We start from the raw sequence: 57,671 nt of genomic DNA on the forward strand, positions 1-57,671 counted from the left end.
AGACGGTGACCCCGACGCCGGTGGCGTCGAGGCCGAAGGCGGTGCGGATGCCTTCCGTGGTGCCGGCGATGACCGCCGTGTCGAAACCGAACAAGAGCCCGGCCAGCGCGCCAACCAGCACGCCTCGGAAAAGCGTCGCATTCATCATCCCGTCCCCTTCATTCGACCGTCAGAGCGTGAACCGCACGCCGACACGGAACGTACGTCCGATCGCATCGAAATCGGAAATACCCGAGGGTCCGTTCGACACATAGGGATTAATCAGCTTGTTGAAGACGTTGGTGACGCTGAGATAGGCCTCCCAGTCGCCGCCGACCGGCAGCTTGTAGCCGATGCGGGTATCGAACAGCACTTGCCCGGCAAAGTGGCGCTGCGGCAGGTCCTCGGCCGCCGTTCCCTTGTCATAGGCACCCCCGCCGATGAAGCGGGCCTGGTTGAAGAATGAGACCGGGCCCAGGTGCAGGTCGGCCTGTCCCGTCAGGCGCCAATGCGGCGCGGTGCCGATCTGGCCGGCACGGTCGATCGCGGCAACGCCCGGCGAGCTCTGCTCGTACTTGTCGATGTAGTTGCCCAGAAGGCGGGTCGAGAGCACGGCGTCGCCCGAGAGCCAGGGCAGGTTCGAACGGTAGCTGGCTTCGAAATCGATGCCGCGCGTATCGAACGAGGCGAGGTTCTGGGTCACGATATCGATCTGCGTCAACACGCCGTTCGCATCGCGGCTGATGAGCGCGCAGGCCGAAGCGCTGCCGTTATAGCAATCGTCGATCTCCTGCTGATACGAAAGCGAGGCGATCGCGTCACGGATCTTGATGTCGTAATAGTCCACCGAGAGGTTGAAGCCCGGCAGGAACGACGGCGAATAGACGCCGCCGAACGTGAGCGTATTGGCCACTTCCGGGCGAAGATCCGGGTTGCCCCGCACGACCGAGCGCACATTGGTGGCGGTCGTGTTGGTGAACGGATCGTAGACCTGCGGCTGATAGCTGGTGGTGCCGCGCTGGAACAGTTCGTAGAGGCTGGGCGCCCGGATATCGCGCGAACGCGTGGCGCGCAGGCGCAGGTCGTCGTAGAGTTGCCAGGTCAGGCCGGCCTTCCACGTCGTCACCGCGCCGCTGGTGCTGTAATCGGTGCGGCGCACCGCGCCGTTGAAGTCCAGCGACTGGATCAGCGGCAGGTCCTTGAGCAACGGCAGGTCGAGTTCGAGGAAGGCTTCCTTGACGTTGTACTTGCCGCTCTGCGCCTTGGCATTGCCGACACGGTAGGCGCCCTCGGCATTGGTGATCGGGTTATAGGCTTCCGACAGCGGATCGACGACCTGGTTGAAGCTCTGGCGGCGATATTCGACGCCGGCCGCGAAGCCCACGTCACCGGCCCAGAGCGCGAAGGGCGAACCCGCGATGGAGGCAGCGGTGACGAATTCGTGGAACTTCTGATCCGCGGTATTGGTGCCGGTCACGTAGTTCAGCGCCGCGTCGGACACGGCATTGGTGCCGAAGACATTGACGGGAACGCAGCCGTTGCCGGGATTGGCCAGTGTCGAACGGCAGACGATGCTGCCGCTGGACGGATCGACCACGGCATCGGCGGCATTGACGTAATTCGCCTGGATGAGATCGTGATGCAGCGCAAGGTTGCGGGTATTGCGCGCCGCCTCCGCATAGACGTTCCACTTGAGGCCGCCCAGCACGCTGCCTTCCGCACCGAGCACCCCGCGCAGGGTCTCGTTCGCCACCTTGACGCGGGTGCGCGGCAGGTCGCCATCGTAGCGGCCCATGGTGAGCGTGGTCACGCCCGCGTCGTCCATCATCGCGGCCAGTTCGGCCGGAAGATAGGCGTTCTCGCGCCTCAGCGTCAGCGCGGTGGTGCCAAGCTGGTTGGAGTAGGAACCGACCTGATAATCGTTCTTGGTCTTGCCGTAGTTGCCTTCCGCAAAGACGGTGAAGCTGTCGCTCACGTCATAGGCGAGACGCGAATAGACGACCTTCTTCTCCAGCCCTGCGATCAGGGGTGCGAACTGCGGGCGCGGGCCGTCGCCGCCGATCATGGTGGAACCGGTCAGGCTGCTGCCGTAGTTGAACGCAACCGGATTGCCGTTCGCGTCGAAGGTCGTGCCCTTGAGCGGCCCCGAGGTGATGAGCCCGCCGAAATTGGCATTGGCCACGCGAACGTCGCAGGCGAAGTCGCGCCGGGTGGCCGACCCTGCCGGCAACGAGATCGGCTGGCAGCTCTTGCGCGAGAACGGGCGTTCCAGGCGATCGTCCACGCCCGCGTTGCGGTAATATTCGCCGCTGATGAGGAAATGCGCGCGGTCGTCGGCGAAGCGGGTGCCGTAGGCCAGTTCGACCTTCTGCTCGTCATTGTCGCCGTAAGTGGTGACGCCGCCCTGGATGCTGCCGGTGAGGCCGGTAAACTTCTTGTTGATGATGAAGTTCACCACGCCGCCCACGGCGTCAGAACCATAGGCCGCCGAAGCGCCGCCGGTTACCACTTCCACGCGCTCAACCAGCGCCTGCGGGAACATGTTGGTGTCCACCTGGCCGCTGCCGTCGCTGGGAATGAAGCGCCGGCCGTCGAACAGCGTGAGCGTGCGGGTCGTACCGAGGTTGCGCAAGTTGAGATAAGCGCCGCCCTGCCCGCTGGAGGTCTGCGCACCGCGCGGCCCCGCCGAGGACGACAACGCCGGAAGCTGCTTGAGCGCATCGCCCAGCGTGGTCGGAACAGCCGCATTGAGCTGCTCCGCGCTCGTTACCGTGACCGGCGTCGGGCGGTTGAAGCCGCTCAGGGGAATACGACTGCCGGTGACGACGATATCCTCGGTCGAAATCGCAGGCTGTTCATCGGTGGAAGCCGACGCGTCCTGCGCCATGGCTGCCGTATGCGTGAACAGGGCAAGCGCCGACACTCCGCCAAGGACGGTAAACCGCTGCATCATTTGTGAAAACTCCCCTCCAAAGGATCTTGATTGTTTCGCCCGCCGGGCGTCGATCTTGCGAAATCAGGTAAGCCGCTGCGCCGATTGCAGAAGCCCGCGAATGTAGCCGTAGCAAAAAGCGAAATTCTCGGCCCGCGGCGTCCAGACCGGCTTGCCGTCCACCACTTGCGGATCGTCCATGCCGGGAACGTGGTCGGGCATTATCATGCCGTCGTAGCCGACTTCCGCATAGGTCTGGAGCGCGCGAACCATGTCGATGTCGCCCTCGTCCGGGAAGCTCTCGTTGAAGCGGTCGCGGTGGCCCTGGATGTTGCGGAAATGGACGTTGAAGATCTTCTTCCGGCTGCCGAACCAGCGGATCACGTCGAAGATCTGGTTGGCCGGGTCCGTCAGGTTCTCGCAGACCGAACCCTGGCAGAAGTTGAGCCCGTGGTATGGGCTCTCGTTGATCTGGACGAGCCGCTGAAGCCCCTCGACGGTGCCGAGCACATTGGTAATGCCCTGATAGCCGCCGGGCGGGGTCCCCGGGTCCTGCGGATGGCAGGCGATCCGCACTTTCGTCTCGTTGGCAACCGGCACGATGCGGTCGAGGAAATAGGTGATGCGTTCCCAGAACAGGTCGGCATCGACCACGCCTGCACGGGTGAGCGGCGTGGCCGGCTTCGCTTTCGAAAGGTCCCAGGCGAAATAGTGCGACCCGCCGCGCCCTTCGGCCGGGCCCGTGCGCAGGACGCCCAGCAGGCTCATGTTGTACTTCACCGCAGGAATACCCGCCGCCGCGCAATTGCGCAGGGTCGTGGCGAAGGCCTCGATGTCGCGGTCGCGCGCCGCGCCGTCGCCCAGCATGATCGCGGGGTGCTTCTCGCGGTCGATGTGCGTGGAGCCCAGCAGGTCGGGCTCCAGCATGTCGAGGCTGAGGCCGTGGCGCTCGGCCATCTCGCGAAGGCGCGAAAGCTCGTCCACGGTGGGGTAGAGCCGCCCATCCGCAACGGCGGCGCGGGCGCATATGTTGGTGACGCCGAAGCGCGCGAAATCGGCGAAATGCGCCTCGCTCGACGGCATGCTCTGGCAGCCGAGCTTCATGAGATAAGGTTTGCGACCCGAAGCGCCTGCTGCGCGATTACCGGAGCGGCGCGTGGCTGCCTGAGCCCCACCGGCCAGCGTCAGCGATGCACCGGCGCCTGCTGCCAGAATGAAGTTCCTGCGGTCCATTCGTCACTCCCCCGCTGCGGCGGCCGGTTGTCCGGCCCGTTCCTGATTTGCGACCGCCATCCCCGGCGGAGGACGGCTCATTGCGGGATTTGTCGGGCAAATACCAATGCCAATTCTGGCTCAATCCATGCAAACTCGGCACTGACGGGCGGTAACCGGTGTCGTGACCTTATAGCAGAATATGCGAAATTTGGCGGAATTCGGGTCATTTTCCGAACTACGCTGGGTCGATCCAGCTAAGCAGGGCATTGATCGATTGCCTAATTGGGTTGGACCCACTCCGACCGCTGCAATAACGCCCGGCAAGCACGAAGGGTGCATCTGTTTGGAGAGGTCAGTTCATAATGTTTAGCCCCGTGGAAGTCGGATCGAAGCTGGGAACGGGCCTGCTTTCGTTTCCCGTCACCCATTTCGACGCCGAGGGCCGGTTCGTGGAAGCGGACTACCGCGACCATTGCGGCTGGATGCTGGAACACGACCTTGCCGGCCTGTTCGCCGCGGGCGGCACTGGCGAATTCTTCTCGCTCACGCCCGATGAAGTCGCCACCGTCGTTGCCGCCGCCGTGGCCGAAACCGCAGGTCGCATCCCGGTGATCTCGGGCTGCGGATATGGCACCGCGATCGCCACCGACATCGCCCGCAAGGCCGAGAAGGCCGGCGCCGACGGCCTGCTGCTGCTGCCGCCCTATCTCATCGGTTCGAACCAGGACGGCCTTGCCGCCCATATCGAAGCGGTCTGCCGTGCGACCGGTCTCGCCGTGATCGTCTACAACCGCGACAACGGCATCGTGAACGACGAGACGCTGGCGCGCCTTTGCGAACGCAACGCCAATCTTGTCGGCTTCAAGGACGGCGTCGGCGACATCGAGCTGATGGCGCGCATCCAGGCCCGCATGGGCGACCGCCTGACCTACATCGGCGGCCTGCCCACGGCCGAAACCTTCGCCACGCCCTATCTCGCCATGGGCGTCACGACGTATTCCTCGGCGATCTTCAACTTCCTGCCAGAGTGGGCGCTGCGCTTCTATGCAGCAGTGCGCGCGGGCGACCAGGCCTTCGTCGTCGAACAGCTCAACGCCTTCGTCCTGCCCTATATCGCCCTGCGCAATCGCGGACGCGGCTACGCGGTCTCGATCGTCAAGGCCGGGATGCGCGCGGTGGGCCGGGATGCGGGCCCGGTCCGCACCCCGCTGGCAGACCTGACCGCCGCCGAACACGAGGAACTGGCCGCGCTGATCGCCCGCGTTTCCGACGTCTCGCTCGTCAGGGCATAAGGCCCGGACCACCAGGGCCTGACAGGGTGACAGCGCCGAAGGGATGGCCTACTCGGTTGGCGATGTTCGATCTCAGCCAACTGCGCTGCTTCGTTGCCGCGGCCGAAGAGCTTCATTTCGGCCGCGCCGCGCGGCGACTGAACATGACCCAGTCGCCGCTCAGCCGCCAGATCCAGCTGCTTGAGCGGATACTCGGCGTCACCCTGCTCGAAAGGACGAGCCGGCAGGTGCAACTCACGCCTGCCGGCAGCGCCTTCCTCATCGAATCCCGCCGTATCCTGCGCCTTGCCGAAGGCGCGGCACTTGCCGCCCGGCGCATCGCCAAGGGCGACGCCGGACGCGTGGTGATCGGCTTCACGGCCGCTTCAGGATATGACCTGCTGCCGCGCATCGTCGCGCAGGCGCTGGCCAAGCTGCCCAACATCGAACTCGAACTGCGCGAAATGGTGACGTCGGAACAGCTCGACGCCCTGCTCACCGGCCTGATCGACCTCGCCTTCGTGCGCCCGCCGATCGACCGCACCGACTTCGATCATGTGCTGATCCACCGCGAACCGATGATGGCCGCGCTGCCCTCCGGCGATCCCCGCCAGGCCAAGGCCGTGCTGGACCTGTCGGACTTCGACGACAAGCCGCTCATCATGTACAGCCGCCAGGGCGCCGGCTATTTCCACGAAATGCTGGTGAAGCTGTTCGCCGATGCCGCCGTCACGCCCAGCTACGTGCAGCATGTCACGCAGATTCACTCGATGCTGGGCCTCGTCCGCTCGGGCCTGGCCGCCGCCATCGTGCCGGAAGCCGCCAAGAGCCTGCACATGACCGATGTGCACTTGCGCACGATCCGCACGACGCCGGAGGCGCCTGCGGAACTGCTGCTCGCCTGGCACCGCGAGAACGAGAACCCGGCGCTCGACGTAATGCGCCAGCTCTGCTTCGAGACGCTGCTCTGACGCGCCCTCAATCCGCCAGTGTAACCCGGCGGATCGGTCCTGCGATGACCAGGAAGGCGACGATCGTCAGCAGGCAGTGCAGGCCGACGAACCCGAGGGCCCAGTCGAACGAGCCCGTCGTGGCAACGATGTAGCCGATCACGATCGGGGTCACGATCCCGGCCATGTTTCCGAACATGTTGAACAGTCCATTGGCCACGCCCGACTGTTCGCGCGGGGCCACGTCGGACATCACCGCCCAACCCAGCGATGCCACGCCCTTTCCAAAGAAAGCCAGCGCCATCAACGAGATGACCAGCCACTGCGCCTCCACGAAGGCACAGGCGATGATCGCGGTCGCCAGGACCATCCCCACGGTGAGGGGCACCTTGCGCGCGATATCGAGCGACCCGGTCCGCTTCAGCAGCATGTCCGACACATAGCCGCCGATCAGTCCGCCGACGAAGCCGCAGAGCGCCGGAAGCGCCGCGGCGAAACCGGCTTCCATGATGTTCATGCCCCGCTCTCGCACGAGGTAGATCGGGAACCATGTCACGAAGAAATAGGTCAGCACGTTGATGCAGTACTGGCCGAGATAGATACCCGCGAGCATGCGGTTGGCCAGCAGGCGGCGCATGTCCGAAAGGCTCGGCGCGCGGGAAGCACGGCCGCCTTCGTCCATGTGGATGAGGCCGCCGCCCTGCTCGATAAGGTCGAGTTCGGCGCGGTTTACCGCCGGATGCCGCATCGGACTGCGGATGTAGCGCCAGAAGGTGGCCGCACCGGCAAGGCCGATCGCGCCCATCACCCAGAACACGCTGCGCCAGCCGAAGGAATGGACCAGCCAGCCCATCAGCGGCGCAAAGGCGACCAGCGAGAAATACTGCGCGGAATTGAAGATCGCCGAGGCCGTTCCGCGCTCGCTACCGGGGAACCAGGCGATCACGAGCCGCGCATTTCCGGGGAAAGACGGCGCTTCCGCCGCCCCCACCAGCAGCCGCATGACAAAGAGCATCGCGAAGACGTGGAGTGCGAAAAGCCCCGCAAAGCCCTGGAGCATCGTCAGCAGCGACCAGGAGGCGATGGCGATCGTGTAGACCCGCCGCGTGCCGAAGCGGTCGAGCAGCAGCCCCGCCGGAATCTGCGCCGCGACATAAGCCCAGGCGAAGGCGGAAAGGATGAATCCGGTCTGCACCGCATCGAGCCCGAGCTCCCGCGACGCCTCGCTGCCCGCTATCGAAAAAGTCGAGCGATCCGCGTAGTTTATGGTCGTTATGAGGAAGATCAGCGCGATGATCCGCTGGCGTACCCAGGTCGGCTTTTCGCCCTTTTCCGGCGCCCCTGCGCCGGGCACGCCGATGCTCTGCATTTCCTTCACGCGACCCCTCTCCCGCCGGCTATGCAATCGTTTCCCGGCTAGATTGAAGCGCTAGGGTCGCGGCCGCTTCAAGTCCATCTTGAATGCGGCAGAGATCGATCCAGAAATTGGCTGAATAGGCCGCGGGCGCGCCGTTCGGGCACGACTGAACGACACCTGGAGGGTACAGAACGGTACCGAAGGCTCAGAAAGCGGCACCGTGCTGCCGGCGAAACGCCGTGGGCGGAACCGAGGCCAGTTTGGTGAAGAAACGCGAAAAATAACCGACGTCGCTGAAGCCCAGCCAGTCGGCAATCTCGGTCACGCTCATCGGGGTGTAGCTGAGGCAGCGCTTGGCTTCCGACAGCAGGCGGTCGTGGACGATCTCGATGGGGGAGATGCCCGCCACCGTCTTGCACGCCAGCCTGAGCTGCGAAACGCTGACGCCGAGTTCGCCGGCAAGATCGGGCAGGAGCGGCTGGGCGCGGTAGCTGCGCTCCACCAGTTCGCGGAAGCGCCGGACCAGATCGGCGCGGCTGCCGAGCACGGGCGCGGCGCGGTCGTCCGACGGCCATAGCCGCAGGAACAGCAGCAGTACCGACATGAGCTGTATTTCCGCGCCGATTGCCCCGCCCTTGCGCGCGCTCTGGAGTTCGTGGGCCATGCGCTCCATCGTCGGCGAAACTTCGGCAAGGCCGTCCTGCGACAGCGCGAAGACGCCCGGCTCCTTCAGCACGCGCCGCAGTTCCGGCGCTCGGACGAGAAGGTCATCGAGATAGTGCGTCTCGATCGTGATCACCCAACCGTTCGCGGCTTCGGCGTAGTGGAATCCGTGGATGCGGTGCGGCGGCACGACCATGACGCAGCCCGGTGCGAAAGGCGCGGTATCGCCTTCGATCGTCATGGTGCCGCTGCCCGCCGCGCAGAACACGACCTGGGTCATGCGCGGGTGCGTATGCGGCTTTATCAGCCAGCCCCGTTCGCGGCAGCGCTTGTCCAGCGGTTCGATATTGACGAACCAGTCCGGCCGTTCGCTGGCATCGCCATACAGGATGTAGCGCGGGACCGCAGCACCGCCGGGATCGTCACGTTCGTTACCGTTCGGCAATAAGTTTGGCGAAAAGTCCATCCGATTTTCAGATTCCACCATGGACTCCGGTTAAGCGCTGCGGGAAAAATAGGCAATCCGCAGCGGTCAAGTCGTATCAACGAAGGCCGGACTGCGCGGAGACGATGCCTTTGGAGAGGATACCCCCGCCCCGGTCGCCTGACCGCGAGCCCGGCCCCTCCTTCGACAAGCCTTTCGTTCCCGCGCCGTCTTCCTGCCCGCCGCGGATCGGCGCCCGTGCGAAGCGGGTGCCGTTCCAGACCCCGCGGCCCAGCCCGCCAACAACCGAGCCGGCGACAAGCCGGCCGACAGAGCCCCGGCACAACCGACACCACCGAACTTCGAATACGGAAAGCAGGTCGAGAGGATATGAGTAACACTGATCCGCGGGCACTTATCGCCCGCGAGCCCATGCATCGCCGGCAGATCATCGCCATTGCCGTGGCCACCGCGCTCAATGCGCTGGACGGTTTCGACGTGCTGTCGATCAGCTTCGCCGCGCCGGGCATCTCGAAGGAATGGGGCATAGACCGGGCCGCGCTGGGCCTGGTGCTGTCGATGGAACTGATCGGCATGGGCATCGGCGCGCTGATCCTGGGCGCCATGGCCGATCGCATCGGCCGCCGTCCCACCATCCTGGCCTGCCTCGTGGTCATGGCAAGCGGCATGTTCCTGGCCTCCACCGCGCAGAACCTCACCGTGCTTTCCGCCTTCCGCCTGTTCACCGGGCTCGGCATCGGCGGAATGCTCGCGGCCACCAACGCCATCGTCGCGGAATGTTCGAACGCACGCCGCCGCAACCTCTCGGTGGCGATCATGGCCGGCGGTTATCCGATGGGCGCCATCGTCGGCGGCTCCATCGCGGCCTTCCTGCTCGGCACCACCGGGCGCTGGCAGTCGGTCTTCGAATTCGGCGCGATCATCACCGCCGCCTTCATCCCGCTGGTGCTCTGGCTGGTGCCCGAAACCATCGCCTTCCTGCTGCACAAGCGCCCGGCCGGCGCGCTGGAGAAGATCAACCGCACGATGGTGCGCCAGGGCCGCGCGGCGCTGTCGGAACTGCCCCCGCGCGACGAGGAACCCCGCCGCTTCAGCTTCGGCGAATTCTTCGCCCCCGGCATCGCCAGCGTCACCGTGCTGCTGATCGTCGCCTATTTCGCGCACATGATGACCTTCTACTTCCTGGTGAAGTGGATTCCCAAGATCGTGGTCGACATGGGCTTCCCGCCCGCCTCCGCCGGCGGCGTGCTGGTCTGGGCCAATGTCGGCGGCGCCAGCGGCTCGATCGTGCTCAGCCTGCTGACCCAGAAGATCGGCGTGCGCCCGCTGGTGATCGGCGCGATGATCTGCGGCGCGGCGGCCGTGACGATGTTCGGCCAGGGCTTCACCACGCTGGCCAGCCTTTCGATCATGGCCTGCATCGGCGGCTTCTTCACCAATGCCGCAACGGCGGGTCTCTACGCGGTGATCGCACAGTCCTTCCCCGCCTCGCTGCGGGCGGGCGGCACCGGCCTGGTGATCGGCGTCGGCCGCGCCGGCGCGGCGCTGGGCCCGATCACCGCCGGACTGCTGTTCGCGGGCGGTTCGTCGCTGGCGCTGGTGGCCTTCGTGATGGCCTGCGGCACGCTGGTCGGCGGCATCGCGCTGGCCATGGTGCGCTACCGCGAAAACGCGATCGCCTGATCGCGCCATGGGTGCGGCACTTCGGGCCGCGCCCCCCAAAAACAGGCTGAACGGAAAAACCGGGCCGAAAACGGGAGGCGCGGCGGGAATTCCCGCCGCGACCTCGCCCCCCCGCATGAGGATGAGTCTGAAAATGTTTTGCAATCTTCCGGGTCGCGCCGGTCTGCTCGCCGCCACCGCAGCGCTTGCCCTGGTGCATGTCACGCCCGCCTCGGCGCAGTCCGTCGCGCCCGACAACGACACGAAGGACGCCGCCGGCGGCCCGCAATCCTCCGCCGCGCCGCCCGGCATCCGCCCGGCAAAGTCGCAAGGCGCGCCTGCCGAGGCGATCCCCGGCGGCCGCAAGGGCCCTCCCGGCGTGCCGCAGGCGATCCGCTGGACCGAGGACTGGTCGAAGCGCCCCGCCGCCGACGCCCCGATCATGGACAGGATCCGCCACATCCCGCTGGGCGACAATGACGACGTCTACCTCTCGCTCGGCGGGGAGGCGCGGGTCTACTATACCGACTGGCACCATTCCGCGCTGGGCCTCAGGGCGAACGACAGCAACAACCCGGTGCAGAGCCGGTTGCGGCTGATCGGAGACCTCCACCTCGGCCCGAACCTGCGCGCCTATCTCGAACTGGGCGACAACCGCGAATATGGCGAAAGCTTCGCCACCGGCCCCAACCGCGACAAGCTGGACGTCTACCAGGCCTTCGTGGACGTGACCGTGCCGCTGGGCGATGCCGGCAAGATCACGCTGCGCCCCGGCCGCTTCGAGATGCCGCTGGGCAACGGCAAGCTGGCGGGCGTGCGCGAAGGGCTCAACATGCGCTTCACCTATCAGGGCGTGCGCGCGACCTATATCCTGCCGGGCAAGATCTCGGTCGACGCCTTCGCCACCCGCCCGGTCGAGATCAAGCCGGGCACCCTCGATGACGGGGCGGATTCCTCCAAGGCGTTCCACGGGATCTACGTCAGCGCGCCCAACCGCGTGGCGGGCTTCGGCACCGACGTCTACTGGTACGAGATGACGCGCGACAACGCGACGCTGCGCGAAGGCGCGGGCGCGGACCACCGCACCAACTGGGGCGCGCGCCTGTGGAAACGCAACGCCCGCTTCGATTTCGACCTTGAGGGGACGCTCCAGCGCGGCACGTTCGCGGATCAGGACATCCGCGCCTGGGGCGGGCTGTTCGAAGCCGGCTATACCTGGCCCGGCCTGCCGATGAAGCCCCGCCTGGGCCTGCGCGCCAATGCCTTCAGCGGCGACCATGACCTGACCGACGGCAAGGCCGGCACTTTCGTGGCCGCCGCCCCCCGCCTGCCGCTGTTCAGCGAGGCGGCGTTCTTCAACTTCTCCAACCTCATGGACCTCTACCCCTCGCTGACCCTGAAGCCGCTGGACAACGTGACCGTCATGGCCGGGCCGGACTTCCTCTGGCGCCAGAGCAAGGCCGACGGCGTCTACATCGGCCCGGCGGGCTCTTCGTTCGCACCTTACGACGGCACCCGCTATGTCGGCACGGCGCTCAACCTCGAAATGTCGTGGCAGGCCACCCGGCGCCTGAGCTTCCGCCTTTACGAAACCTACTTCGCCCCCGGCTCCGCCTTCGAGGAGGCAGGGGCCAGGAAGAGCAACTATTTCGGGGTCATGTCGAACTATCGGTTCTGACATCCGAACACTCTTGCGCGGCGTGCAAGAAGTCACGAAATGGGAGGCCCTCGCCCGCGCGGGGGCCTTTTCCGCTGGAAAGGAACGAATTCTCACGACCTGAAGGCAATTCTGCATGGCGAAGACCCCCGAAACCAGCGCCTCGCGCCACCCCGGTGTCCCATCGTCCGGTTCAAGGTGGCCCGGCTTCGGCGTGCAGGTGCTGCTGGGCATGGTCGTGGGCCTTGCCGCAGGCCTGCTGGTCCGCCAGCTCGGGCCTGACAGCGCCCTTGCCTCGGGCGCGAGCGAGACGTTCCACACCGTGGCGCAGATCTTCATCCAGCTCCTGCGCACGCTGGTTCCGCCGCTGGTGTTCACCGCGATCATCGCCTCGGTCGCCGCGCTGCGCGGGCTCGACAACGCGGTGAAGCTGGTGGGGCAGACCCTGCTGTGGTTCGCCATCACCGCGCTGATCGCCGTGCTCATCGGCATCGCGCTGGGGCTGACCATCCAGCCCGGTCTTCACGCCCATGTCGATGCGGGCGCGGCCCATGCGCCCGCATCGGTCGGCGGCTGGCTCGATTTCCTCAAGGGGCTGGTTCCGGCCAACTATCTCGGCATTACCGCCGCCACCACGCTGGAAGACGGCGCGGCCACTACCGCCGTCTCCTTCAACGTGCTGCAGATCATCATCGCCGCCGTTGCCGTGGGCGCGGCCGCCGTGAAAATCGGTGCGAAGGCGGAACCGTTCCTGGCCTTCATGACTTCGGCCAACCTCGTGCTGCGCCAGCTGCTGCGCTGGCTGATCGCGCTGACCCCGCTCGGCTCGGCGGCGCTGATCGCCAATGCCGTGGTCAGCTACGGCTGGGACGCGCTTTCCGCGCTCGGCGCCTTTGCGGGCGCGGTCTATATCGGGCTCGCGGTGGTCATGCTGGCGGTCTACCCGCTGCTGCTGCTGCTGCACGGGATCAACCCGCTGCGCTTCTTCTCGGTGGCTTGGCCGGCGATCCAGATCGGTTTCCTCTCGCGCTCGTCCGTCGGCACCATGCCGGTGACCGAGGAAGTGACCGAGCGCCTCGGCGTGCCGCGTTCCTACGCCGCCTTCGCGGTGCCGCTCGGCTCGACCACCAAGATGGACGGCTGCGCGGCAATCTATCCGGCGATCTCGGCGATCTTCGTGGCGCAGTTCTACGGCGTGCCGCTCCAGCTTTCGGACTATGCGCTGATCGTGTTCGTCTCGGTGATCGGCTCTGCGGCCACGGCGGGGCTGACCGGCGCGGTGGTCATGCTGACGCTGACGCTCTCCACGCTCAAGCTCCCACTCGAAGGCGTGGGGCTGCTGCTGGCGATCGACCCGATCCTCGACATGGGCCGCACCGCCGTCAACGTGGCGGGACAGGCGCTGGTGCCCACCATCGTCGCCCAGCGCCTCGGCATTCGCGGACCGATGCAGACCGGCGACATCGAGGCGCCCCGCGCTAGCGCCGCATGAAGCCCATCCAGCGCAGCAGCAGATAAGTCGCGATGGCCGCGCCGCCCGCGAACAGGGTGGCGTGGATCGTGCCGTAAGGCCCCTGCGCGAAGGGCAATCCGCCGGTGTTCATCCCGAAGATCCCCGTCACGAGCGTGGCCGGCAGCATCAGCGCGGTCACGATCGAGAGGATGTAGAGGTTCTGGTTGGTCCGCTGCGCCTCCTGGATGTCCAGTTCCTCGCGCAGCAGCCGCAACTGCGACTGCACGCCCTGCACGTCCCCGTCGAGCGACTGGATGCGCTGGGCGATCTTCTCCACGCCGGGCAGCAGCGCCTCGGGCAGTTCCTCGTCCTTCTCCAGCCGCTGGAACACCCCGCGCATTCCCGTAAGCAGGCGCTGTATCTGCGCCAGCCGCCGCCGCACGCCGATCAGGTCGCGCGCCTTGGGCGGATCGCGCGCGTCGAGGAACATGTCCTCCACATGCTGCACGTCGGCGCTGAGCGAGCGGGCGATATCGGCGATATTCTCGCTGATCGCGCCCGCCAGCAGTTCCAGCGCCTGCGCCGCCCCGAAGCCGGCGCCGCAGCGCGAGAGCCGGGTCCGCACGATATCGGCCGAACGGATCGGATGAAGCCGCGCCGTCAGCATCAGCCCGGGCGCCAGCGCCATGCGCAGCCCGCCCACGCGCGCGGTATCGGCCACGTCGAAATCCCGTTCGAAATCGTGAAGCACGCAGGCCACCGTGCCGCCGTCGACCAGCGCGCGCTGGTGAGTGTCTGGCGAAAGCAGCAGTTCGCGCACGGCCGGGGGAACCGCTTCGAACCGCTCTATCCAGCTTCGCGTGCGCTGGTGCGCAAGATTGAGATGAAGCCAACGGAAGCGGCCTTCCGGCGGGCGTTCGCAATCGGCAACGGGGAAGGCGCCTTCGTCTGTCAGGTCCATGCCCCAGATCAGGCCGGGCCCCATGCCGCCATCTGCCAGCGGCGCGCCGGCGCCCTGTGTGGCGGCAAGAAGACGGGGCAGGTCATGGCTCATGGCGGCAGCGCGCGGCCGGAACCCGTCAGAGAACCTGCGAGAACAGCATGTAGAGCCCGCCCGCCATCACGATGGAGACCGGCAGCGTCAGCACCCAGGCCATGAGCAGGTTGCGCACCGTGCTTATCTGGAGGCCCGAACGGTTCGCCGCCATCGTCCCCGCCACGCCGGACGAGAGGACATGGGTGGTGGAGACCGGCAGGCCGAGATGGTCCGCCCCGAAGATCGTGCCCATCGCCACCAGTTCGGCGGCGGCGCCCTGCGCGTAAGTCAGGTGGGTCTTGCCGATCTTCTCCCCCACGGTGACGACGATGCGCTTCCAGCCGACCATCGTGCCCAGCCCCAGCGCGATGGCCACCGCCACCTTGACCCAGGTGGGAATGAAGCGCGTGCCCGCATCGAGCGAGGCCTTGTAGGTCGCCAGGCTTTCCTGCGCCTGCCCGGAAAGCGCGGCGGGCTTCTGCTTGCCCAGCAGCTTGATCGCTTCCGAGGCGAGGTACATGTCGTTGCGGATATTGCTCACCGCCGCCGCCGGCACTTTCGCCAGCGAGCCATAGTCGGTCACCTGCCGGTCCACGTCGTGCACCAGCACCGAAAGCGCGGGAAGCGTGGCGGGGGCCAATGTCTTGTCGGCGATATAGGCCGTGACCCGGCTGCGCGCCTGCGCGGGATCGAGCGGGACGCCGGGAGGGGGCGAAGCCTCGTCCAGCGCGGCTCCGGCGGCCAGCGAGCCGGCGTGGAATTCCGCCGTGTAGCGTTCGGGCACGGCGCGGTTCAGCGCATAGGCGGTGGGCACCGTGCCGATCAGGATCAGCATGATGAGCCCCATGCCCTTCTGCCCGTCGTTCGAACCATGCGCGAAGCTGACGCCGGTGCAGGTGAAGATCAGCAGCGCCCTGATCCACCACGGCGGCGGCAGGCCGTCCTTCGGCTCCTCGTAGAGTTCCTTCTTGCGGACCAGCACTTTCATCGCGGCGAACAGCAGCGCGGCAAGGCCGAAGCCGATCAGCGGCGAGAACAGCAGGGCCTGGCCGATCTCGGCCGCCTTGCCCCAGTCCACGCCCGCGGTGCCGCTCTTGCCGTGCATCAGCGCATTGGCCACGCCCACGCCGATGATCGAGCCGATCAGGGTGTGCGAACTGGACGAGGGAATGCCCAGCCACCAGGTGGCGAGGTTCCACAGGATCGCCGCCAGCAGCAGTGCGAAGACCATCGCGAAGCCCGCGCTCGATCCCACTTGCAGGATCAGTTCGACCGGCAGCAGCGAAACGATGCCGAACGCCACGGCGCCGGTGGAAACCAGCACGCCGAGGAAGTTGAAGAAGCCCGACCAGACCACCGCGACGTTCGCGGGCATGGCATTGGTGTAGATCACCGTGGCCACGGCATTGGCGGTATCGTGAAAACCGTTCACGAATTCGAAGCCGAGCGCGATCAGCAGGGCGATGAACAGCAGGATGAACGGAAGGTAGGTGGTGGGCTCCACGCCCACGGCGGCGGCATCGGAATAGACGCTGAAGGCCACATAGACGAGCGCGGCCACGATTGCCGCGCCGAACCCGATCCGGCCGGCGGCGCCAAGGCCCTTTTCAAGGTCGGGCCGGGTTCCGGCCGTGTCGATCGGCCTGGGCGCAAGGGTCGCGTTCATCGTTTCGCCTCGAATGGGGAGACGAAAGCCTTACGTCGGTTTCATGACATTTATGCTGCGCCGCCGCCCGGGCCGGAAGCAGGCTCCAGGCCGGAAGCAGGCTCCACTGGCCGCAGCGCGCCGCCTGCCGCGGATGAGGCGCGGACGGCATCCATGACCCGCATCGCCGCCAGCCCGTCGCGGAATGTCGGGATCGCCACCGGCCCCTCGCCGCCCGCACCCTCGATCCTGGCGCGCAGGGCCTCGCAGAGCCGGATGAAGGGTGCCAGCTCGAAGCCGGGCGCTGCGGGCAGCACGAGATCGTCCGGAACCGGCAGTTCGCGCGTGCCCGTGCGGTCCGCCAGCAGGACCTTGCCGCTTTCGATCCACACGGTTCCCCGCATGCCCGCGCAGCGCAGCAGGCTGGCGGGCGCGCCCCAGGCCCCGGCGCTCTGCTGCATCGATCCCTCGGCCCCGCTCGCCAGACGGAAGCGCAGCGAATAGCTGTCGTCGGCGCCGTTCTCGCGGTCCGATACGGTCAGCAGGCGGGCCGACACGCTCTCGAACTCGCCCAGCCATGTCCTCACCTGGTCTATCAGGTGCGAACCGCCCGCGCCCAGCCAGCCGCCGCCCGATGCCGTGTCGAACCACCATCCGGGCAGCCGCGCGCCGGGATCGGCGCAGAAGGGGATGAACTGGTCCATCGCCAGGAAGCGCGGGGTGCCGATCAGCCCCTCGGCAATGGCGCGGCCCAGCAGCGCGCGTTCGGGCAACCAGCGGAATTCGTGCGCGATCATGTGAACGATGCCCGCCCGCTCCGCCGCATCGAGCAGCGCCGCGCCCTCTGCCGCGTCCATCGCGAAAGGCTTCTCGCAAAGCACGTGGCAGCCGCGCGCCATGGCCGCGAAGGCCAGCGGCGCATGGCTGGCGGGCGGCGCGGCGATCGTGACGAGGTGCGCGCCGGTCCGCTCGATGGCGGCGCCGAGATCGGTGAAGAAGGCCGGGACGCCCGCCTCCACCGCCTTGCGCTCCAGCCGGTCGGGCCGGGTGCCGACAAGCGCGGCCACCGCGAACCCGGCGGCGCGCAAAGCCGGAACATGGACCCGGCAGCCGAAGCCGGTGCCCACCACGATCGCGGTCGGTTTCTCCATGTCGTTTCCCCTCAAAAGACGTCGTTGCAGCGGACGTGGACCTTGGTTTCGTCATTCGGCCCGCGCAGCGCCTCCAGCATCGCCGGGAGATCGGCCAGCGCGATATCGCGCGTCACGATCGTGGCGGGATCGACGTGGCCCTTGTCCATCCGGTCGGCGATGTAGAGGAACTCCTTCATCGAATAGCCCACCGCGAACCGCAGCGAGACGCACTTGTACGCGGCGATAGCGGGAATCACCGGATCGGGCGCGGTGCAGAACCCCAGCGAGACCACCCGCCCGAACGGCCCTGCATGACGGATCGCGCGGCCCAGCATTCCTTCCGCGCCCACGCATTCGAAGATCACGCGCGGCGATCCGCCCAGCGCCTCGACGACTTCGCCCACCTCGTCCGCGCCATAGGCCACGAAGGCGTCCGCTCCCATCGCCAGCGAAAGCTCCCGGCGCCGCGCCGAACGCGACATGGCAACGATGCGCCCCGCCCCCAGCCGCCGCGCCCAGTAGATCGCGTAAAGCGCCACCGTACCGCCACCCAGCACCAGCACCGTGTCGCCCGGCTCGATGCTCGCGAACCGCGCGCCGTAAAGGCTGATCGCCAGCGGCTCGATCAGGGCGCCGTCCGTCATCGACAGGGTGGCGGGCAACCGCGTCGCCACGGCGGCGGGCACGCTGGCGAACTGCGCGAAGCCCATCATCGCATTGCCCTCGCCCGACCGGCACAGCACATTGTTGCCATGGGCCTGGCAGGTCTCGCACGATCCGCAGGCGACCGAGGGCAGCACCGCGATCCGGTCTCCCACCCGCCAGCCATCGACATCGCGGCCCAGCTCGACGATCTCGCCCGCATATTCGTGGCCGAAGCGCGCGTTCGGGCCATAGTCCCACGCGCCGCCCCTGGTCATCGACAGGTCGGTGCCGCAGATGCCGCAGCGGTGGACGCGGATCAAGACCTCGCCCGGCGCAGGGCGCGGCTCGGGCACGTCCTCGATGACCACGGGCTGCCCGCCGCCCGGATAGACCGCCGCCTTCATGCCGCCTTCTCCAGCAGGTCGTAACGCGTCACATAGTCGCCGAAAGGCGCGCGCGCCTGCTGCTCGGTCATGCCGTAGTCGGCGATGTCGTAGCGATGGGCGCCGTGCTGCAATTCGGGCTTCTGCGCGATCCGGCGGGCGAAGGCGGCGCGGGTTTCATCGGGAATGTCCATGCCGATGAAACCGTAGATCCGCTCCATCACCGCCATCGGCCGATTGTGGAAATCGAGATGCGCGATGTCGAGCACCTGCCCCGGGCGGCGCGCCTTCACGGCATCCGCCTTGCGCAGCGCGGCGGCCCACTTCGCCACCTCCCGCGCGAGCATGATCGGCCCGCGTTGGTCCGCGCGGCCCTGTTCGAGCACCGGGTGCATACCCATCAGCAGCGAAACCAGCGAAGGCACCGCCTTTGCCGGATCGCGGTGCGTCTGGATCACCCTGGCATCGGGAAACACCGCGAAGAGCAGGTCGAGGTTGTCGATATGGCCGGGGTTCTTGAGCAGCCAGCGGCGGCCCGGATCGTTCATGCCGATCAGCTGCACGCAGCGGCGATAGTGCGCATAGGCCGCATCCTCGCGCTGGCACTGCCACCAGGCGTCGTAGCTCGCCGCGGACCAGCCGCAGGTCCACAAGTTGGAGACGAACGACTGGCGCAGCAACATGCAGCATTCGTGAACTTCCTCGGCCGCCACATGGTGCGCGGCGCGGCGCTGCGGGGCGGCGGCATAGCGCGCCTCGATCACCGCCATGGCCTTGCGATATTCGGGATAGTCCTGCCAGCGATCCACCGGAGGTCGCGGCATCGGCGCGTCGAGCAGCCAGGTCTGCAGCCCCTGGAAGCGCGGGTCCACCGCCATCAGGCGGTGCAGCGCCGTGGTCCCCGTGCGCGGCACCCCGGTGATGACCACCGGCGCCAGCACCGGCACGGCATCGAACCCGGGATTGTCCTTCATCGCCCGGATCGCGCCCGCCCGGCTGCGCAGCACGCCCAGCACCTGCCCCCAGGCCGCGCGCCGCCCCGTTTCGGTGAACTGCGGATCGTAATCCATCGAATGCAGCAGCACGCCAAGGCCGGGGAGATAATCGTCCGGGCCGAAATCGTCATGCCCCAGCTCCCCCGCGACGATCTCGTGCGCGCGGTCGACGGCGGTGCGGAACCGGTCTGGCGGATCGTAACCGAGATCCATGGCCTAAACTCTCCCAGTTGGATTTATCGTTCACCAGCGCCGGCGCCGCTGGCAGGCTCTTACGCGCTGCCGCAGTTCCTCGGCCCGTTCCTGCGGCGTGACCACGGGCGTATCGGCGGGCAGGTGATCGCGCAGCTCTGCCAGCTTGACCCGCCTGATCGTCGGCACCGGCGCGCTGTCGCAGTCGTACCAGCGGCCATAGATGCCGCCCTCGGTATAGCCTGCCGGATCGAGCCAGTTCGGCACGCCGGGGTCCTCCAGCGCGATCACCGCGCGGTAGCGGCCGTCGCTGGAAAGGCGGGCGTAGTGGCCGTTGGAACTGGATATGCGGTAGACATATTCCAGCGCGTTGAAGCAGGGATCGTTGAGCTGGATGTTCCAGTACGGCGCGTGCGCGGGAACCTCCGTCTCGATCACCAGCGCCTCGTCCGGGTCGAACCGGAAGCAGGCGGGCCAGTAGACCTGCTTGGCCAGCGCCCCGGCCATGCGCACCGGCTCGAACACGTTGAAGCCCACGCGCTCCTTCACCCCGTTCTGCATGGGATAGTAGAGACGGGTCTTGCGGCCGGGAAACTTCGCCATTTCGCCGATGCGGTGCAGGATCTCCTCCGGCGAGAGGCGCGGCTTGAGCGGAACCGGGTCGAGACATTCGATGGAGAGGTGCGGGTCGATCTCGTTCAGCCAGTCGTAGCTGCGGAACCGCAAGTAGAGATACCCCGCCTCCGGATCGATCCGCGCCCACTTGCCCTCGTACCCGGCGGGACGTTCGGCGCTGAAGATCACCGAGAAATCCTCGCCCGGCGCAAGGCCGAGGTCGATGTCGTCCACCTCGTTGTGCCCGTTGGGGCGCGGCATCTCGTCCACCGAGCCGGACTGCACCTTCTGGCTGGTGAAGGAGAGTATCCGGCAGGTCCCGCGATTGCCCGAGACGCGGTAGGTCAGGTCGCCCCGGATCGGCGACTGCACGTAGATGTCGTCCGGGTTGGGCTGGAGCGTGTAGACCGGGTTCCACAGCGGAGCCCAGTCCGGGTGTTCCGGCGTGGCGTGGAAATAGGCGAAATAGGCGTAGGAGAGGCTGGTCATCGTCTGGCGATAGACGTCAGCGCGATAGGCGGGATCGTCGGGCCGCCAGGTGTCCTGGAGATTGGCGACCGCGCTTTCCAGCCCGGTCAGGTAGGCAAGGATGCTCGGCTCGATCTCCATGACGCTGGCCTCTCCGCCGGTTTCGCGACCGGCATGATTAGATAGTGATTGCTATCTATATTCGAGCAGGACCGCCTCGCAAGACATTCGGGGCGGCAAGGCCTCGGCCAACGCCGGGGCGATGGGTCGTCAGTGCGAACTTGTCCGACGTAGATAGCATACACTATCATTAACACCCTTCACGGAGTTCACGATGACGCTCTCGCTTGCGCGGCCTGCCGGAACGCTTGCCCCCGGATCGGGGCTGCTCCTCGCCGAGCATTTCCAGATGGCCTATGCCACCAACGACATCGCCGCCGCGCGGGACCTGTTCTCGCGCCGCCTCGGCATCCGGGAGTTTTGCGTGCTGGAAGGGCAGCTTGCGGCAGGGGGCTGGATCAGGGCCGAACTCGCCTGGCACGGGACGGTGATGTACGAACTGATCGAGGCTTCCGGCCCCGGCTCCGAAATCTACATGAGCCGCCAGCCGCCGGGCGAAGGCCCCCGCCTCTGGCACCACCACCTCGGCTTCCTGATCCATGACGAGGGCCAGTGGCAGGGCGTGCGGCATGGCGCGCAGGGCAATGGCTGGGCCATGCCTTACGAAAGCTGCAACCCGCTGCTCCAAGCCTGCTTCGTGGACGTGCCGGAACTGGGGCATTATCTCGAATATCTCTATCCGGGCGAAGCGGGGCTGGCGTTTTTCGCCTCGGTGCCGAGGAATTGAGAGCAGACCGGCGCTACCGGCCGTTTGGACAAACCCGCGCCGTCCCCTAAACGGGCCGGCGCCGGGATATCGCGGCCATCGATGGAGCGGAAGTGGACGAAGCGACGAAACCCGCGCGCCGCAAGCGGCGCAGTTCGCAGGAAGTGACGCGCCGCCTGCTCGAAGCGGCGGAAGAGGAGTTCCGCCGCTGCGGCTATGCCGGGGCGACGACGGCGGCGATCGCCCGGCGCGCCGAAAGCACCGAGGCGCAGTTGTTCCGCACGTTCCCCTCGAAGGCCGCGCTGTTCCAGGAAGCCGTGTTCGCCCCGCTGGACCGCCATCTGGAGCGCTTCAATGCCGAGCATTCGATCACGGATTCCAGCCCCGACGCAGGCGGGCCCGGCGAAGCCGCGCGGCGGGAGAATGCGCGGCTCTACGTTTCGGAGCTGGGGCGTTTTCTCAAGGATCATGCCCCGCTGCTGATGGCGGCGCTGACGGCCGGGACATATGGCGAGGATCAGGACGCAAGCGCGCGGGCGATAGACAGCCTCAACGCCTACTTCGAACGCGGCGCGGCCACGCGCGCACATCGCGTGCGCCGCCGGAACGAGGCGGGAGAAGGCGCGAAGTCGCAGGATGACGGCGCGCAGGATGGCGGAACGCAGCCGGTCGTCGATCCGCGCCTGATGGTGCGGGTGTCCTTCGCGGCGGTGCTGGGCAACGTCCTGTTCCGCGACATGCTGTTCCCCGCCGGTCTTGCAGGCGACGATGAGATCGACGCGGCGATGCTCGACTTCATGCTGCACGGCACCGGTTCCGATTCCGGCTGAACCTGCCGCCGCCTCACCCAGTGCCTATCCGCCCGCCGGGCGCGCGTCGGCAGCGGTGGGCGCGAGGAGTTCGTGGACCTTGCCCACCAGCGCGGCGATCTCGAACGGCTTGGTCATGATCGCCGAAAGGCTTTCGAGCTGGCCGTTGGAGGCGACGACGTTCTCGGCATAGCCGGTGATGAACAGCACCTTGAGATCGGGCCGCTGCACCCGCGCCATATCCACCACCTCGCGCCCGGTCATGCCGTGCGGCAAGCCGACATCGGTGACTACCAGGTCTATGCGCGGCGCGGCCTCCAGTATGCCCAGCGCCGAGCGGCCGTCGCCCGCTTCGAGCACGACGAAACCGGCCTCCTCCAGCACTTCGACCACGAGCATGCGGATCATCGGCTCGTCGTCCACCACGAGGATGACCTGCCCTTCGCCGGCGGCGTCGGGCGCGCCGTCCTCTGCCGGGGAAACCTCGGGCGCCGCCGCAACGCCGTGACGGGGAAGAACGATCGACATCCTGGTGCCTTTCCCGGGCTCGCTGTCGATGACCACCTGCCCGCCGGACTGGCGCACGAAGCCGTAGATCATCGAGAGGCCAAGGCCGGTGCCCTGCCCGAAGGGTTTGGTGGTGAAGAAAGGATCGAATGCCCGCGAAGCGACTTCGGCGGACATGCCGGTGCCGGTATCGGAAACATCGAGAACCACGTAATCACCCGGCGCCAGGCCGAGCCGGCGGGCATCGTGTCCCTCAATGGTCCGGCCCTGCGTGGCGATTGTCAGCGTGCCGCCGTCCGGCATGGCATCGCGCGCGTTGATGCAGAGGTTGAGCAGCGCGTTCTCAAGCTGGTTGCGATCGATCAGCACCGGCCATCCCGAGGAGCCGCGCACCTCGACCCGGATCGCCGGTCCCATCGTGCGGCGCACCAGTTCCTCCAGGTCGGCGACGAGACGGTCCACCCCGGTCGGCTGCGGGTCCAGCGTCTGCTGCCGCGAGAACGCCAGCAGCCTGTGCGTCAGCGACGCCGCGCGCTTCACCGCGCCTTCGGCGGCGTCGAAATAGCGCTCCAGATCGTCATGTCGCCCCTGCCGGACGCGCAGCCACAGCATTTCGAGGCTGCCTCCCAGCCCGGTCAGCAGGTTGTTGAAATCGTGCGCCAGCCCGCCGGTAAGCTGGCCCACCGCCTCCATCTTCTGCGCCTGCCGCAGCGCCGCTTCCACTTCCAGCAGCTTGCGGGTGCGGTCCTCCACCCGGCGTTCGAGCGTCTCGTTCAGTTCGCGCAAGGCATCCGCACTCAGGCGCAGGTCCGCCTCCACCGAGACGCGTTCGACATGGACCCATGACCGCTCGGTCACTTCGGCGATGATCTCCAGGTCGTAGTCGCTCCAGACGCGCGGCGCCTTGTCGTGGATCGCCATGAGCGCGGTGAGGCGGCCGGACTTGACCAGCGGCATGCAGATCGTGGCGGCAATGCCGATGTCCTGGAAGGTGCGGGCCTCGTGACTGGGGAGTTCGCGGGCATTGTCGTTGACGATAAGCGGGCGGTTGGCCCGCAGTTCGCGCACCGCAAGGCTGCCGAAATCGGCGAGGCTGTAGTGCCCCAGGATCGAGGGTACGCCCGGCGCGTGCCAGTCTCCCCGGATGGTGAAGCCGTCCTGGTCCTCGTCCATGTCGGCATAGGCGCAGTTCGACAGGCCGAGATGCTCCCCGGTCATCCGGGTGGTGACGGCCAGCACGTCGTCGGCGTCCCGGCAGTTGATGGTCGCCTGGCCGAGCGCGTCGAGGAAGGCGAGCTTCTCCGCCGTGCGCCGCAGTTTCCTGCGCGCGTGATGCGCCTCGGTGCATTCGTGCAGCACCGCAAGCACCCCCACCGGGGCGCCAGCATCGTCACGGACCGGGGAATAGTCGATATCGAGGAAGGCCGGTTCGGGGCACCCGCTGCGCTCGAACAGGAATTCCTGGTCGGCGAAGCTGCGCGATCCGCCCATGAGCACATCGGCAATGATCCCGCGGTTGAAGTCCGCCACTTCCGGCCAGCTCTCCAGCACGCTGGAGCCCAGCGACATCGGATGGCGCCCGGCGGCGATGGGGATGTAGGGATCGTTGTAGATCATCGTCCCGCGCTCCCCCATGAGCAGCGCCATCGGCACCTTCGCCGAGAGAACCAGATCGACCACGGCCTTCAGCCCCGCCGGCCACGCCTCCAGCGGACCAAGCGGCGTCGCGGCCCAATCGTGGTTCCTGACAAGACCGGAAAGTTCGCCGGCGCCCCCTGGAAAATTCAAGTCCACCACCCTCTTCGCAAGCGAGAATTGCTTGACGCCAACGTCAACTCCCGGCCGCGCGCGATGTTCCCGCAGCGGCGGATGCGAACGTGAACAAGATGCTCTTGCTATCCGTTCGCATCCGCCGCAATCGAGCACACCGGATGTTCCGAAGGCCGGATTCCACGGGCCGATACAACAGGGCGCACGCATGCCATCGACGATTACGACCTCCGGCCTGAAGGCTCGCTTCCGGCTTGATCCCGGCACGACCTTCGGCCTCGCCGTCGCCATCCTGTTCTTCGTGGTCAGCGGAACCTTCGCCTATTTCAACGTGACGGTGCTGCGCGACGATGCGCGGCGGATCGTCCATTCCCATTCGGTGATCGTGGCGCTGGACGAACTGCTGTCCTCGCTTCAGGATGCGGAAACCGGCCAGCGCGGCTATCTGCTCACCGGTAGCGACAAGTATCTCGACCCTTACAATGCGGCGCTGGCGGACGTGGATGCGCGGGTCGCGAAGATCGCCTCGCTGACTGAGGACAACGACGAGCAGCAGGCCCGCATCGCGCCCCTGCGCCGCCATATCGACGCCAAGCTTTCCGAGCTGAAGGAGACCATCGCGGCGCGCAAGGCCGGGAACATGGTGGGCGCACTCGCCATCGTCGCCACCGATCGCGGCAAGCTGGAAATGGACGCGGTTCGCGCGCAGCTTGCCGACATGCAGCAGGAAGAGGCGCGGCTGCGCCAGACCCGGCTCACGGAAATGGAGCAGGCCTACCGGTCCGCATGGATCAGCGGCGTGCTGTCCTGCTGCCTCGGCATCGCGCTGACGCTGACCGTCGGCTTCCTGATCCGCAAGGCGGCGGCAGCGGCCGAGCAGCGTGCGTGGCTGCAATCCGGGCAGGTCGGCCTTGCCGGCGCCGTGATCGGGGACCAGCCGGCCGAGCAGCTGGGCGAGAGCATCCTGGCCTTCCTCACCCGGTTCGCGGGCGCCCAGGCCGGCGCCGTCTTCGCGGGGGAACGGGGCCATTACCGCCGCGTCGCCGCTTACGGTGTTCCCGCAGGCGCCGGGATCGTCGAGCGTTTCTCCCACCGCGAAGGGCTGCTCGGCCAGGTCGCGGCGGACGGCGAACCCGTGCTGCTGTCGGACATTCCGGACGGCTACCTGACCATCGGCTCGACATTCGGCAGCGACAAGCCCCGCCATCTCGTCATCGCCCCCGCCATAGCCGAAAATGTCGTCCACGGCGTGATCGAACTGGGCTTCCTGCATCCCGTCGGCCCCGAGATCATGGCCTTCCTGGCGGAGATTTCCGCGTCGGTGGGGATCGCCCTGCGCTCTGCCCGCTACCGTGCCGACCTTCAGCACCATGCCGAGGAACTGCAGGTCCAGAGCGAGGAACTGCGCTCCTCCAACGAGGAACTGGAAGAACAGGGCCGCAATCTCAAGGAATCGCAAGGGCGGCTGGAACTGCAGCAGGCAGAGCTGGAACAGACCAATTCGCAGCTTGAGGAACAGGCGCAGCTCCTGGAGGTCCAGCGCGACGATCTCGCCCGTTCCAACGCCGCGGTCGAGGCCAAGGCCCGCGAACTGGAGCAGACCAGCCGCTACAAGTCGGACTTCCTCGCGAACATGAGCCACGAACTGCGCACGCCGCTCAATTCGCTGCTGATCCTCTCCAAGCTGCTGGGCGACAATCCGCGCGCCAACCTTTCCGACGAACAGGTCCAGTACGCGCGCACCATCCAGTCCTCCGGCAACGACCTGCTGGCGCTCATCAACGACATCCTCGACTTGTCCAAGATCGAGGCCGGGCATCTCGAGGTCAGGCCGGAAACCGTTCTGGTCGAGCGTCTGGCCAGCGACATGCGGCAAGTGTTCCAGCCGGTCGCCGCCGATCGCGGGCTCGATTTCGAGATCCACGTCGCGCCCGGCTGCCCGGCCACGCTCGACACCGACCGCCAGCGGCTGGAGCAGATCCTCAAGAACCTGCTGTCCAACGCCTTCAAGTTCACCGAAAGCGGCAGCGTCAGGCTCGCCTTCGAGCCGGAAGCCGCCGGAGCGGACGGCAAGGCGCGCATCCTGCTTTCGGTGACAGACAGCGGCATCGGCATTCCCGAAAGCCAGCAGCAGGCGATCTTCGAGGCGTTCCGCCAGGCGGACGGCACGGTGAACCGCAAGTACGGCGGCACCGGGCTCGGCCTTTCCATCTCCCGCGAACTGGCCCGCCTGCTGGGCGGCGGCATCTCGCTGTCCTCCACGCCCGGCCGGGGCAGCCGCTTCGCCCTGTCGCTGCCGCTCGCCTACGACGCGGCGCTGGCCGGACCGCAGGTTCAGGCCCCGGTTCAGGCGCAGGTTCAGATGGGCGGGCATTCCGATCTTCCCGCCCGCCTGCTGCCGCTGGCCCCGCATGGCGGCAGTCAGCCCGCCCCGGCCAGCCCGGTCCAGCAGATAGAGGACGACCGCGACCGGCTGGTGAGCAACCAGCGCATCCTGCTGGTGGTGGAAGACGACGCCGCCTTCGCCGGGATCGTGCGGGACCTGTCGCGCGAAATGGGCTTCCAGTGCCTCGTCAGCGGCACCGCCGCCGAAGCGCTGAAGCTGGCGCGAACCTTCAGGCCCAGCGCGGTCGTGCTGGACATCGGCCTGCCCGACCAGTCCGGCCTCGCCCTGCTAGACCACCTGAAGCGCGATGTGGAGACGCGGCACCTCCCGGTCCACGTCGTGTCCGGCAGCGATCATACCCAGACCGCGCTCACGCTTGGCGCGGTCGGCTATCTCGTCAAACCGGTGAAGCGCGAGGAACTGGCCGGCGTGCTCGAAGCGCTCGCCGCCCGGCTGGCCTCGGCCACGCGCCGCATCCTCATCGTCGAGGACGATCCGGTCCAGCGCGAGGCAATGGGCCGTCTGCTGGCTTCCGGCGATGTCGAGACCGTGGGCGCTGCCACCGGCGCCGAATGCCTCGAACTGCTGCGGGACCAGACTTTCGACTGCATGGTGCTGGACCTTGCCCTGCCCGATGCCAGCGGCTTCACACTGCTGGAAACGCTGTCCCGGGAGGGGACCTATGCCTTCCCGCCGGTGATCGTCTATACCGGCCACGATCTTTCGGCGGACGACGAGCAGCGCCTGCGCCGCTATTCGGACTCGATCATCATCAAGGGCGCCCGCTCGCCCGAGCGCCTGCTCGACGAGGTATCCCTGTTCCTGCACCAGGTCGTGACCGAACTGCCCGAGGAGCAGCAGTCGATGATCCGGCAGGCGCGCAACCGCGACGCGATCCTCGAAGGCCGCCGGATCCTCGTGGTCGAGGACGACGTGCGCAACATCTACTCGCTGACGCATATCCTCGAACCGCAGGGGGCGGTGATCGAGATCGCGCGCAACGGGCAGGAAGCCATCGATGCGCTGGCTCGCGCCGGGGACGACGCCGCCCGCCGGATCGACCTGGTGCTGATGGACGTGATGATGCCGGTGATGGACGGCCTAACCGCCACCCGCGAAATCCGCAAGGACGGGCGCTGGGCGAAGCTGCCGATCATCACCCTCACCGCCAAGGCCATGCCGGACGACCAGGAACGCTGCATCGCCGCCGGTGCGAACGACTACATGGCCAAGCCGCTGGACGTGGACAAGCTGCTCTCGCTGGTCCGCGTCTGGATGCCGCGCTGAGCCCGGTGGACACGAATCGCGCCATGGACGAGCAAGCCGTCGAGGATATCGAGATCCACCTCCTGCTGGAGGCGCTGCACCGGCGCTACCACTACGACTTTCGCAACTATGCGCAGGCCTCGGTCAAGCGGCGGCTGCGGCAGGCGCGCGAACTGATGGGGCTGGAAACCTTCTCGGCGATGCAGGACCGCGTGCTGCACGATCCCGCCATGGTCCCGCGCCTGCTGGCCTTCCTCACCGTGCAGGTCAGCGAGCTGTTCCGCGATCCCGGCTACTTCCGCGCCCTGCGCGAAAAAGTGGTGCCGCACTTGCGGACCTATCCCTCGCTGAAAGTCTGGGTGGCGGGATGCAGCACGGGCGAGGAACTCCATTCGCTCGCCATCCTGTTTCGCGAGGAAGGGCTGGAGGAACGCACCCAGTTCTACGCGACCGACATCAACCCCGATGCGCTGGCCGCCGCCGCACGCGGCGTCTACCCCCTGGACCGGATGGCCGCCTTTGCCGAGAACCACCGGCTCTCGGGCGCCGCCGCGCCGCTGACGGACTACTACACGCAAGGCCGGGACGGCGCCGCCTTCGATCCCGCGCTGCGCGAACGCGTGGTCTTCCACGACCACAGCCTCGTGACCGACGCGGTGTTCTCCGAGATGCACCTCGTGTCCTGCCGCAACGTCATGATCTACTTCGACCGCGCGCTTCAGGACCGGGCGGTGGGCCTGTTCCGGGATTCGCTGATCCGCAAGGGCTTCCTCGGCCTCGGCGCGAAGGAAAGCCTGCGCTTCTCCGCGCATGCCGAAGCCTTCCGCGATTTCGCGCGAGAGGAACGGATCTACCAGCGCCAGTAGCGGGGCCGGTGCAGGCCCCGCGGCCGTCAGTCCTGCAGGCTGCGCACGAAGAACTCGGACAAGCGCCGCGTCACATAGTCGATCGGGCCTGTGGAACGGCCCACGCTGTGCTCCCCGCCGGGCACCACCAGCAGGTCGAAGTCCTTGTCCGCCTTGATGAGCGCATCGGCGACCTGCATGGTCGAGGCGGGATCGACATTGCTGTCCTGCTCGCCCACGATCATGAACAGCTTGCCCTGCAGCCGCGCGGCATTGTCCACGCCGGAGGCATCGGCATAGCTCTTGTCCACCGGCCAGCCGAGCCATTGTTCGTTCCAGCTGATCTTGTCCATGCGGTTGTCGTAGCACCCCGCCATGGCGACGCCCGCCTTGTAGAAATCGCCATGGAACAGCAGCGCGTTGAGCGTGCTCTGCCCGCCCGCCGAGGCACCGTAGATGCCGACGCGGCCGATGTCGTAGGCGGGGTCCTTCGCGGCCAGCGCCTTGTGCCACAGGATGCGGTCGGGGAAGCCGGAATCCTGGAGGTTCTTCCACGCCACGTCCTGGAACGCCTTGGACCGGTTGGCCGTGCCCATGCCGTCGATCTGGACGACGATGAAGCCGAGATCGGCCAGCGCCTGCATCCCGATCACCTTGTCGCCGCCCGAATGATAGCCGAAGGGCCAGAAGCTCTTGGGCACGAAGCTGTCGTGCGGCCCGGCGTAGATGTTCTCGATCACCGGGTACTTCTTCGCCGGATCGTAATCGCGCGGGCGCACGACGAGGCCCCAGATGTCGGTCTTGCCGTCACGCCCCTTGGCGGTGAAGACTTCCGGCGCGCGGAACCCGGCAGCGGTCAGGCGGCTGATGTCGCCCTTGGCGATCGTCTGCACCAGCGCGCCGTCCGCCGTGCGGTGAAGTTCGCTGACATTGGGCAGGTCCACGCGCGAATAGGTATCGACGAAGTACTGCATGTCGGGCGAGAAGCTGACGGTGTGGTCCGCACGCTCGGGGGTGAGCGGCGTCAGGTTCCGGCCATCGAAATCGATGCTGTAGTAATGGCGGAAATAGGGGTCTTCGCCCGCATTCATGCCGCTGGCGACGAACCAGATCCGGCGCTTTTCGTCATCGACCCTGACGACCTCGCGCACCACCCACTGGCCGGTGGTGATGCGGTTCTTCACTTTGCCGGTGCGCCCGTCGATCAGGTAGAGATGGTTCCAGCCATCGCGCTCGGAAGCCCAGACGATCTCGTTGCCCAGCCCCTTCACATCGTGGGAATAGCGGCGATCGGCATAGACGAAGGTCTTCGCGTCCTCGGTGACGGCGGCATGGGCCGCGCCGCTGGCGGCATCGACCGAGACGATCCGCGCCTGCCCGAAGCCGCGCCGCACATAATCGAATTCCACGCTCCTGCCGTCTGCCCGCCAGCGCGGGCCGGACAGTTCGTAGGCGTTGGGGAACAGCGCCGGGTCCACCACGGTCTGGCGCCTTTCGGCAACGTCGAACAGCACCGGCTGCTCCTGATCCACGGCATCGCCGGGCTTGGGATAGAGCTGGGTCCGCAGGCCCGGCTGCCCCTTGCCCTCCGGCGCCGCCTCGACCCGAAGGACATGGCGCGCGTAGCCGGGGCGAACGCGGTAGATCATCAGGTGGCGGCTGTCAGGCGACCAGGCGATGGTTTCGGGATCGTAGAAATTGCCCGCCGATCCGTCCGTGCTCAGGCGGACGGCCTGCGTGGTGCCCGCGGCGCGCAGCACGAGGTTGTCGTCCTCCACCGTGGCTTCCCACTTGCCGTCGGGTGAAAGACGCGGGTGATTGTCCGCCGGAATGGAAAGATCGCGCACCACGCCGAAGCCGCGCGGACGGCGCGGGTCTTCCTGCTTTTCGCAGACATAGTCCGCCAGCGTGCAGCGCCAGCCGTCCTCGTCGAGCCAGAACTGGATGGTCTGGCGGTCTCCGGCATAGTCGAAATCGGCAAACGGCAGGCGCAGCGCCTGCACCGGGCGGCCCAGCGCCGCCGTCAATGCGGCGGCAAGGCGCTGCTGGTCGAAGGCGGGGCTGCGCGCAAGCGTGCGGGCGTCCACGGTTTCGAAGGCGAAGCCGCCCTCCACCGTTTTGCGATAGGAGAAGGCCGCGCCATCCGGCGTCCAGTGCGCGGGCCAGGCCACGTCGCGGGTGAGGTACTGCCAGTTCTCGCGCAGGGCGATGGAGCGGTCGATATCGGCGCGTCCGGGCGCCGCCACGGCGCCGGCGGACGACAGGATCGCGGCGCAAACCGCGGCAATTCCGATGAAACGCGGAGCGCGGGCAAGAGACGACATCTGGCGGAAAACCTCGTATGCGATGGGAGCGCAAAGCAGAAAATAAGATCGTATACGATATTACGCGCAGGCTGCAAGGCGCGATTTCCGCTTGCGCCATGGTTCTCCCGCGAAATCGATTGCGCTGCCGCCGAACACGCAAACTGTCGAAAAACCGTCATCCGCCCTATCGACATTGCCCGCCGGATCGGCATTTTGGGCGGCAGCGGATCGATCCGATCCAGACCTCTGTCCGGCCGACCGGCCAAGGAGCTTCGATGACCTCCCTCACCTTCCGTTTCCCGCGCAAGTCGCTGCGCACGCTGGCGCTCGGCGCGCTGCTTTCGGCATCCACCGCCGCCCTGGCCGCGCCGGCGCCGAAGTTCGACGTCGCCCGTATCTCGAACGACATCAAGACGCTTTCCAGCGACGATTTCGAGGGACGCGGCCCGGCCACCCCCGGCGAGAAGAAGACCATCGACTACATCGCCGCGCAGATGAAGGCCGCCGGGCTCCAGCCTGCCGGAGACAAGGGTTCCTGGTTCCAGAGCGTGCCGCTGCGCATGTCGAACATCGTCGGCACGCCCAACCTTGCGATGACCATCGGCAGCGCCGCCACCCCGCTTTCGCAAGGTGAACAGATCGCCGTGCGCGCCGCCGAAACCGGCCAGTCCTCGGTCGCCTTCAAGGACCTGCCGCTGGTCTTCGTCGGCTACGGGGTGAAGGCCCCCGAACGCGGCTGGGACGATTTCAAGGGCGTCGATCTCAAGGGCAAGATCATGGTCGTGCTCGTCAACGACCCCGATTTCGAGGGCGGCGAAGGCGATTTCGGCGGCAAGCTGATGACCTATTACGGCCGCTGGACCTACAAGTACGAGGAAGCCGCCCGCCAGGGCGCCGCGGGCGTGCTGGTCGTCCATGAAAGCGCGCCTGCCTCCTACGGCTGGGCCACCGTGAAGAACTCCAACACCAACACCATGTTCGACATCGTGCGCGCCGATCCCAGGGCCGCGCACACGCAGATGGAAGGCTGGATCCAGAAGGATCTCGCCGCGCAGCTCCTCAAGGCTTCGGGCATCGATTTCGAAGCGGCCAAGGCCGCCGCGCGCAAGAAGGACTTCCAGCCGATCCCGCTCAAGGCGACGATGAGCGCCGACTATGCGGTCAAGTCGGACATCATCACGTCCTACAACGTGGCGGGTCTCGTGCGTGGTTCGAAGTACCCGGACGAGACGGTGATCTATTCGGCCCACTGGGATCACCTCGGCGTCGGCCTGCCCGATGCGAAGGGCGACCGCATCTACAACGGCGCGCTCGACAACGCCTCCGGCACCGCCGCCCTGCTCGAACTCGCCCGCAGCTATGCCGGCGGCCCGCCGCCGCAGCGTTCGGTACTGTTCCTGGCCGTGACGGCCGAGGAAAAGGGCCTGCTCGGCTCGGAATTCTATGCCGACAACCCGCTGCGCCCGCTGGCCACCACCGCCGGGGTCATCAACATGGACGGCCCCTTCGCAATCGAAAAGACCACGGACTTCAGCATCTCCGGCGCGGCCAAGCTCGATCTGCTGACCATGCTGACCGAGGAAGGCGGCAAGCTGGGCCGGCACTACACCCCGGACTCGCGGCCGGAAGCGGGCAGCTTCTACCGGTCGGACCACTTCCCGATGGCCAAGCGCGGCGTTCCCGCCATTTCCTACGATGCGGGCAACGAACTGGTGAACGGCGGCGCGGCGCGCGGCAAGGAACTGGCCGACATCTACACGCGCGATCGCTATCACCAGCCCGCCGACGAGTACGACGCCAGCTGGAACACCAGCAGCTGGGTCGGCGACATGACGCTGCTCTACAACCTCGGCAATCGCCTTGCGAACGGCCATGTCTGGCCGAACTGGTCGCAGGACAGCGAATTCCGCGCCACCCGCGACGCCACGGCCGCCCAGCGTCCCTGAGGCAAACCGGACGCCCCCGGCCGCCGACACGGCGGTCCGGGGGCGGTCCTCGCAAGTATGTCCGAAGGCGTCAGGGCTGCATCAGCATCCGGCTGACCCCATGGCGCAGGCGCGGCAGCCGCTGCGCCGCCCGCAAGGCCACATGGCGCGCCGCCTTCGCCGCGGGATGCTCCGCCGTATAGAGCCCGACGATGGCGTTCGTCCCGGCATAGATCGGGCGGCTGGCGAAACGGTGCGCCGCCTCGTAGCGGCGCAGCAGCCAGGGCGAGCCGATGTCGCGGCCATGGCGCGCCGCATCGGCCACCAGCCCGCCCAGCCGCAGCGCCCCGGCCAGCCCCAGGTTGAAGCCATGCGCCGTCACCGGATGCATGCCCACGGCGGCATCGCCTATCAGCGCGGCACGCTCCGCCGCGAAATGGCGCGCATAAGTCGTCGCCAGCGGATAGACTCCGGGGCCCGCCATTCCCGGCTGGGGCACCACTGTCATCCGCCCCAGCCGCGACTGGAAGCGCCGGGTGATCTCGGCCCCCAGCGCCTCGGCGTCCAGCGCGGCGAGCGCCTCGATCCCGGCAGCATCCAGCGTCAGCACCGCCGAGGACATCCGCCCGCGAAGCGGCAGCATGGCGATGGTCTGGCCATAGTCGAACCACTCTGTGGCAATCCCTTCATGGTCGCGTTCATGGGCAACACGGCAGACCATCATCGCGCGTCCGGTGCGGTTCACTTCCGCCGCGATGCCGAGCTGTTCGCGCACCGCCGAGAACCGCGAATCCGCCGCGACCAGCAGGCGCGCCTCCAGCCTGCGGCCATCCGCGAGTTCAACCACGGCCCCCTCCCGCGTGGCCCGCGCCGAAGACACCGCCGCGCCGGCCAGCAGGTCCACCCCCGGCTGCGCGTGAGTGACCGCGAACAGCGCGCGGCGGATCAGGTGATTGGGCACGAGCTGGCCGAGCCGGTCCTCCCCCGTGCCGCCGGTATCGAAGGCCAGCGCGAAGGGAGAGCCTGCGTTCAGCACGCGGGCTTCGCGCAAGGGCGAGATTTCGGCCGGATCGATCGCCTGCCATGCCCCCAGCGCCTTGAGCGAGGCCTCCGAACGGTGCGTGAGGGCGATCTCGCGCCCGTCGCATCCCGGTTCGGCAAGCGCCCTGCGCGGCTGCCGTTCGACCAGCGCCAGCTTCAGCCCGGTCCCGGCGAGCGAGCGGGCAAAGGCAAGCCCCGCCGGCCCGCCGCCGACCACGATCACGTCATATCTCGTCATGCGAATTTCCGAGCCATTCGAAAGCGATTGATAGCTTCCCATGGCAGGCGGACGAGAGGCGCGAAATGACCCGCGTCAATCTCCGCTGCCATGGGCGCATCCGTTCAGCCGCACTTGCTGAAGCCGCACTGGGTGCAGGTGAGGCAGCCCTCCTGCATGTGCGCGGCCGGCTGCCTGCAGTTGGGGCACTCCTCCCCCTCGCCCGCCCCCGAAGCGGGGGCCAAAGCGGGGGCCAAAGCGGGGGCGCCCTCCTCCTGCCCCTGCGCATGTTCGCGCAGGATGCGGCCGATGAGGGCGATCAGGCTGGGCGCGTAGCTGCCCTTGGTATCGTGATCGAGCGCCACGAAAGCCCCGCCCTTGGCCGAGTGAACCCGTTCCAGTTCCTCGAAGATGAAGCGCGCGTCACCCCGGCGGCACACGGCGGAAAGCGTGCGGGTCAGCGCGGCCATCGTCTCGAAGTTCTCCGCCGAACTGGTGTTGATGAAGATCTCGAAGGGAATGCGCCGACCATCCTGGGCGACATAGTCGTTGATCGTCAGGTAGTAGTTCTCGCCGTCCACCGGCCATTTGATCTTGATGGTCTTGCCGGGCAGCACTTGCGGGCGGACGGGCACGGGCGTGTCGCCCGGGAAGGCGGGCTTCGCCGGTTCAAGATGCCCGGCTTCCCGCTTCGGTTCCGCCGACGATTCCGCCACGGGTTCCGACAGGACCGAACCGCGCACCCCGCTGGGCCGGTAAGTGGTGCAGCCCTTCATCCCGCTTTCCCAGGCGGTGAGGTAGACCGCCCTGAACGCATCGTAGGACATGTCGGCCGGGCAGTTGATGGTCTTGGAAATCGCCGCGTCGATCCACTTCTGCGCCGCCGCCGCAACCGCGATGTGATCCTCCACCGAAAGCTCCAGCGCGGTCACCATATAGGGCGGCAGCGGCGCTGCCGGATCGAATTCCGGCAGGCGGCTGTAGAGATACCAGCCATAGTCTTCGACCGCGAAGCTCTCGGTCTTCTGCTCGGTCGCGGTCTGCTCAACCACGACGGCGCGGTTGTAGCGCCAGGAGAAGCTGGGCTCGATGCCGGAACTGACATTGCCGTAGAAGATGCTGGTCGTGCCCGTGGGCGCGATCGTCAGCAGCACGCCGTTGCGGATGCCGTGCTTCGCGATGGCCTTGCGGATGTCCTGCGGCAGACGGTCCAGCATCGGCGCGCGGCCGAACGCCTCCGCGTCATAGGCAGGGAAGCTGCCACGCTCGCGCGCCAGTTCGATCGAGGCGCGATAGGCCTCGGCCGCCATGAACGCGCAAATCTCCTCCACCATCGGCACCGCATCGCGGCCATAGGGCAGGCGCAACTGCTGGAGCAGGTTGCCCAGCCCCGTGAAGCCAAGGCCGACACGGCGCTTGTCCTGCGCTTCGAGGCGCTGTTCCTCGGTCGGGAAAGGCGAGGTTTCCAGCACGTTGTCGAGGAACCGCACGCCGATCCGCACGGTCTCCTTCAGCCGCTCCCAGTCGACCCGCGCCGCATCGCCGAAAGGTTCGAGCACCATGTTCGCAAGGTTCACATGGCCCAGATCGCAGTCGCCATTGGGGGGCAGCGGCTGTTCCCCGCAAGGGTTCGTGGCCGAGATCGTCTCGCAATAGGAGAGGTTGTTCAGCCGGTTCACCCGGTCGATGAAGACCACGCCCGGTTCGGCATATTCGTAAGTCGTGCGGGTGATGAGGTCGAACAGGTCCGCCGCCCTGATCCGCCGGTAGACGTACCAGGGCCGGCCGTCGCGCTCGGTCACCGCAACATGGGCGCCATCGGCGCGCGGCACGTGAAAGCCCAGGTCCCAGTCGGCATCGGCGTCCAGTGCGGCCATGAAATCGTCCGTCACCGCGACCGAGACGTTGAAGTTCCTGAGCACGTCCTTGCGGGTTTTCGCCTCGGTGAAGGCGATCACGTCAGGGTGCCAGATGGGCAGCATCGCCATCATCGCCCCGCGCCGCGATCCGCTGGAGCGGATGGTGACGCACATGCCGTCCCACATCACCATGAACGGGATCACGCCCGAAGAGACCGAATTGGTCCGCCCCACCACAGCCCCGTCGGGCCGGATGGTGCCGAAATCCATGCCGATGCCGCCGCCCTGCTGCTGGGTGAAGGCCGCGACCTTGAGCGCGTCCATGATCCCGGCGCCGGGCAGGTCCGGCTCGGTATCCATCGAATCCTGGATCGTGGGGCTGACGAAGCAGTTGATCCACGTCACCCGCTTGCCGGTGCCCGCACCCGCGAAGATGCGCCCGCCGGGCACCCAGTCCCGAGCCTCCAGCGCCGCAAACGCCTCAGCCGCGTGCGCGCCGTCGTCCTTCGCATAGACGCCCGCCACCACGCGCCGGAACGTGTCCGAGGGGCTCTGCTCGTCGGCGTGCCGGTACTTCTCCTTCCAGACGTGGAGGGTGACGGGCTGGTCGAGCGGACCGGGCGAATTCGAGATCGACATGATGGTTCCTTGCCGGATGGATCAATACGGGAGGTGCGCGTCATCACGGGCCGAAACCTGGATAACGACCGGATGGGCATTCTGGTTGTCGGAGCGGACGGAAAGACCGGCGGCGGTTCGCGCACGCCGGCTTTGCAGGCTCAGCGGCGGTTCTGGCGCGCCGGTTCGCGGGGCGACGGCGGCCTGCCGGAGGCGCGCGGACACAGGGCGCCGAAGCGCCTGTTGCGATCGTTCATGAGGTAATCTCCGCGGCATCCGCGAACCGGACACCGATGGGATTCAGGATACTACCCGGTCTTTGAAATTCAACCCCGACCCGAAATTATCATCCGGCGATCGCCAACTCACCCTGCCTTTCGCGGGCCAGCAGCGGCGGCAGGGCAAAGCGGACGAGCGCCCCGGCGCCAGGCGCGGTAACGAAAGTGAGCGCGGGGGCATAAGCGATCTCGAACAGCAGCGCGCCCAGCACTTCGCCATCGGAGGCGACCCCCGGAAAACGTTCGAGCAGATAGGCGCCGAGCCTGCGCCACTGCGCGCGCACGATCTCCTCCTGCCGCCGGAGCGAGGCCGAACCCATAGGCGCGACCCGCGCATGTTCGAGCACGGTGAGCGACCATCCGCCGCTTTTCGAGCGTTCATCCGCCCATTCGGCCAGCACATCGACCACCGCGTCCAGCGTTTCGGCGCGATCGAGGCGCTTCAGCAGCTTGCCGAGGTTCTCCTCGGACTCGGTTTCAAGCACGGCGAGGAAGATCGCCTCCTTGCCCTCGAAGTTGGAATAGACCGCGCCCTTGCTGTAGCCGGCGGCTTCGGCGATCCGGTCCACCGAAGTTACCGCATAGCCATCGCGCCGGAACAGGTCGCGCGCGGATTTCAACAGCCGCAGGCGCGTCAACGCCTGGCTTTCACTTCGCGTCAGACGCGTCATTGCCCACTTCTCCTGTCGTGCCGCCCTTTGGGCGTGCATTATCCGCATACCCTATAGTACGCGGAAAGGAGAAATGCACCGGGAGAGATCGGCGTCGTGCGCGCCGCTATCTCGCCGCCGCCAGCGGGGTCGCCTCGACCGCAGCGGCGCTGGCCGCGCCGAAACGGGCTTCCCACGCCGCCAGGTCGGCACGGTACTGCTCGTAGCTGTTGTAGAATTCCGTGAACGGCGCTTCCGCTTTCGCAAGGCCGGAAGGCGCGAAGGCATCGAGCTGGCCCGCCGGCACGTTTTCGAGATCGACCGTCAGCGCCAGCGCCGCATTGCAGAGCGCAGGCACCACCGGGGGCAGGGCGAAGAAGTTGTAGACCTGGGTCTGGTACGCCTCGCGTTCGCGCACGCCCTTGGCGCCGAAGCGGGTGCGGTACTCCTTGTCCAGCGTCTTGTTCGCGGCCGCCAGCGCCTTGGCATGGCGTTTCTGGAAATCGGCATAGCCCGGCAGGATCGGCGCATATTGCGCGCCCATGCAGTTGAGCGCCGCGACATTGTAGGCGGAGCGCAGGTTCCACACGGCCTGCGCGGGCGAAACCCCGGTGTTGACGGTATGGCGCAGGCCGTCCGCCGCCAGCGCGGGGATCACCATGTTGGGCGCGGCGCCTACCGGAGGCATCGGCCGGGGCGGGATCACCACGACCGGCGGCGGCGGCGGCGGTGCCTCGACGATCTTCGCCGGGCCGCAACTGGCCACGCCGCCCAACAGCGCCAGCGCCAGCAGCCGCAGCCCGCGCGCTGGGCTCCGTGCCGAAAGGGCCTTCGCCGCGAACAACCCGCCCGCAAGCAGACTTGCGCCATGGGCGTGCCGCTCACGCCCCTCGTCACCTAGCGTGCCGAAATCTTCCCCGGAATGACCGACGGCCGAGATCATCTTGGACACCATCCCCCACTTGCATGCGCTGATCCGATAACACGCAGCCGACCGGAACCGGCCCGGTCTGCACGTTCGCGCAGCCTAGTTCGGCTTACCTTACGGCTGGCTTACAAGACGGCCATCAGCAGGCGCGGAGGGATGCGCGGCCTGAGCGGAGAGGGGGAATTTCCTGCCGCGGAGCATGAAGGCCATGCTCCGCGGCAGGGAACCGATCAGACCAGTTCGCCGAGCGCGGCGGCGTCGAAGCCCTTGAGCTTTTCGCCTTCGCCGTCACGCACCTTGGCCACCCAGTCGGGATCGCTGATGAGCGCGCGGCCCACCGCGATCAGGTCGAATTCGTCGCGCTCCATACGCTCGACCAGATCGCCGAGGCCGGTCGATTGCGAGCTTTCGCCGCCGAAGGCCGCCAGGAACTCCCCCGAGAGCCCCACCGAACCGACGCTGATCGTGGTCGCACCGGTCAGCTTCTTGGCCCAGCCTGCGAAATTGAGGCCCTTTTCACCGTCGATTTCGGCGAATTCCGGCTCCCAGAAACGGCGCTGCGAGCAGTGCAGGACATCGACACCGGCATCGACCAGGGGCTGCAGCCAATCGGCCATCGCCTCGGGCGTTTCGGCCAGACGGGCGCGGTAGTCCTGCTGCTTCCACTGGCTGAGGCGCAGGATGATCGGATATCCGGGGCCAACCGCCTCGCGGACCGCCGAAACCACTTCGCCCGCGAACCGCGAACGTTCGCGAATGGTCGCGCCGCCGTAGCGGTCCGTCCGCTCGTTGGTGCCGGCCCAGAAGAACTGGTCGATCAGATAGCCGTGCGCGCCGTGAATCTCGACGGTATCGAAGCCGAGGCGCTTGGCATCGGCGGCGGCGCGGGCGAAGGCGGCAACGGTATCGGCTATGGCTTCCTCGCTCATCGCCTCTCCGCGCGGCTGGCCGGGGGCGAGCAGGCCTGAGGGGCTTTCAACCGGCACGCCGGGGTCCCAGCCGTCCGGGCCGACGGTCGATCCGGTGTGCCAGATCTGCGGGCCCATCCTGCCGCCGGCGGCGTGGACGGCGCCGATAACCTGTTCCCAGCCGGCCAGCGCCTCATCGCCGTGGAACAGCGGAATGCCCGCCATGTTGCGCGACGCGGGCCGATCGACGACCGTGCCTTCCGAGAGGATCAGACCGACACCGCCCTCGGCACGGCGCTGGTAATAGGCCGCCTGCGGGGCGCCGGGAATACCCTCGGGCGCGAAGCCGCGCGTCATCGGCGCCATGACGATGCGGTTGGGCAGCGAGAGCGAACCGATGGTGATCGGGCGGAACAGGGTTTCGGTGGCGGATGCCGACATGCTCGAAAAGTCTCCGTTGAAGCAGGTGGCCATTAGGTATAATCTGGAAACCTAGCGTCAATGAGGCACCTTTGATAGCCTAGGTATACTGGAGGATACCGCTTGCCCGAATGCCAGCACTTCGACATCAACTGCCCGAGCCGTCTGCTGTTCGACCAGATCGCCGACAAGTGGTCGATGATGGTCCTCACCGTGCTGGACCCGGGCCCGATGCGTTTCAATTCCATCAAGCGCCATCTTGAAGGCGTGACGCAGAAAGCGCTCACCCAGTGCCTGCGCAAGCTGGAGCGCAACGGCCTGCTTTCGCGCCGGGTGATCCCGACATCGCCGGTGGGTGTGGAGTACGAGATCACCGGGCTCGGCCGCTCGCTCCACGCGCCGTTCAAGACGCTGTACCGCTGGACCGTGGATAATTTCGACGAAGTCGAAGCGGCGCGCCAGGCGTTCGACCTGCGCGCCGCCTGAGGCCGATCACTCGGCCGGCACGCCCGTGAATGCGGCATCCGTTTCGGCCGCATCTTCGCCCTTGCCGGAAGCCGGGGCCTTTTCCGGCTCGTAAGCCCCGCCGAACACGCGGGCGGAGAACCAGTCCATCTGCACGTTGATCTGGAACAGGCGGTGGCGCAGTTCGCGGAAGTTGTGCGGCTCACGCGGGGCAAGGTAGAGCGCGGTATCCACCCCGAGCGCCGAGAGCGCGCGGTAATACATCACCGATTGCGCCGAGGGCACGCGTTCGTCCTGCGCACCGGCCAGGATCAGCGTGGGCGTCGTCACCTTGTCGACGGCGGCGAGCGGCGAATAGTCCTGATAGAGATCGCGCCGGGCGGTTGTGCCGTAAGGCGGCGTCACGAACCACTCCTTGCGCTGCCAGCGCGTGTCCGAGCCGAGATACATCGAGGGCCAGTCCACCGCGCCCGCGCCGACAACCGCCGCCTTGAAACGGTCGGTGACCGTCTCCAGCCGGGCGGTCATGTGGCCGCCCGCGCTCCAGCCCATCATGCCGAGCCGGTCGGGATCGGCCATGCCGCGCCGCACGAGTTCGTCGACGCCGGACAGCACGTCCTTGTCGGCATGGCGGAAATAACCCGCATTCATGCCCTGGAGGAACGTGTCGCCGTAGCCGGTGCCGCCGCGATAGTTGACGCTGAGCACGAGCACCCCGCGCGCCGCCAGCAGCGGCAGGAAACGGCCATAGGCGAAGACGTTGAACTGGTCCGCAGAGCGCGGACCGCCGTGGCTCTGCACGATCGTGGGATAGGCATGGCCGGGCACATAGTCGAGCGGGAAGGTCACCAGCCCTTCCAGTGCCTGTCCGTCCGGCGCGGTCCAGTGGATCGCTTCCTGCCGGGGCAGGCGGTAGCGCTCGGCGATGCCGTCGTTGAGGTGCGTGACGCGAAGCGGGCGCGGGCTGCGCGGGTCCAGCCGCAGCACTTCCTCGGGCTGAAGCGCGCTGCGTTCGGTATAAGTCAGCATCCGCCCGTCGCGGGAAAGCGCGATGGAGGAGATCACGCTGTCCCCGCCCGCCACCTTGCGCCAGCGGCCACCGGCGGCCGGCACCGCGTAGAGCCCGGTGCGCACGCCTTCCTGCGCGGTGAAGTAGATCGTGCGGCTGTCGGCGGACCACAGCGCCTCCTCGATCGCCCAGGGCGGACCATCGGCGAGTTCGCGGATTTTCCCGGTGGCGAGGTCCACCACGAAAAGATTGGCGTTGAACGTGCCGTAATGCCCTTCGCGCGCATTGGCGCGGAACAGCGCGGAGCGGCCATCCGGCGCAAGGCGCGCGCCCATTTCCTGGTAATCGTTGTCGGTCAACCGGCGATCCGCGCCGTTACCCTTATCGCCGTTCACGCGGACCCACAGTTCCGAGGCGGCCTGATCGTCGAGCAGCCGCGAGGTGGCGCGCCGGTAGAGCAGGACGCCGCCATCGGCGGAAATATCGAAGCCGCGCACCTCGAAGTCTCCGGAGACGATCTTCTCGGCCTTGCCGGTGGCGAGATCGGCCTTCCACAATGCGCGGCGGGCGCCGGGGGATTCGAAGGCGATCATGTCGTCGCGCTCCTTCTTGCGCGCCGCCAGTTCCTTGCCGTCGGGAAGGTTCGCCAGGAAATAGATCGACTTTCCGTCGCCCGACCAGACCAGATCGGCAGGGGCGGTGCGCAGCGTGGTCAGCTTGCGCGCTTCGCCGCCATCAGCGGGAAGCAGGTAGATCTGGCTCGCCTTGTCCTCGTCCCGGCGGTCCACGAAGGCGATCGTGCGCCCATCGGGCGACCAGGCGGCATCGGTTCCGCCGTCCGCCAGCATCCGGCGCGGCTTGCCCGACGCGGTATCGACGCTCCACAGCTCCGTCACCGCGTGGTTCTTCTTCCAATCCGCCTGCGACACCCGGTAGAGGATCGAGGAACCGTCGTTCGCGGGAAGCGAACTGCCTGCCCGCGCGATGCTCAGCAGGTCCACCGCCCCCATCGTGGCGCGCGCGCGCACGGCGGCATCCTCTCCGGCGAAGGCCGGAACGGCGGGCAGGGCAGGCGCCAGCGCGGCGGCCAGAAGCAGTGAACGGAACATTCGGGAAGCGGCGACCATGGGCATCTCGCGTCAAAAGGCCCGGCGGCACGCAGGCACCGCCGGGAGGGGGATGGACTTTGAAAATGTGCGGGGGGAGAGAAACCGCCCCTCCCCCGCGCCGGGCTCAGAACTGGAACTGAGCTCCGAGCGTGAAGGAACGGCCGGTCACGCCATAGACCGAGTTGTAGTTGTACTGGCTGCCGCTTTCGGTGCCGTCCGGAAGGAACGGTCCGTACTTGTTGAACACGTTGCGGACCGAGCCGAAGATCCGCAGGTTCGGATTGGCCAGCGGCGGCGTGATGCGGAAGCTCAGGTCATGGCGCCAGTAGGCCGGCACATTGAGGAACAGGGGATCGGTGATCCCTGCCGCCGCGAAGCTGGCCGCCGCCTCGTTGCTGTCCACGGCCTTGCCGATGTAGACCGTGGTCCACTTCAGCATGAAGCGCTTGGAGTTCCAGGCGAGGCTGGCCTTGGCGCTGTCCTTCGAGGTGCCGACTTCGCCCAGCCAGTTTTCCGAGGACTGGCTGGCGATGCCCTGGTACTTGGTGCCCAGTTCCAGCCGGTGGTTGTAGTTGAGCGAGAACTGGATGTTGCCGGGGATGACTTCCGGGCGGAACTGGTACGCCACCGCCACGTCGATGCCGCGGGCGCGCAGTTCGTCGAGGTTCTCCTGCTGGTTCACCAGGCGGGTGATCTGGCCCTCGGCATCGCGGGTAATCGCATCGCAGAAGCGGTTGCCGTAGCCTTCCGCATCCGAATAGCATTCGAGCATCTGGTTGGTGTTCGACAGCGCCGAAATCGCATCCTTCACCCGGATGTCGTAATAGTCCACGCTGGCCTGGAAACCGGGAAGGAAGCCGGGGTTCACCACCACGCCGGCGGTGAAGGTATAGGCGGTCTCTTCCTTGAGATCGGCATTGCCCGCATTGGGGGCGTTCACGCTGGTGCTGTCCTGCCTGAACACGCCGTCCGCCGCGATGGCTGCGGCAATCCCGGCGTTGCTGCGGCAGTTGTCGGCAACCGTTCCTGCGGTGGCGGCGGTAACGCCGCTGCAGATATCGACCACGGTGTCGTAATCGTCACGCGGCGGCGAATAGAGCTCCGTCGTGTCCGGCGCGCGCTGGGCGCGGCTGAACGTGGAGCGCAGGTTCATGCCGCGAACCGGTTCCCACTGCGCGCCGGCCCGGTAGCTCAGCGTGGTGCCGACCCCGGAGAGGTTGTAGCGCGCCACGCGCACCGCCCCGTCGAGGCTGAGGCGATAGATCAGCGGAATGTCGCGCAGCAGCGGCACATTCGCCTCGGCATAGGCTTCGCCGACCTTCACCGTTCCCGCATATTCAGGGATATAGGCGAAGTTGCTGTAGCCGCTCGCGGTCAGTTCGTCGGTATGGGTCTCGGTATGGTCGCGGCGCAGCTCGAAGCCGGTGGCGATCTGGACCGGACCGGCGGGCAGTTCGAACAGCGTGCCCGTGAGGTTGCCGCTGAGCGTGTGCTGGCTGTTGATCGACTGATACCAGACATTGCCGCGAATATAGTCGGCGGCGGCATCGCTGATCGAGCCGATGCCGAACATGTTGAGCGGCACGCAGCCGTCCGCCCGTGCGGCCTCGTCGGCGCAGACGATCGAACCGTCGCTCAGCCGGGTCGCGTTGAGGGCGTACTGGACGTGCTGGTAATTGACGCCGTTGGTCCGGGTCTGGTTCTGTTCGAAGCGGCCGAAGCCGTAAGTCACGTCCCAGTTCCAGTTGCCGAAGACGGTGCCCTCGAACCCGGCCCAGGTCCGCCAGGTCTCGCGCTTGTTGTCGATCGCCATCTGGCCCACCTCGGTAAGGCGGCGGCGGAAATCGATCCCGGAACTGGTCGAGGCGGCGGCGATCACGTCCGGCACGAACGGATTGGTGCGGGACAGACGGCCCAGCGTGAACTCGTCGTTGACGCCGTAGCTGGACGAGTTGGACAGGTAATAGGGTTCGCGAAGCGAATTGGTGGTGATCCGCGAATAGAGCACCGTCGCCTTGAACTTCAGGCTGTCGCTGAATTCGTAGCCGATCTTGCCGGCCGCGCTGATGCTCTCGCGCGGGACGATGAGCGTGCCGTTGGTGCGGGAATCGTAGCCGTTTTCGGCCGTCACGAAGCCCGACTGAAGGCCGTTCTCGTCATAATAATAGGCGCCGCGGCTGCTGAGGAAGCGTCCGCCCGGCGTGTAGCTGCTGAGCGCGGGCGAGGAGACCGTGTTGCTGGTGGCATCGTAGCTGACCGATTCCAGTGCCCAGTCGCGATCCCTTGCGCTGAGGGCGTACTGCTTCTCGTAAGTCCCGGTGGCCATCAGATAAAGCCGGTCGTCAAGGAACTTGCCGCCTGCGGCGAGCGAGTATTCCGTGCCGTCGCCGCCGCCGTCGTTCGTGGCGGTGCCCGCTGCCCTTCCCTTGATCCCGATCAGGTTGTTGTCGGTCATGATGTTGACGACACCGGCGATCGCGTCGGACCCGTAGACGGCCGAAGCACCGCCCGTGCTGACATCGATCCGGTCCACCAGAAAGGTCGGGATCGTGCTGAGGCTCACCGCGTTCGAATTGCCGACGTTGGACACGGTGCGATGACCGTCGATCAGCGTAAGCGTACGATTCTGGCCGAGGCCGCGCAGGCTGACGGTCGAAAGGCCGTTGGTCTGCGTGGAGGTCTGGCCTGCCGAAAGGTTGAGGCCCTGATCCACGCCGGGAATGTCCTGCAGGGCTTCGGCAAGGTCGCGGTAGCCGTGCTCGGAGATGTCCTCCTTCTGGAGCGCCACCACGGGGATCGGGGAATCGAACTCGGTGCGCCGGATGCGCGAGCCGGTCACGACCAGTTCGGTCATTTCGGGTTCGTCGCCTCCGGTATCGGCCGCCGGCTGCGCCTGCGAAGCCGGTACTGGAGACACCGGAGCACGGCGGACCACGAAGACGCCCGACGCGCCCTGCTCCGCCGTCAGCCCGGTGCCGCGCAGCAGCTGGCCCAGCGCGGCGCGGGCGGTGAAGCTGCCCTTGAGTGCAGGCACCGTGCGGTTCGCCACCGAAGCGCCGTCAAAGATGACCTGCTGCCGCGCCGCCGAAGCGAAGCTGCGCAGGGCGCTGCCCAGGCTCTGCGACGGAATGTCGAGATCGAAGCGCTGTTCCTCGGCAAAGGCCGGAACCGCCTGCGCCATCAATGCCGCTGCAACGGCGCTGCCCGCACCCCAGCGGGATGCAGCAAGAAATTTCCCCATGTTTTGCGACCCCTGTTTGATTGATTGTTGCCGCAGGGTGAGACGCGCGGTGCCGCCGGAGGGACAGCGCCTTGCCGGAAACTTTTTTCAGTCCGGAGCGTCAGGCGCCGCTTTTTCCTTCCCCGATCCTGCCTTTTCAGCGCCGCTCGATCTTCCAGCCGTCGCCATCGGCGCTGACCTCGATCGGATAGAGCGCGGTGACGCCGTCAAGGAACGCGCGCGCATCGCCCGCCCGGAACACCCCGTTGACGACGATCGCCCCGGTCTGCGCATCGGCCAGCGCGATCGGCTGGCGCGAATAGCGGTTCACGCGTTCCACCGCACTGGCCAGCGTCGTGTTCTCGAAGACCAGTTCGCCGTCCTGCCACGCCTGCCCCGCGCCGATCTGGAACGGCGCAACGCGCGGTGCCTCGACACCCTGCGCCAGTGCAACCATCTCGTTGCCGGGCGTGAGCTGCGGTTCGGACGCAAGGCGGCGCGGCCGGAACTGCTCGCTTGGCGCCATGCCGCGCCCCGCGGTGCGATTGACGACGGCCACGTGCCCCTCGAAGAGCTGGACGTGAACGTCCCTGCCCAGCAGTTCGACGGAGAACGACGTGCCGGTGGCCACGACGATGCGGTTGCCCGCCGTCACGGTGAAGGGCCGCAGCGGGTCCTTGGCAACGTTGAACCGCGCGCGCCCCCGCACCAGTACGAGCGAACGCCGGTAATGCCCCAGATCCACGTCCACGGTGGAATCGCCGTCGAGGGCAAGCTGCGATCCGTCGTCGAGCAGGACCGTGCGCCGCTCCCCGATGCTGGTGGCATAGCGCTGCGAATGATCGCCCCACACCGACAGGACGCCGAGGAAGGCCAGCAGCAGCGAGGCCGCCAGCGCGACCGCGAACAGCGACTTGCGCACTTCGCCGCGCCGCCGCCCGCTGTCGGTGCGGTCCTCGTAGTCGCAAAGCGCGGCAGTGCGCAGGCTGATGATGTCGGGCTCTTCGCCCAGACCGTCCAGCGCGCGCGACATCCGCGCCATGTCGGCGAAGGCATCGGCATTGTCCGGCACCGCCAGCCAATCGTCGAACTGCGCCTGGTCGGCCTCGCTCATCGAGCCGTCAGTGAGGGAAAGATACCAGGACGCGGCCTCTTCGGCGCGCGGATCGACGGTATCGGTGATGACGGAATCCTTCATTTTACGTCTCCCATCCGGGAGGCGAGCAAGGCCATGGCCTTGGCGATCTGCTGCTTGACCGCGCTTTTCGAGATGCCGTAGCGCTCGGCGATGGTATCCTGGCTGAGCTGCTCGAACTTGTAGAGCACGAACATCGTCCGCGTGCGCTCCGGCAGCGCCTCCAGCGCGCGGACCAGTTGCTCCACCCCCTGCCGTCCGCTCGCGATCGCATGGGGATCGACGAACTCGACGTCGCGGCGCTCCTCCGCTTCCACGAAATGGCGATAACGCTCGCGCACGCGGTAGCGGCGGTGCCGGTCGGCCAGCAGGTTCACGGCGATCTGGAACACGAAGGCGTCGGGGTGGTCGACGCCGGAATCGTGCCGCAGCATCCGCTCGAAAACCTCCTGCGTGAGGTCCTCGGCTTCCGCGCGATCCCCGATACGGCGCGAAAAGAACGACATCAGGACACGCCGCCAGCGCCGGTCGAATTCTCCGATGTCATTGCGTGCCTGCACCCGCACGGCGGTCTCCTTACCAGCGCCCCTCCTTACCGGCGGCAAGTCGTCAGCACCGGGTAAGACGCGCGAACGCCGCCTAGGGACAGGAGGCAACCTGTGCAATGCCCTCCGAATTGCGCCTGCCGGAGCGCCCTATCGCGGATGCCGCGCGGCAAGCGCGATCCCGGCGAGATTTTGCCCGCGCCTGATCCAGCGGACCCTGGCCGGCGCCCCTTTTGCCGCCAGCGCCCGGAATGCGGCGGAATGTGCGCCATCGGCCTGCCCGGTCCTGAGAACCGCATCGGCCCGCCGCACCACTTCCCGCGAATCCCCGATCAGCTCGACCTCGGCCTCACCCGAAGCCTGCGCCAGTTCCAGCGCGCGGATCAGCGCGAGCCATTCGGCATCCTCATTGCCGCCCCGCCCGAGATCGGTGAACAGGTGCGCGGTGCCGCGCATCACCACGGCCACCTCGATCGGGCCGGGATTGGGGCGGCAACCGCCATCGAAGAAGACTTTCAACCTGCGCCGGGACATGAGCCCCTCATAGATCGCGAGTCCCGAAAGACAATCTTCGGGCACCGCCTCCGGCGCAGGCTCCAGTACCCGCCTCGGGCTCAGGCTCGGTCCAGGTAGAGCGCGCGCAGCCTTTCGATCTGCGCCGGGCCAAGCCCCATCTCGTCGGCAAGATAACCCTCGGCCCCGCCGCGATGGGCATCGAGCGCGCCGAACGCCGCCTCGATATAGGCACGGTCGGCCTTCATGAAGGCGCCCAGCACTTCGGGCGGCAGGCGCGACCAGGGCTGGCCGTCCAGCGCGCCGCCCTTTCCGGCCGAGGCGGCAAGCGCGGCCGGGAGATAGCGATTGGTCAGCAGATAGTCCTCGATCACCGTCTCGCGCGGGACGCCCAGCGCGGTGAGCAGCAGCGCGGCGGCAACGCCCGTGCGGTCCTTGCCTGCCGAACAGTTGAACGCCAGCGGGGCATGGCCCGCCAGAAGCTGCGCGAACATGCGCTTGTACTGGGGCGCAAAAGTGCGCAGCATCGTCGGATAGCTCGCGGTCATCATCGCGCGGGCCGATTCCGGCGTCATGTGGGCCATGTCCTTCGGCATCAGGCCGATGGCCATGCCGTCGTAATCGTCAGCGAAGACGGTCGGCCCGGAGGCGGCATCGGCGCCCCAGGGCGCGGGCTCGGCCGCGCGCTCGGCATGGTCGCGAAAATCGCAGACCACGCGCAGCCCCCGCGCGTCAAGCGAGGCGAGATCGCTTGCGGTCAGCCCTGCCATCGAGCCGGAGCGGAACAGCATGCCCCACTTCACCGTGCGGCCGTCGGCAGTGCGATAGCCGCCAAGGTCACGGAAATTGCGCCCGCCTTCCAGCGGCAGCAACCGCTGGTGTCCGGGAGCCTGCGAACCGGCCGAGGCGGTGGGAGCCTGCGCCTCCGCGCGCCAGGCGACCAGCGCCGGCGTGCAAAGCGCGAGCATCGATGCGCCGAAAACGGCGATCCGGCGGATTTTCATGTCCATTTCCCTTCCCGCCCGATCAGAACTGCACGGTGCTCGAAATGCCGTAAGTGCGCGGCTCGTTGTAGATGCCGTACTGGCCGATCGCCGAGCTGTAGCTGCGCAGGTAGGTATAGGCCTTGTTGAACAGGTTGCGCGACCAGACCGACAGTTCCATCTTCGCGCCGGTGCCCGGCATCTCGATCTCGCTCAGCGCCACCCGGCCGTTGACAAGGAAGGCGCTCTGGCTGCGGGTGGGATCGTTGACCTGCGCATACTGCTTCGACGAATAGTTCGCATCGAGGTGGAAGCGCAGCGTCGCGTCGCCCAGTTCGGTCTGATAATCGAACGCGCCGCTCGCCGCATGTTTCGGGGTGAACACCGGATAGACCGCCATCAGCGGATTCCCGGTAACGAAGGGGTTCGGCGCTTCCGGCAAACGCATGTCGGTATAAGTATAGCTGCCCGAGAGCGTCAGCCCCGTCATCGGCATGACGGTCAGTTCCGCCTCCACACCCTTCGAACGGCCTTGCCCTTCGGCATTGGTGGTCTCGGTGGTCGTGCGGTTGCTGCTGGCGACCGGGGCGTAGAAGTCGATCTGCACATCCTTGTAGGCCGCCGTCCACGCCGCAAGGTTAAGCCGGACGTGGCGATCGAGGAATTCGGTCTTGGCGCCCACTTCGAAACTGGAAACGCTTTCCGGCTTGAACGCGCGATAGGTCAGCGAGCGCGAATTGGCGCCGCCCGCCTTGTAGCCGGTGCTCCACTTTCCATAGACGTGGATGTCGTCGGCAAGATCGTAGGCGAGGTTGATGGTCGGATCGAACCGATCCCAGCTCTCGTCGAGCAGGTAGGCGGTGGCAACGCCGTTGACCTTGTCGAGCGAGCCCGACTTCTTGTCATGCGTATAGCGCCCGCCCAGCATCAGGTGCGCCTTGTCGTTCAGGAAATGCGGGCTCCAGGTCGCCTGCCCGAACACGCCGATGCTGTCGGTATCTGCACGGCTGGCGCGGTCCGGGAACGCGCTCGACGCCACGGGATCGGGCAGAACGGTATAACCGGTGCCGTCGGCGTTCCACTTGTTGGTGTTCGGCGTCCAGGCGTCGTCCCGGACGTGCTCGTGATAGTAGAAGCCGCCCGCCACGAAATCGACTTCGGGCAGCGTGCCGATGACCTGCACTTCCTGGCTGTACTGGTGCTGCCAGACATTCGCGAGGCTGTAGCGGCTGAAATTGGCGTTGGGCGCGAAGACCGTGATGTTGGTCATGCCGTTGTCGAGCTGGGTCTGGGTCAGCTCGCGATAGGAACTGATCGACTTGACCTCGATGGCCTCGGAAAGGTTCCAGTCGAGCGTCACCATGTGGCCATGGGTCTTGCCCGTGCTCCAGGCCTGCGGCACGCCGATGTTCGCCTCTGACGCGCGATCCGGCTGAAGCTGGATCAGCGGCGCGCGGGCATAGGAACCGCCCGAAAGGAGCTGGACGTAATAAGGCGTCGTCCGGTCCTGAGAAATGTCGAAGCTGTAGAGCGCACTGAAGCTGCTGCTCGGCTGCCACAGTGCCGCGGCGTGGAGACCGCGCTTGTTGTAGGCATTGAAATCGTGCGCGCCGGCCAGCGGATTGTCGACCGTGCCGTCACGCCTGGTGATCAGCGCGTCGAGCTTGACCGAGATATTGGCCACGGCGGGCAGGTCCAGATGGGCGCTGGCCTCGCGGGCGCCGTAATTGCCGATCCCGGCGGTGGCGCGCAGGCCCCATTCGCCGCTCGGCTTCCTGGTCACGATGCTGATCGCGCCGCCTTCCGTATTGCGCCCGAACAGCGAGCCCTGCGGCCCCTTGAGCACTTCGATCCGCTCGACATCGTAGAGCGCCGATCCCAGCCCCTGCGCGCGGCCAAGGAACACACCGTCGATATAGACGCCCACGCCCTGGTCGCGGCTCGGCTGGTTCGCGTCGCCCATCGTGCCGATACCGCGCATGCCGACCGTGAGCGCCGAGGAACGGCTGAACATCGGCGCGACGCGCAGGCTCGGGATCGAACCGTCCATCAGCGATTCCAGCGAAACGACGTGGCGGTTGCGCAAGTCTTCCGTGTTCATCACCGCGATCGAGATCGGCGTGGTCTGGAGGCTGGTCTCACGCTTCTGCGCGGTGACGACGATGTCGGAAAGCCCGGGTCCGGCCTCCGCCGCCGCGCTTTCGGCAGCGACGGCAGCTTCGGCTGCCTGCGCGGAACCTGCCGCCAGCATGGCGCCAAGCGCACTGCCGGTCAGTACGGCGGAACGGAAAGAACGTGAAAAGCGAAAGGACATGGATCGAACCCCAGCAATGATGTCGGGGCGTCGGCTAGAACGTCTGTATGTCAACCTTGTTACGCTTGTATCGAATACTCACGGGACAGGCTGTCATAAAACCGTCTCAAAAATAGAGATCGAACGGCTGATTTTCGTGACTTTATCGGATGCGCGCCAACAAGTCGCGCCGCATCGCAGCCCATCAATGGAACGATTGTTTTCAAGGCGCCCGCCAATGGCCTCGCGTCGATGCCCTGCCCGGCCGCCCGCGGCGATCTTCGGCTCCTGCCGATTCGCCGCGCGGAAGCCCGCGCATGGCCGTCTGCGAGCGCCGGGAAGCGCACCGGCCGCCTATAATACGATCAAGGCACGCCCAGCGCGGCTCCATCCGCTCCCCGCAAAATGGATTCTACATGCTTGAATTTCTCAACGACTGGCGGCTTCCGAGAAAGCTGCTCGCCGCCTTCGGCATACTCGTGGTGCTGTTCGGCGCCGTAGGCATCAACGGACTCGTTTCGACGCGCAAGCTCGATGCGATCGCGCAGAACCACGTCGATCACGGCATTGCCGGCATGTCCGCGCTCGCTGACGTCATCAGCAACGTCAAGGAAATGCGGATCATCGTCTATACTTACTACGCCGCGGTCAACACGCCGCAGGAAGAAGCCGATATCCGCGAGCGGCTCGACAAGACCAAGGCCGCACTGGCCAAGGCTGTGGACGAGTACAAGCAGGTCGCCGACGAGAGCTTTACGCAGGATGCCACGGCCCTCAGCGCCAATGTCGAGGCTCTCAACAAGGCCAACGACCATCTCTTCGCGGTGCGCGCGGCCGGCGACCTTCCCGCCGCCATGACCGTGCTCAAGACCGAATCCCGCACCGCGTCCCACGAGATCATCGACCTGACCGAGAAGCTGCTGGACGAGTCCCGCGAGCGTTCGCGGGAACAGGCCGCGCAAGGCGCAGAGACCGCAGATTTCGCCATCTGGCTGTCAGGCGGACTGGCGCTTGTCGGCATCGCGGGCATCGTGCTGATCTGGCTCGTGCTGAACGCCTCCGTCGCCGCGCCGATGAGCCGTATCGCGGATGTCACCACGACACTGGCGGAAGGCGGGCGCGCCGATGTTCCCTATCGCGAGCGCCATGACGAGATCGGCGAGATCGCCGGCGCCGTCGAGCAGTTCCGCGCCGCCGCCGAGGCCCGCGCCGAGATCGACGCCAAGGCCGCCCGCGAACAGGAAGTCGTCACCTCCACCCTGCGCGGCAGCCTCCAGGCGATCAGCGAGGGGGACCTCACCCAGACCATCTCCGCCGAGTTCCCCCCCGCTTACGGCGAACTCAAGAGCAACTTCAACTCCGCCCTCGGCGCCCTGCGCGACCTCATCGGCGCCGTCGCCGAAAGCGCCGTCGCCATCCGCACCGGCTCGAGCGAGATCGCCCAGGCATCCGAAGATCTCGCCCGCCGCACCGAGAGCAACGCCGCCAGCCTCGAAGAGACTTCGGCCGCGATCACCCAGATGGACGAGCGCCTGCGCGCCACCGCCGCCGCCGCCGGACGCACCGTGCAGCGCGCCGACGGGGCGATGACCGTGGTCGGTTCCGGCCGCGACATCGCCGACGAGGCGGTGCAGGCCATGGGCCGCGTCAGCGAAAGCGCCAAGGGCATCGATTCGGTGATCGAGGGGCTCGACAAGATCGCCTTCCAGACCCGCGTCCTTGCCATGAACGCCGCTGTAGAAGCGGGCCGCGCAGGCGATGCCGGTCGCGGTTTCGCGGTCGTGGCCGATCTCGTCTCGGCGCTCGCCATGCGCTCGGAAGAGGAAGCCAAGCGCGCCCGCGAACAGCTCACCGCGACCCAGACCGACATCGGCACCGCCGTGGAAGCGGTCCAGCGCGTGGACGGCGCCCTGCAGAACATCTCGGGCGACGTCACCGAAGTGCACTCGCTGCTGAGCAACATCGCCAGCGACAACCAGGCCCAGTCCTCGACGATCACCCAGATCAGCGCCACGATCGGCACGATGGACCAGGCCACCCAGCAGAACGCCGCGATGGTCGAGGAGACCTCGGCGGCGGCGCGCAACCTCAACAGCGAGGTCACCTCGCTGTCGGACCGCGCCGCGATGTTCCGCATCGGCAACGAACCGCAGGGCCTGCGCCCGGCGCTCCGCCCCGTGCCTGTCAGCAGCTCGGCCAGCATTTCGGCCAGCGCGCCTATCCAGACGATGGCCTCGCGAAAGCCGCTGAAAGCGCTCGCCACCGCCGATGACTGGATGGACTTCTAAAAAGCCTGCCTGAAAAGCCGCCCCGGATCCTCCTGGCTTCGCCAGGGCAGGCACGGGGCGGCTACCCCAGATAGCCTGCGATTCCGCGCCACACGTCGAGCTTTGCAGCGCGGGACAGGGCCGCATAGGCGGCGCTGGACGAAGGCAGATCCACCAGCGCCCAGCCGGCATCGAGATGGGCCAATTGCCGTCTCCCGCGTCTGGCCGCGGTGCCGCCGTTGAAGCCGATCATCCGCAGATGCGGCAAGCGGCCAGCAAACCCGGCAAGATCGCGCTCCGTGGCATCGCGTATCGCGGTATCGAGACTCCCCTGCCGCCGCGCGGTTGCGATCACATCCCACAGCCCGATGCCATGCGCCTTCAACAGGTCCAGCCGCTCGGGATAAGGCCGGGCGCGCAAGCCGGGCTCGGCAAGCACTTCACCCATCAGCCACCAGAACGCATTGGTCGGGTGCGCGTAATATTCGCCCGCCTGCAAAGACCGCTCCCCCGGCAAACTGCCCAGCAGCAGCACGCGCGTATTCATATCGACACTTGCGGGCAGCGCGGACTTGGGAAGCGGATCGGGCATGGCCCGCGGAATAACGCCGAAGCGCGGGTTTTGACAGGGCGCCGATCCGCTCGCTTCCCGCTCATAAGTCCGGTTTACGGTGAAATCCCGATCCGATCCACGGTTCGCGAACCGGATAAATCGCCGATTTCCGGGCGGTTCGCCGCTCGTGCCGATCCGTAACGTAAAAGCGGTTGCCGGCCGGTCGCCCCCTGCCATCTCCCGGTTTCGACGGCGCCGGAACCTCCGGCCCGATACTGGAGAACGCCCATGACCGACACCGATATCCGCCCGATCGCTCCCGTCTTCTATGCCGGCGCCCTTGCGATCCTGGCTCATGTCATCGCCTTCGCCATCGCCCTTTCCTGACGCCGCGATGGATGCTCCCAAGCGGGCGTGGCTCCGGTCGGCCGGATCGCGCCCTCAGGCGGCGTTTCCTGCCGTCCGGGCGCGCAGATTCGGCAGATTGCATGACTGTAGCCGGCTAGGCTGAAGGCTCGCCCCCTTTTCGCTTCGCAAGGATATCGGACAAGGTGCGATTGTCGCCTCCGCCGTTCCGGGCTATGCGCAAGGACATGTCCGCGCGGGTGCTTCATGGCCGGGGTTCCAAACCGACGAGCTTGCTGCTCGTTCTCGGCGCCCTGCTGGCGCTGTTCGCGATGGCCAACATGCTGACGGTAACGAACTGGCATTCCGCCCTTGTCGATCACGACGATTTCGGGGCCGACGCGGCGCTTTTCGGGCATGAAGACGGGCACCGGCACGACAGTCCCTCAGCCAAGGGTATGGACGGCGATCCGGCTTCCCCGGCAAACGACCTTCACAACATCACCCATTCGATGATCCACGGCCTTGCGGACCTGGTGCCGGACATCGAACTGGCGATTCCGCTTCTCGCCGTGGCGGCGGCATGGTTCGTCGGCCGCGATTTCGCACTTTCCGGCATAGCGCCCCAGGCCCTGCTGCGCCCCCCTCGAAGCTGAATCCGGCACGCCCGCGCGGCGTACTGTGACCATCAGACTTCAGAGGAACCCCAGAAATGACCGATTTCATCGGCCGACGGCGCGTCCGCGTGCTGTCGGGACTTGCGGCCATGGGCAGCGGGCTGGTCTATGCCAGCGCGCTTGCGCAAACCGCCCCGCCGTTCGCCCAGCTTTTCCGCGATACCCGTGACGCCCCGCGCCAGATCGAACTGGATGCCGAAGTAGAGCGAGCGCAGGGCCTTGCCCGGCAGGCGGGTGCGCGCCCCAATCCCACCATCAGCGTGATGACCGAGAACGTCGCGGGACGGCAGCCCTACACCGGCTTCGACCGGGCGGAAAACACGCTCCAGCTCAATCAGGCCATCGAGATCGGCGGCAAGCGGTCCGCGCGCATCGCCGCCGGAAAAGCCGGGCTGGACGCGGCCACGGCGCGCACGCGCGACGGGCGGATCACTTATGCCTACCAGTTGGCGCTGGCCTATGCCGGCGCCGAAATCGCCGATCGCCGCATCGAACTGGCCGAGGACGAACTGGAGGAAGCCCAGTCGGACCTGCACGCCGCGCAGGCGCTGGTGGACGCGGGCAAGGAAGCCCGTCTGCGGAGCCTTCAGGCCGAATCCGAGGTCAATGCCATGGCCGCCCTGCTGGACACCGCGAAGGCCGAGCGCGTGGGCGCCTATGCGCGGCTTTCGGCCCTGTCGGGGCAGGAGGTCTCGTTCACCGCGCTGGCAGAGCCGCTCCTTGCCCGCTTCGAGGCCAGGAGCGGCTACGGTCCGGTCGATCCGCTTCAGACCGCGCCCTATCTTGCCGCGAAGGCGGAGCGCGAGGCTGCCGAGCGCCGGCTTGTCGCCGCACGGCGACAGGCCACTCCCGACGTCACCCTGTCCGTAGGCGTGCGGCGTCTGGAGGCGGACAAGGCGAATGCCCTGCTGGCCGGCCTCAGCGTGCCGATCCCGCTGTTCGATCGCAATCGCGGCAATATCGATGCCGCCGAGGCGGAGCTGCGCGGTGCGCAGGCGCGGGATTCCGCCGCTTTGCTCGACATCAAGGCCGAAATTGCCGCGGCCATGGCCCTGAACGAAGCCGCCGACGCGCGGGCCGCTTCTGCCGAGCGGACGCTGAAGACTGCGGAAGAGACCTACCGCATGGCCCGCCTCGCCTACGAAGCCGGCAAGTCGCCCCTCATCGAACTGCTCGCAGCCCGGCACGGCCTTGGCGTGGCGCGCGGCGTCATCCTCGACGCCGCAGCCGCCCGCCTCGACGCCCGCGCCCGCCTTGCCCGCCTCAAGGGCCTCACGATTACCGGAGAACCGGTCCAATGAACGAAAAGAATCGTCTCTACGCAGGCGCCGCTGCGGCGCTGGTGGCGGCCGCGACGCTAGGCTTCGGCGCCGCCCGCCTGACGCAGGAAGCGCCGGGGAACGCCTCGCCCGAAAGCGCATCGACAGAACCGGCAGACGGCGCCGGACCGGCCGCGGCAGGGGTGGTGGAAATATCGCCCGAAGGGATCAGGCTGTCCCAGATCGAAGTCGCCGCCGCAGCGGTGGGAGAACTGGACGCCGCCATTCTCGCAGCGGCCACCGTCGAGGCCGCGCCCGATGCCGAAGCCGTGCTGACGGCGCGGGCGCCGGGCACGGTGACACGCCTCTTCAAGCGCATCGGCGATCCCGTGCGCGCGGGCGAAACGCTGGCGCTGGTGGAGAGCCGCGATGCCTCCGCGATCGCCGCCGATCAGGCAGCGGCCGCTGCCCGCGTCACGCTCGCCGGCCGCCAGCTTGCCCGCGAACGCACGCTGCTTGGCCAGGGGGTGAGCCCCCGCGCCGATTATGAAACCGCTCAGGCCAACCTCGCGGTGGCGCAAGCCGACGCCCGGCGCGCCAGCGCGGCGGCGGGCACGGCACGCATTTCCCGCGATGGCCGCTCGGTGCTCGTGGTCAGCCCGGTGACGGGCCGGGTGACGCAGGCTTCGGCCAGCCTCGGGCAGTTCGTGGCGGCTGAAACGGCATTGTTCCGCGTTGCCGATCCCGCCCGGTTGCAAGTGACCGCGAGCGTTCCGGCCGCCGATGCCGGCCGCATCCGCGCGGGCGACCGCGTTGAGCTTTCCGCGGGCGAGGGTCCGGCGCTGCAAGGCCGCGTGCGTTCGGCGACGAATGTCGTCGATCCAGGCAGCCGCGCCGTCACAATCGTGATCGACCTGCCGGGAACCGCCGCGCTGGTGCCGGGGCAACTCGTGCAGTGCCGTATCCTCGCCAGCGTCGGCGCCGCGCGCGGCGGCGTCATGGTGCCGCAGGACGCGGTCCAGACCATCGGCGAGCGGACCGTC

The 57,671-nt window shown here is 67.1% G+C and carries 42 protein-coding genes (2 of these 42 only partly in view); 16 read left to right on the plus strand and 26 right to left on the minus strand.

The features are described from left to right. From ACXJ16_RS23395 to ACXJ16_RS23405, 3 genes are all read right to left on the minus strand, one after another. Positions 1 to 145: the start of a sugar porter family MFS transporter gene (locus ACXJ16_RS23395; RefSeq protein ID WP_454797952.1), read on the minus strand. Its footprint begins 1,160 nt before the window's first position; only the first 145 of its 1,305 coding nucleotides appear in the window; it begins with the start codon at positions 143 to 145; its stop codon lies off the left edge, out of view. 24 nt (positions 146 to 169) lie between these two features. Further along, the gene (locus tag ACXJ16_RS23400; RefSeq protein ID WP_463922304.1) at positions 170 to 2,932 is read right to left on the minus strand and encodes a TonB-dependent receptor plug domain-containing protein; all 2,763 of its coding nucleotides are present in this window, start codon (positions 2,930 to 2,932) and stop codon (positions 170 to 172) included. Positions 2,933 to 2,995: 63 nt separating this feature from the next. Beyond that, positions 2,996 to 4,144, minus strand: a complete 1,149-nt coding sequence (locus ACXJ16_RS23405; RefSeq protein ID WP_132469665.1) for a mannonate dehydratase — start codon at positions 4,142 to 4,144, stop codon at positions 2,996 to 2,998. 344 nt (positions 4,145 to 4,488) lie between these two features. On the opposite strand from ACXJ16_RS23405, the gene kdgD reads away from it, so the two are divergent. Both kdgD and ACXJ16_RS23415 read left to right on the plus strand, forming a co-directional pair. After that, positions 4,489 to 5,418, plus strand: coding sequence for a 5-dehydro-4-deoxyglucarate dehydratase (kdgD, locus tag ACXJ16_RS23410; RefSeq protein WP_185999084.1), 930 nt, complete (start codon positions 4,489 to 4,491; stop codon positions 5,416 to 5,418). Between the two features lie 62 nt (positions 5,419 to 5,480). After that, complete coding sequence (locus ACXJ16_RS23415) at positions 5,481 to 6,368, plus strand: LysR family transcriptional regulator (RefSeq protein WP_054438617.1); 888 nt, start codon at positions 5,481 to 5,483, stop codon at positions 6,366 to 6,368. Positions 6,369 to 6,375: 7 nt separating this feature from the next. Here the strand turns inward: ACXJ16_RS23415 and ACXJ16_RS23420 are convergent, their stop codons facing one another. Further along, positions 6,376 to 7,716, minus strand: coding sequence for an MFS transporter (locus ACXJ16_RS23420; protein ID WP_054438680.1), 1,341 nt, complete (start codon positions 7,714 to 7,716; stop codon positions 6,376 to 6,378). Between the two features lie 193 nt (positions 7,717 to 7,909). Further along, positions 7,910 to 8,854 (minus strand): helix-turn-helix domain-containing protein, encoded by a 945-nt coding sequence (locus ACXJ16_RS23425; RefSeq protein ID WP_082370403.1) that lies wholly within the window; start codon positions 8,852 to 8,854, stop codon positions 7,910 to 7,912. 327 nt (positions 8,855 to 9,181) lie between these two features. Between ACXJ16_RS23425 and ACXJ16_RS23430 the strand changes: the two genes are divergently transcribed. The 3 genes from ACXJ16_RS23430 (at position 9,182) to ACXJ16_RS23440 (ending at position 13,623) form a co-directional block, all read left to right on the plus strand. Next, positions 9,182 to 10,495 (plus strand): MFS transporter, encoded by a 1,314-nt coding sequence (locus ACXJ16_RS23430; protein ID WP_132469667.1) that lies wholly within the window; start codon positions 9,182 to 9,184, stop codon positions 10,493 to 10,495. 133 nt (positions 10,496 to 10,628) lie between these two features. Further along, entirely contained in the window at positions 10,629 to 12,152 is a 1,524-nt protein-coding gene (locus tag ACXJ16_RS23435) for an alginate export family protein (protein ID WP_463922306.1), read from the plus strand. Positions 12,153 to 12,267: 115 nt separating this feature from the next. Continuing rightward, the gene (locus ACXJ16_RS23440; protein ID WP_054438622.1) at positions 12,268 to 13,623 is read left to right on the plus strand and encodes a dicarboxylate/amino acid:cation symporter; all 1,356 of its coding nucleotides are present in this window, start codon (positions 12,268 to 12,270) and stop codon (positions 13,621 to 13,623) included. On the opposite strand, the gene ACXJ16_RS23445 is transcribed toward ACXJ16_RS23440, so the two are convergent. From ACXJ16_RS23445 to ACXJ16_RS23470, 6 genes are read right to left on the minus strand one after another with little or no spacing between them, the layout of a single operon-like run. Then, positions 13,610 to 14,638 (minus strand): transporter, encoded by a 1,029-nt coding sequence (locus ACXJ16_RS23445; RefSeq protein WP_231635954.1) that lies wholly within the window; start codon positions 14,636 to 14,638, stop codon positions 13,610 to 13,612. The genes ACXJ16_RS23440 and ACXJ16_RS23445 overlap by 14 nt on opposite strands. Positions 14,639 to 14,663: 25 nt before the next feature. Then, positions 14,664 to 16,286 (minus strand): inorganic phosphate transporter, encoded by a 1,623-nt coding sequence (locus ACXJ16_RS23450; protein ID WP_463922308.1) that lies wholly within the window; start codon positions 16,284 to 16,286, stop codon positions 14,664 to 14,666. A gap of 50 nt (positions 16,287 to 16,336) precedes the next feature. After that, positions 16,337 to 17,416 (minus strand): Gfo/Idh/MocA family protein, encoded by a 1,080-nt coding sequence (locus tag ACXJ16_RS23455; protein ID WP_463922310.1) that lies wholly within the window; start codon positions 17,414 to 17,416, stop codon positions 16,337 to 16,339. Positions 17,417 to 17,427: 11 nt separating this feature from the next. Beyond that, positions 17,428 to 18,447, minus strand: a complete 1,020-nt coding sequence (locus ACXJ16_RS23460) for an alcohol dehydrogenase catalytic domain-containing protein (protein ID WP_463922311.1) — start codon at positions 18,445 to 18,447, stop codon at positions 17,428 to 17,430. Continuing rightward, positions 18,444 to 19,634, minus strand: a complete 1,191-nt coding sequence (locus ACXJ16_RS23465) for a sulfotransferase family protein (protein ID WP_463922313.1) — start codon at positions 19,632 to 19,634, stop codon at positions 18,444 to 18,446. Before ACXJ16_RS23465 ends, ACXJ16_RS23460 begins: the two co-directional genes overlap by 4 nt. Positions 19,635 to 19,664: 30 nt before the next feature. Then, the gene (locus ACXJ16_RS23470; protein WP_463922314.1) at positions 19,665 to 20,837 is read right to left on the minus strand and encodes a hypothetical protein; all 1,173 of its coding nucleotides are present in this window, start codon (positions 20,835 to 20,837) and stop codon (positions 19,665 to 19,667) included. A 193-nt stretch (positions 20,838 to 21,030) separates the two neighbouring features. Here ACXJ16_RS23470 and ACXJ16_RS23475 point away from each other — a divergent pair, with 193 nt between their 5' ends. Both ACXJ16_RS23475 and ACXJ16_RS23480 read left to right on the plus strand, forming a co-directional pair. Beyond that, positions 21,031 to 21,543 carry a hypothetical protein gene (locus tag ACXJ16_RS23475; RefSeq protein WP_463922315.1) on the plus strand — a complete coding sequence of 171 codons (513 nt, stop codon included), beginning with the start codon at positions 21,031 to 21,033 and terminating at the stop codon, positions 21,541 to 21,543. Positions 21,544 to 21,635: 92 nt separating this feature from the next. Continuing rightward, entirely contained in the window at positions 21,636 to 22,352 is a 717-nt protein-coding gene (locus ACXJ16_RS23480) for a TetR/AcrR family transcriptional regulator (RefSeq protein ID WP_054438627.1), read from the plus strand. A 24-nt stretch (positions 22,353 to 22,376) separates the two neighbouring features. On the opposite strand, the gene ACXJ16_RS23485 is transcribed toward ACXJ16_RS23480, so the two are convergent. Then, positions 22,377 to 24,626, minus strand: coding sequence for an ATP-binding protein (locus ACXJ16_RS23485; RefSeq protein ID WP_463922316.1), 2,250 nt, complete (start codon positions 24,624 to 24,626; stop codon positions 22,377 to 22,379). A 190-nt stretch (positions 24,627 to 24,816) separates the two neighbouring features. Here ACXJ16_RS23485 and ACXJ16_RS23490 point away from each other — a divergent pair, with 190 nt between their 5' ends. Continuing rightward, entirely contained in the window at positions 24,817 to 28,281 is a 3,465-nt protein-coding gene (locus ACXJ16_RS23490) for a response regulator (protein ID WP_463922317.1), read from the plus strand. Positions 28,282 to 28,304: 23 nt separating this feature from the next. Beyond that, the gene (locus ACXJ16_RS23495) at positions 28,305 to 29,126 is read left to right on the plus strand and encodes a CheR family methyltransferase (RefSeq protein WP_185999096.1); all 822 of its coding nucleotides are present in this window, start codon (positions 28,305 to 28,307) and stop codon (positions 29,124 to 29,126) included. 26 nt (positions 29,127 to 29,152) lie between these two features. Here the strand turns inward: ACXJ16_RS23495 and ACXJ16_RS23500 are convergent, their stop codons facing one another. Continuing rightward, positions 29,153 to 31,429 carry a DPP IV N-terminal domain-containing protein gene (locus ACXJ16_RS23500; RefSeq protein ID WP_463922318.1) on the minus strand — a complete coding sequence of 759 codons (2,277 nt, stop codon included), beginning with the start codon at positions 31,427 to 31,429 and terminating at the stop codon, positions 29,153 to 29,155. Positions 31,430 to 31,722: 293 nt separating this feature from the next. On the opposite strand from ACXJ16_RS23500, the gene ACXJ16_RS23505 reads away from it, so the two are divergent. After that, positions 31,723 to 33,357, plus strand: a complete 1,635-nt coding sequence (locus ACXJ16_RS23505; protein ID WP_463923313.1) for a M28 family metallopeptidase — start codon at positions 31,723 to 31,725, stop codon at positions 33,355 to 33,357. 70 nt (positions 33,358 to 33,427) lie between these two features. Here ACXJ16_RS23505 and ubiM read toward each other — a convergent pair whose 3' ends face one another. Together ubiM and ACXJ16_RS23515 are read right to left on the minus strand one after the other, a co-directional pair. Next, entirely contained in the window at positions 33,428 to 34,615 is a 1,188-nt protein-coding gene (ubiM, locus tag ACXJ16_RS23510; protein ID WP_324699877.1) for a 5-demethoxyubiquinol-8 5-hydroxylase UbiM, read from the minus strand. A 104-nt stretch (positions 34,616 to 34,719) separates the two neighbouring features. Then, a complete protein-coding gene (locus ACXJ16_RS23515) occupies positions 34,720 to 37,092 on the minus strand; it encodes an adenosylcobalamin-dependent ribonucleoside-diphosphate reductase (protein ID WP_463922320.1) in 2,373 nt (790 codons plus the stop codon). Between the two features lie 33 nt (positions 37,093 to 37,125). Here ACXJ16_RS23515 and ACXJ16_RS23520 point away from each other — a divergent pair, with 33 nt between their 5' ends. After that, a complete protein-coding gene (locus ACXJ16_RS23520) occupies positions 37,126 to 37,335 on the plus strand; it encodes a hypothetical protein (RefSeq protein WP_054438636.1) in 210 nt (69 codons plus the stop codon). Positions 37,336 to 37,417: 82 nt separating this feature from the next. Here the strand turns inward: ACXJ16_RS23520 and ACXJ16_RS23525 are convergent, their stop codons facing one another. From ACXJ16_RS23525 to ACXJ16_RS23535, 3 genes are all read right to left on the minus strand, one after another. Continuing rightward, positions 37,418 to 38,020, minus strand: a complete 603-nt coding sequence (locus ACXJ16_RS23525) for a TetR/AcrR family transcriptional regulator (protein WP_463922321.1) — start codon at positions 38,018 to 38,020, stop codon at positions 37,418 to 37,420. 106 nt (positions 38,021 to 38,126) lie between these two features. Then, a complete protein-coding gene (locus ACXJ16_RS23530; RefSeq protein WP_463923314.1) occupies positions 38,127 to 38,942 on the minus strand; it encodes a hypothetical protein in 816 nt (271 codons plus the stop codon). A gap of 215 nt (positions 38,943 to 39,157) precedes the next feature. Beyond that, positions 39,158 to 40,276: an NADH:flavin oxidoreductase gene (locus tag ACXJ16_RS23535; protein WP_443478619.1), complete on the minus strand. Its 1,119-nt coding sequence runs from the start codon at positions 40,274 to 40,276 to the stop codon at positions 39,158 to 39,160. A 102-nt stretch (positions 40,277 to 40,378) separates the two neighbouring features. Here ACXJ16_RS23535 and ACXJ16_RS23540 point away from each other — a divergent pair, with 102 nt between their 5' ends. Then, the gene (locus ACXJ16_RS23540; protein ID WP_463922322.1) at positions 40,379 to 40,741 is read left to right on the plus strand and encodes a winged helix-turn-helix transcriptional regulator; all 363 of its coding nucleotides are present in this window, start codon (positions 40,379 to 40,381) and stop codon (positions 40,739 to 40,741) included. 6 nt (positions 40,742 to 40,747) lie between these two features. Here ACXJ16_RS23540 and ACXJ16_RS23545 read toward each other — a convergent pair whose 3' ends face one another. From ACXJ16_RS23545 to ACXJ16_RS23575, 7 genes are all read right to left on the minus strand, one after another. Next, a complete protein-coding gene (locus ACXJ16_RS23545) occupies positions 40,748 to 42,838 on the minus strand; it encodes an alpha/beta hydrolase family protein (protein WP_463922323.1) in 2,091 nt (696 codons plus the stop codon). A gap of 124 nt (positions 42,839 to 42,962) precedes the next feature. Beyond that, positions 42,963 to 46,079, minus strand: a complete 3,117-nt coding sequence (locus tag ACXJ16_RS23550) for a TonB-dependent receptor domain-containing protein (protein ID WP_463922324.1) — start codon at positions 46,077 to 46,079, stop codon at positions 42,963 to 42,965. Positions 46,080 to 46,215: 136 nt separating this feature from the next. Further along, on the minus strand, positions 46,216 to 47,256 hold the full coding sequence (locus ACXJ16_RS23555) for a FecR family protein (protein ID WP_463922326.1): 1,041 nt from the start codon (positions 47,254 to 47,256) through the stop codon (positions 46,216 to 46,218). Beyond that, positions 47,253 to 47,759 (minus strand): RNA polymerase sigma factor, encoded by a 507-nt coding sequence (locus ACXJ16_RS23560; RefSeq protein ID WP_292636631.1) that lies wholly within the window; start codon positions 47,757 to 47,759, stop codon positions 47,253 to 47,255. Before ACXJ16_RS23560 ends, ACXJ16_RS23555 begins: the two co-directional genes overlap by 4 nt. A gap of 129 nt (positions 47,760 to 47,888) precedes the next feature. Continuing rightward, on the minus strand, positions 47,889 to 48,272 hold the full coding sequence (locus tag ACXJ16_RS23565; RefSeq protein ID WP_463922327.1) for a ribonuclease HI: 384 nt from the start codon (positions 48,270 to 48,272) through the stop codon (positions 47,889 to 47,891). A gap of 80 nt (positions 48,273 to 48,352) precedes the next feature. Continuing rightward, positions 48,353 to 49,255, minus strand: coding sequence for a tyrosine-protein phosphatase (locus ACXJ16_RS23570; protein WP_454797937.1), 903 nt, complete (start codon positions 49,253 to 49,255; stop codon positions 48,353 to 48,355). A 22-nt stretch (positions 49,256 to 49,277) separates the two neighbouring features. Next, positions 49,278 to 51,548, minus strand: coding sequence for a TonB-dependent receptor (locus ACXJ16_RS23575; protein ID WP_463922328.1), 2,271 nt, complete (start codon positions 51,546 to 51,548; stop codon positions 49,278 to 49,280). A 395-nt stretch (positions 51,549 to 51,943) separates the two neighbouring features. Here ACXJ16_RS23575 and ACXJ16_RS23580 point away from each other — a divergent pair, with 395 nt between their 5' ends. Next, positions 51,944 to 53,815 (plus strand): methyl-accepting chemotaxis protein, encoded by a 1,872-nt coding sequence (locus ACXJ16_RS23580; RefSeq protein WP_463922330.1) that lies wholly within the window; start codon positions 51,944 to 51,946, stop codon positions 53,813 to 53,815. Between the two features lie 61 nt (positions 53,816 to 53,876). On the opposite strand, the gene ACXJ16_RS23585 is transcribed toward ACXJ16_RS23580, so the two are convergent. Then, the gene (locus tag ACXJ16_RS23585; RefSeq protein WP_186000045.1) at positions 53,877 to 54,386 is read right to left on the minus strand and encodes a DNA-deoxyinosine glycosylase; all 510 of its coding nucleotides are present in this window, start codon (positions 54,384 to 54,386) and stop codon (positions 53,877 to 53,879) included. A gap of 512 nt (positions 54,387 to 54,898) precedes the next feature. Here ACXJ16_RS23585 and ACXJ16_RS23590 point away from each other — a divergent pair. The 3 genes in view from ACXJ16_RS23590 to ACXJ16_RS23600 are tightly spaced (at most 56 nt apart) and all read left to right on the plus strand, a layout consistent with a single transcriptional unit that may run on beyond the window. After that, positions 54,899 to 55,348 carry a hypothetical protein gene (locus ACXJ16_RS23590; RefSeq protein WP_463922331.1) on the plus strand — a complete coding sequence of 150 codons (450 nt, stop codon included), beginning with the start codon at positions 54,899 to 54,901 and terminating at the stop codon, positions 55,346 to 55,348. Between the two features lie 56 nt (positions 55,349 to 55,404). Further along, entirely contained in the window at positions 55,405 to 56,670 is a 1,266-nt protein-coding gene (locus ACXJ16_RS23595) for a TolC family protein (protein ID WP_324699886.1), read from the plus strand. Continuing rightward, positions 56,667 to 57,671, plus strand: the 5' portion of a protein-coding gene (locus tag ACXJ16_RS23600) for an efflux RND transporter periplasmic adaptor subunit (RefSeq protein WP_463922332.1). The gene runs 168 nt beyond the window's last position; only the first 1,005 of its 1,173 coding nucleotides appear in the window; it begins with the start codon at positions 56,667 to 56,669; the stop codon falls past the right edge of the window. Before ACXJ16_RS23595 ends, ACXJ16_RS23600 begins: the two co-directional genes overlap by 4 nt.

It is taken from the genome of Novosphingobium sp. TK71, from assembly GCF_055361505.1.

Bases quoted from the DNA above. Each gene is read 5' to 3' on its own strand.
- ACXJ16_RS23500 (WP_463922318.1), bottom strand. From the start codon at position 31,429: ATGTCGTCTCTTGCCCGCGCTCCGCGTTTCATCGGAATTGCCGCGGTT.
- ACXJ16_RS23575 (WP_463922328.1), bottom strand. From the start codon at position 51,548: ATGTCCTTTCGCTTTTCACGTTCTTTCCGTTCCGCCGTACTGACCGGC.
- ACXJ16_RS23555 (WP_463922326.1), bottom strand. From the start codon at position 47,256: ATGAAGGATTCCGTCATCACCGATACCGTCGATCCGCGCGCCGAAGAG.
- ACXJ16_RS23475 (WP_463922315.1), top strand. From the start codon at position 21,031: ATGACGCTCTCGCTTGCGCGGCCTGCCGGAACGCTTGCCCCCGGATCG.
- ACXJ16_RS23440 (WP_054438622.1), top strand. From the start codon at position 12,268: ATGGCGAAGACCCCCGAAACCAGCGCCTCGCGCCACCCCGGTGTCCCA.
- ACXJ16_RS23525 (WP_463922321.1), bottom strand. From the start codon at position 38,020: ATGACGCGTCTGACGCGAAGTGAAAGCCAGGCGTTGACGCGCCTGCGG.
- ACXJ16_RS23470 (WP_463922314.1), bottom strand. From the start codon at position 20,837: ATGGAGATCGAGCCGAGCATCCTTGCCTACCTGACCGGGCTGGAAAGC.
- ACXJ16_RS23460 (WP_463922311.1), bottom strand. From the start codon at position 18,447: ATGAAGGCGGCGGTCTATCCGGGCGGCGGGCAGCCCGTGGTCATCGAG.
- ACXJ16_RS23565 (WP_463922327.1), bottom strand. From the start codon at position 48,272: ATGTCCCGGCGCAGGTTGAAAGTCTTCTTCGATGGCGGTTGCCGCCCC.
- ACXJ16_RS23450 (WP_463922308.1), bottom strand. From the start codon at position 16,286: ATGAACGCGACCCTTGCGCCCAGGCCGATCGACACGGCCGGAACCCGG.
- ACXJ16_RS23545 (WP_463922323.1), bottom strand. From the start codon at position 42,838: ATGTTCCGTTCACTGCTTCTGGCCGCCGCGCTGGCGCCTGCCCTGCCC.
- ACXJ16_RS23515 (WP_463922320.1), bottom strand. From the start codon at position 37,092: ATGTCGATCTCGAATTCGCCCGGTCCGCTCGACCAGCCCGTCACCCTC.
- ACXJ16_RS23425 (WP_082370403.1), bottom strand. From the start codon at position 8,854: ATGGTGGAATCTGAAAATCGGATGGACTTTTCGCCAAACTTATTGCCG.
- ACXJ16_RS23550 (WP_463922324.1), bottom strand. From the start codon at position 46,079: ATGGGGAAATTTCTTGCTGCATCCCGCTGGGGTGCGGGCAGCGCCGTT.
- ACXJ16_RS23405 (WP_132469665.1), bottom strand. From the start codon at position 4,144: ATGGACCGCAGGAACTTCATTCTGGCAGCAGGCGCCGGTGCATCGCTG.
- ACXJ16_RS23530 (WP_463923314.1), bottom strand. From the start codon at position 38,942: ATGATCTCGGCCGTCGGTCATTCCGGGGAAGATTTCGGCACGCTAGGT.
- kdgD (WP_185999084.1), top strand. From the start codon at position 4,489: ATGTTTAGCCCCGTGGAAGTCGGATCGAAGCTGGGAACGGGCCTGCTT.
- ACXJ16_RS23455 (WP_463922310.1), bottom strand. From the start codon at position 17,416: ATGGAGAAACCGACCGCGATCGTGGTGGGCACCGGCTTCGGCTGCCGG.
- ACXJ16_RS23570 (WP_454797937.1), bottom strand. From the start codon at position 49,255: ATGAAAATCCGCCGGATCGCCGTTTTCGGCGCATCGATGCTCGCGCTT.
- ACXJ16_RS23585 (WP_186000045.1), bottom strand. From the start codon at position 54,386: ATGCCCGATCCGCTTCCCAAGTCCGCGCTGCCCGCAAGTGTCGATATG.
- ACXJ16_RS23580 (WP_463922330.1), top strand. From the start codon at position 51,944: ATGCTTGAATTTCTCAACGACTGGCGGCTTCCGAGAAAGCTGCTCGCC.
- ACXJ16_RS23420 (WP_054438680.1), bottom strand. From the start codon at position 7,716: ATGCAGAGCATCGGCGTGCCCGGCGCAGGGGCGCCGGAAAAGGGCGAA.
- ACXJ16_RS23400 (WP_463922304.1), bottom strand. From the start codon at position 2,932: ATGATGCAGCGGTTTACCGTCCTTGGCGGAGTGTCGGCGCTTGCCCTG.
- ACXJ16_RS23415 (WP_054438617.1), top strand. From the start codon at position 5,481: ATGTTCGATCTCAGCCAACTGCGCTGCTTCGTTGCCGCGGCCGAAGAG.
- ACXJ16_RS23495 (WP_185999096.1), top strand. From the start codon at position 28,305: ATGGACGAGCAAGCCGTCGAGGATATCGAGATCCACCTCCTGCTGGAG.
- ACXJ16_RS23465 (WP_463922313.1), bottom strand. From the start codon at position 19,634: ATGGATCTCGGTTACGATCCGCCAGACCGGTTCCGCACCGCCGTCGAC.
- ACXJ16_RS23445 (WP_231635954.1), bottom strand. From the start codon at position 14,638: ATGAGCCATGACCTGCCCCGTCTTCTTGCCGCCACACAGGGCGCCGGC.
- ACXJ16_RS23535 (WP_443478619.1), bottom strand. From the start codon at position 40,276: ATGTCGGCATCCGCCACCGAAACCCTGTTCCGCCCGATCACCATCGGT.
- ACXJ16_RS23435 (WP_463922306.1), top strand. From the start codon at position 10,629: ATGTTTTGCAATCTTCCGGGTCGCGCCGGTCTGCTCGCCGCCACCGCA.
- ACXJ16_RS23595 (WP_324699886.1), top strand. From the start codon at position 55,405: ATGACCGATTTCATCGGCCGACGGCGCGTCCGCGTGCTGTCGGGACTT.
- ACXJ16_RS23430 (WP_132469667.1), top strand. From the start codon at position 9,182: ATGAGTAACACTGATCCGCGGGCACTTATCGCCCGCGAGCCCATGCAT.
- ubiM (WP_324699877.1), bottom strand. From the start codon at position 34,615: ATGACGAGATATGACGTGATCGTGGTCGGCGGCGGGCCGGCGGGGCTT.
- ACXJ16_RS23490 (WP_463922317.1), top strand. From the start codon at position 24,817: ATGCCATCGACGATTACGACCTCCGGCCTGAAGGCTCGCTTCCGGCTT.